This window comes from Rossellomorea sp. ABR4_004, from assembly GCF_056159585.1.
Genome location: NZ_JBSWVM010000009.1, coordinates 1 through 44964 on the forward strand (window position 1 = coordinate 1; position 44964 = coordinate 44964).

The following is a 44964-nucleotide window of genomic DNA, read 5'->3' on the forward strand; positions in this document are numbered from 1 at the left end:
GGGGTCTCACCTGTCCAGCTATTCCCGCAGGAGTCGAGCCTCCTTCCGCTCCAATCAACTTTCTGAGCATAAATCCTAAATCGAAAACAATTTATACAAGCTTTTTAGCAAACAATCTTATTAAAGGTAAGTAAACTTTGAATTTCCTTTTAAGGAAGAAGAATTATTTTTTTCTATTTATATTGTTTTCTTGCACACCTTGAAGCTCTGTCATGAAAAAACTGTTAAAGATGGTGAGGGGAACTGCGCAGACTCCTGCGGAAGTACGGTCGTGCCGAGACCCCGGAAGCGAAGCTGAGGAGGCTCGGCCGAACGTCCGCGGAAAGCGGAGCAGTTCCCCTCACCATCCAGCATAAACCTGCTTGACAGAGCCCAGGCAGATTTTATGCTAAAAAACAACAATCTTTGTGAAAAGAGCCTTTTATTAAGCTCCGTGCCGAGACCCCGTTCGGCTATCCAGCACAAACGAATTGACAGATTCTTGTAAAAAAATGTAAAAGGAAGGATTTTCCTATATTAGTAGCCAATAGATATAATGAGGGAGAAAGAATAAGCAAACAAAAAAGTTTTCTTAAAAGGTTTTGATAAACATGAATTGTGGTAGAAGAAGGATAAGTATTCATTGAAAATTATATAAATACCAGTTAGAATAATATTATTAGAAAATTCTTTCAATTATATAGACTAGAAAAGAAACATATTACATTTTTATTAAAAAGGGGATATTAAAATGGAAAATACATTCGTGTACTCAAAAGATAATGCTAACCTTGGAGATACCGTTCAATTCAAAAGAAAGAAACATGTCATCAATGGCGTGGTTACTACCCTTAGAGAAAATACGGTCATTGTCAAAATGGACAGGGATGTTGCGAAGAAGCTGGATTTACCGGACGATCAAACCGTCGTGTCACATAAAAACTATGCCGTCATAGAACGCGCAGAAATTGGTACACAACCTGTATTTGTATATGATGGGTGGAATAGCGCATTAAAAGCATAAGTTCCAACATACAAAGGAAAAGACCCTGAAACGCCTACCATTCATATGGATTAGACGTTTCAAGGTCTTTTTATTGTGGAGTCTGACACTCGCAACAACTACGCTCTCATTTATTTAATTTAGCAGCATATTCCTTCACCATTTCAATTGTGACAAGCTTTCTCTGTGGAACGACACCTTGACGGGCAAGGATATTGATTTCGTTCGTCACATGATTAATGACATCCGTTGTAAACGGCTGGTCTTTCAAACAAAGCTGAACGGCTTCATCGATTGCTCTTTCTCTCCGCTCATCCAGTATCATAAATTGTTGTACCAGTTGATTTTGTTTACTTGAATGCTTCGTAATGTCTTTATGTACACTCATGATTTCATCCCTCTCTATCAATTACGCATTATATCCTCTATTATGCCTTCTTCCAGGCACTCATGGCAACGTCTTAGAATATAACTTCTATAAGATAGGGGACAGGAGCCTTGATATTGATTCTTTCACTTTGATCTTCACAGGTCGTTTATTATACTCTTCCATGGTTACTTCTCTACTCTTCTCAATATCTTTCCTGAACACAGCACTCAGATTTTCAGAGATGGTTTGATCATATAAAAAGGCATTTACCTCAAAGTTGAGGCGAAAGCTTCGTACATCAATATTTGCCGTTCCAACTGAAGAAATGGTTTCATCCACTACAATGGTTTTGGCATGAATAAAGCCGTTATCATAAATATAAATTTTCACTCCTGCCTTCAGCAACTCACCAATGTAAGAATAGGTCGCCCAATACACAAATAAATGGTCAGGTTTGTTCGGAATCATAATCCGGACATCGACTCCTGTAAGAGAAGCAATTCTCAGTGAATCCAGGAGGCTGACGTCCGGTATGAAATAAGGAGTTTGAATATAGATGGATCGTTTGGCAGATGAAATCATTTTAATATATCCGTTTTTAATTTGCTCCCATTCAGAGTCAGGGCCACATGTCACGATCTGTACTCCGGCATGACCAGTAAAGGAAGGCTGTGGGAAATAGCGTAAATTGTAAGCGATCTTCTTCGAGCGGCTGGCTTGATTCCAATCCAGAATAAACCGGGTTTGCATTGCAAGTGTTGAACTCCCTACAATCCGCAGGTGGGTATCACGCCAATAACCGAATTTAGGATTCAAGCCCAGGTATTCATCTCCAATATTAAATCCACCTACATAACCAACCTTACCGTCAATAATCACCAGCTTTCGGTGGTTTCGATAGTTTAGGCGTAGGTTGATAAAGGGAATTTTCGAGGGGAAAAACACGGCTACTTCCCCGCCGGCTGCAAGGAGCTCTTTAAAGAAGCTTCTTCTTGTCCGTCGGGAGCCCATTTCATCATACAGAACCCTGACCTTTACGCCTTGTTTTGCTTTCTCAGTAAGCTTCTGCAGGATCCGCTTGCCTAAGTGATCTTTCTTAAAGATATAGTATTGGATATGAATATGATCCTGTGCTGCTTCTAAATCTTCCAATAAGGACTCGAATTTGTCCTTTCCATCGGTGAACAATTGTACTTCGTTATCCTGTGTCAAAAGAGCGTCATTATTCATGAGGTGCATGTAAATAAGGTCCTGATAGCGGGAGGACGTTTCATTTTTAAAAGGGAAACGGTGTTCTTTCAGGGAGTGGATCTGTTTTTGAATCAAATTTTCAATGCCGATTTTCTTCATATCTTCCCAGTCGAATAAACGCTTTCTGCTTAAGTTCTGACCGAAGATTAAATAAAGAATAAAGCCGAGAAGGGGAATGAAAAACAGAACCATAAGCCATGCCCAGGTCGCGCCGGCATCTTTTCGCTCGAGGAAAATGATAACGGCAGCGAGGACCAGGTTAAGAACAAATAAAACCCCTAAAAGAGTAGATAGGATACTCATAGTATGTAGACTCCTTTAACTAGCTTTCTATAAATAGTATACCTGAGAATGGAATAGAAAAAAATGACAAAGAAAAACAGAGCAGACTGTCAGCCTGCTCTGTTCGGTAGGTTTCTTTATTCATTCACAGCTTTTTTACTCATCTCACGTCCACGTGTCGGCCAGCTTTCGACTCCCTTTAAACCAGGAATATCATCTGCATAGAAGATCGGGTCCAAGCCTTGTCGTCGCTGACTCATATAGTTGTCCAATGCTTTAAAAGCAATTGGTGCTAAAATACCGATGGCAATCAAGTTGGTAAGAGCCATTAATGCCATGGAGAAATCTGCTAAGCTCCACACAATATCAAGACTTGCAACAGAACCGAAGATCACCATCCCTAAAGCAATGAAGCGGTAAATCAGAAGTCCTGTCTTACTATCGTTAATGAATGGAAGATTGGCTTCTCCAAAATAATAGCTCCCAATGATTGAGCTGAAGGCAAAGGTGAAAATGGCAATCGCTAAGAAAATACCAGCCCAAGAGTTAAAGTGCTCAGACATGGCTGCTTGAGATAGCTCGATACCCGTCAGCCCGGAACCGTACGCATCTGAAGTTAAGATGATAAACGCAGTTGCAGAACAAACGAGCAGCGTATCAAAGAAGACACCAAGTGCTTGAATGAACCCCTGTTTCACCGGATGTGAAACAGATGCTGTAGCGGCGGCATTCGGCGCACTACCCATACCGGCTTCATTGGAGAATAATCCGCGTTTTACACCGTTCATAATCGCGGCACCAATTCCGCCACCAACCACTTGTTCAAATCCAAAGGCACTTTTGAAAATAAGTGCAATGACTCCAGGCATTTCCGTAATATTCGTAATGACTACAAATAAAGCTAATACAATATAAAAGACCGCCATGATCGGAACAATGATGGAAGAAAAGGTCGCTATACGTTTAACGCCCCCGAAGATGATGAGCGCAGTCAAACCGGCTAACACAATTCCGATAACAAACGTATTGATTCCAAATGAATTACTGAAAGCTGTTGCGATGGTGTTACTTTGAACCGCGTTAAAAGTTGTCCCGAAAGAAAGGATGATGGTGACAGCAAAGATCGAACTCATCCATGGCTTGCCCAGTTGTTTCTTCATATAGTAGCCGGGGCCGCCTTTAAATCCAACCTTATCTTTTTCTTTGTAAATTTGGGCCAGAGTACTTTCAACAAAGGCGCTGGCTCCTCCCAGAATGGCGACAAGCCACATCCAGAATACCGCTCCAGGTCCCCCAATTGCTAAGGCAATGGCTACTCCTGCTAAATTACCTGTACCAATTCGAGTACCTGCTCCAATAAAGAATGCTTGCAGGGATGATATTTGCTTTTCCCCTTCCGCCTCGACCACATCTTTATCTCCTAATAATCGAAGCATTTCACCAAAGTGGCGAATTTGAACAAATTTAGATCCGATTGTGAAGTATAATCCTAAAATGAGGAGTACGCCTATTAAAATATACCCCCATAATATTGAATTTGCTTCCGTGACTAAATTGTTTAAAATATCCATGATAACCCCCTCAGAAATTTGTGTCGGTTACGTTTTATATTATCTGAAAATTTCAAATTAAAGTCAAGTTATTATCTGAATATTAAAATATTACCAATGGTTATTTAGGAGGACGAACTATTTTGTCATAGTATTAAAGGTTTCTTTTGTAGTTATGAGTCCAAAGTAGTGGTTAAATAAATTATTTCGACATAATATATTTGTCTCTATTCGAATAATTATTTTTTATTAAGGGGGACTGACGGACCATGGGTTAAGGTTCACAAAAAAACGGATCACTGATGGTCAGCGATCCGTTTTACATCATTTATAATGTCCTGCTTACCCATTCGGCAATCCAGGCACAGGCAACGGCGGCATAAGTTCCCACCACATTACCTAGTATCCCCATCAATAATCCTACAGGGGCAAGAGAAGGCTGGAATACAGAGGCTACAACAGGTGCAGAGCTTGTCCCGCCGATATTTCCTTGAGATCCTACAGCTACGAAGAATAAAGGAGCTCTTAGTAAGCGTGCCACTAAGAAAATGATGATTACATGAATGGCTAACCATACAATTCCCATTGCAACGTATTGAGGGGAATCCCATACATAAGCAAGATCGGCTTTTGCTCCGATCGTTGCAAGCAGGAGATAAATTCCTGCGTATCCTATTTTACTTGCACCGTAGTTCTCAAGGGTGCGAATTTTAGTAAAGGAGAAGATGATCCCGACTGCAGAAATGATCATAATCGTCCACGTTCCAGCAGAGAGTACATTTGTGACCGGTAACGTTTCTGAGAACTTTCGCACAACGTAAGCTACACCGAATCCTAAACCAATGATGGCAGCAAGATAAGGAACCTCGATCGGCTTGGCGTTTTTACGCTGAATTTCGCCCATATCCTCATTCACCTTACGAATGATCGAGTTATCCGCTTTGTTCCATTTATCGAATTTATGTTGGAATCCTGCCAGGGCAATCATGATTCCCATCCAGCTATATCCAACAACGGTATCAACGACAATAATAGGAGAAAGGATTTCTTTCGGTGTACCAGTAGCTTCAATCATGGCTGCCATATTGGCGCTTCCGCCAATCCAGCTTCCGGCAAGTGCCGCTACTCCAGTCCATGCGTCCTCAGGAAGAAACGGCTGGAATATGGCTAAAGCGATGGGACCTCCGATCACAACACCAAGAGTTCCGGCAAGGAACATTGTAATCGCTTTTGGACCAAGCTTTAATGTTGCTGGAACATTCGCTGAAAGGAGCAGCAATAATAATCCCACTGGTAATATGTAAGCCGATGTAAAGTCATATAAAGCCGACTGATCCGGGATGATTCCAAACGTTGTAGATAACATCGGAAGGAAATAAGTCCAGATTAATGGTGGAGCATAGTGAAAGAACTTCTGTAAGAAAGGATTCTTCGACTCCCCAAGAATGAACACAAGACCTACTAAGGCAGCTAAATAAGAAAAGATTGCCATAGGTTCTTGAATTAAGATAGTGTCAAAACGCCACCACATAGTAAAACCTCCTTAAAAATAGATAACAAGGTTTACTATAACATTGAAAACGGTTACTATTTAGAATTTTAATAAGTGCTAATCTTTGATCAATACTGAATATAAAGAAGGGGCATTCAAAGAACAAGGGAGGAGTCACAAGTCATCTTGCTCAACAAAAAAAGCCACAGGAATCCATGGCAACACGTTCATTTGCATTAGATATGTATGAATGCTTGTAATGAGGATTTTTAATATAGAAGGAAAGGTAAGGATTAATAATAATTCCAGAATCCTAAAGCAAATAATAAAATACCCGTAATCATTGAAATACCAAATAACATAAATAAGAAATCAAGAATGCTGTCGGCGAAGACTCTTCTACGGTTCTCACTTTTAAAATGACGTACTTCCTTTCGATACGATCGTGCAGCACGACTCATAAAAAACCTCCTCCTTAATAAACATCATTTGTATTAACACATATTCGTCACAATACAAGAAAATCCTTCCTGAAAGTGAAAAATATGCCGACTGACCTATAACCAAGTCGAAGGGAGGGATGGACCTTCACTACATCCACAACACAAAATGAGAGGCTATGCAAAGATAGCCTCTCATTTGGATAAAGAAAGCTTAGAAGCGAGTACCTGCTGCCTCAATTAGCGGAGGTTATTTTGAGAAATTCCACTAAGGGCGCTACCGGCACTTTGATCCGATTGCTGTTGTACTGCCAAATCTCCCAGAGCCAGCATCCCGACCAGCTGTCCGTTTTCCACGACAGGCAAACGACGGACCTGGTGTTGAGACATTAAAGCGGATGCTTCCTCGACCGATGCATCCGGAGAGATTGTCACGACCTGCTGTGACATAACTTGAGAGACATTTCCCTGTGCACCTTGAGTCAGTCCACGAGTAGCAATATCACGGTCTGTTACCATACCGACAACTTGTCCGTTTTCAACAACGGGAACGGAACCAACATTTCTGGAACTCATTTTAGATGCGACGCTCTGAAGTGAGTCCTGATTTGAAGCGGCTTCCACATTTGTCGACATAATATCACGTACTTGCATGTAAATTCCCCCTTAATCAAATTGGCAGTACACCATTATTATTAGATAAATCCACTCAACTATTCTTGAAGGTTTCAGCCATTATTTTCAAATGAGAGGGACGGACCTTCATAGAGTGCTTATTGAATATCATTTAGTAATAAACATTAAGTGAAATCGGTATGAGTATAGGATCCAGTGAGAATGTTTTTCCATGTGACGGGCGTTTAACTTTCGTGATATTAAAATGTGTAATGAGGGACAAAATATTCTAAGAAAAAGTGCAGAAATAGGATTATAGTTTCATTTTTAGGGAAAAGGAAAACCATTAACGATAAAGTGAAACTTTTCTTTAGAATAAACGTACAAATAGGTAACGACATTTTATAAAAGAGGTGAATAACGTGGTAAAGGAGAACGATCGCTTAAAAAAAGTGATAACGAAATTGTCGAACGTTGGTGTTAATATTTCAAAAACGAAATCAAGACGTGAAATTCTTCATTCACTGAAGCAGTATCAGCCATTACCTAAGACGTTAACCCAAGATTATTAAACTTCCACCCCGTGGAACATTGGACAGACATATTCCCCCTTTTTTCACGATATACTAAGTAGTAGTGAAGAGGAGGGGTAGGTATGGAGAGAATGATGTTTGATTTACAGGCATTAAAGGAAATCAGAAAGAAGGCAGATGAAATTTCATACTACTGTATGAGCCGAGATCAGCCAGATCCTCATCGTGTAAGCACGGCGTTAGATCAGGTATGTCGTGCACTTGCTATGTTTGCAGAAACGGAAATTCATCGAATGGAGAATCACCATATTCCTTATGATCCCGAAAGTTATATTAAAGGTCGTCTTGGAATTGCGTATCGATCTGTTCTCCAAGTCCCTCAAGAGGATTCCAATACAGCATAGTAAAAGAGGTTGACCCAAGAATTCAAGGGCTTCTAAGTCAAGAACATGATAGAAATAATCAGAAACTCTGAAAGAATCAGGACTGGTCCTTTAAGGATGACATCACTCATCGTTTTGGGTCAGCCTCTTTTTATTTACTACTATAAAAGTTAGGTGACGATATTCATGACGATGTTTTCGGATATATTGTTGGTCTGTAATGGGAAGGCAGGTCAAGGAACGTTAGAAGTTCTGTTAAAGGATGCCGTGCCCCCATTGTTAGATATCTGTACGAACTTAATCATTCATAAAACAAAAGAGAAGGGCGATGCCGAAAGAATTTGTATGGAAACGGGTCATCAATATGAACTGGTGGTCATTATGGGTGGTGACGGAACGATCCATGAGGCCATCAACGGATTGGCAGTCTTAGAAAAAAGGCCATTGGTAGGCATCCTCCCTGGAGGGACGTGTAATGATTTTGCGCGCTCATTACATATTCCCATGAATATTGGACAAGCTGTCCGGCTCATTACCGAGCGTCCTTTTGAAAAGGATATCGATATCGTCAAAGCGGACGAGAGGTATTTCAGCAATTTCTGGGGAACGGGGCTGGTCGCAGAGACGAGCGATAATATCGATGTAGGATCAAAGAGTGTCCTCGGAAAACTGAGTTATTATATCAGTGCGTTTCAGTCCATTCAGGAATCCCCAATCTTAAATGTAAAGATAACGACTGAAAATGAAGTGATTGAAGAGGAAGTTGTGATGTTATTGGCAGCTAACGGACGGTCGATAGGCTCTAACCAACTGCCGAACTGCATTGATATGGAAGACGGGTTGATGGATATTTACGTTGTCAAGAAAAGCGGATTTCCGTTATTAAAGGAATTTCTCGTTATCAAAAGTACAGGCAATATCAGCGAACAATATGACGATATTATTCACATTCAAGCAAGGGAAGCCCATATCGAACTTGGACAGAATGAAAAGCTTGATATGGATGGGGAATTATATGAAGGCACCAGGCAATCTCTCCAAGTGTTAAATAAGCATCTGCGATTTGTGGTTGGAATGTTAGAATAAAAAGAGAGCAAGGGGATTTATTCTCCCTTGCTCTCTTTTCCTATGATTATACCGTTTTCTTTCTCTTCTTTATTATCAGGTATACCAGATAAACAGCGATTAAGACGCCACCAGCCCCAAGCGTAAGAAGCGTAAAATTCTCTTCAATGAAAGGTTTTGCTTTAGCTCCAAGTGCTAAGATGATTGCACCTTCTAGGAAGAAACGAATTCCCCTTCCGATAATCGACCAGATCACAAGGACTCTGATCTTTACACCGGAAACCCCTGCGAAAATCGTGAAGATCTTATAAGGTACAGGTGTAAGTCCTGCAATTAAAAGAGCCATTGCTCCATATTTGTTAAAGTATTCCTCTACTTTTTGAATCCTTTTTTCAGAGAAGAAATACACAAGGATCGGTCGTCCAAGTTTCTTACCAATCCACCAGCCAAGAAGGGCTCCGATAACGGAAGCGATAGTGGTATAAAGTGCATACAGCAATGCGCTATCCGGATTGGCAATCGCTAATGGAATCAGTAGTACATCAGGCGGTATAGGGAAAAATGATGAGTCAGCGAATGAAACCAGAATTAGTCCCCATACACCATAATCCAGTAACCATGCTTCGAAAGCGTGAAGTAGTTCAGACATAAATTCAGTAATCTCCTTTATTGATCAAGCGTTATTTTCGATTTTAATGGAACATAAGAAAGTATATCACTTTTCACAAAAGGAGTCATGAATTATCCTGTAGGGATGGAACGAATTCACGGAAATATCCTACTTATAACATTTAACGTAATTTAAAAAAGGCTTTAAGCGAAATAATCTATTTCTCGGGAAATAGTGACAAGAAAATTATATATTCTACATTTCTGAAGGAGACTTCATTCCTAATAATCGTAATCCTTCCGCGAGGACAGCCGAAACGGCGACAACCAAGGCTAATCGGGAGGCTTGCTGGGAGTCTTCTGAAATGATTTTAGTTTTTCCGTAATAACGGTTAAAGCTTTGTGCGGTATCGACTAAATATTTGGCAATGGTTGAAGGGGCATAATATTTCCACGCTTTTTCGACCACCTCAGGAAACAAACGTAATTGTTTAATTACTTCCCAGCTTTCAGCATCGTCAAGTCCCTTAAACGTCAATGGAAGGGATTCACCCGCTTTTCTCAGAATGGATTGAGCTCTGGCGTACGTGTACTGAATGTATGGACCTGTTTCACCTTCGAAGGTGAGCATATGTTCCAGGGAGAATTCAATATCGTTCACCCGATCATTTTTTAAATCGTGAAAGATAATGGCGCCCACCCCAACATCTTTAGCCACCTCTGAAGCATTCATTAAGTGAGGATTCTTTTGTTTAATATTTTTTTCAGCCATATGAATCGCTTCTTTGAGGACCTCTTCGAGTAAGATGACTCTGCCCTTTCTCGTGGACATCTTTTTTCCATCTTTCAAATAAAGTCCGAAGGGGATATGTTTCATATCATCAGCCCAGTTAAACCCGAGTTTCTTCAGTACTTCCATCACTTGTTTGAAATGAATGGTCTGCTCCTGGCCGACAACATACAGAGCTTCATCAAAGTCATGCTGACGATGGCGATACAGTGCTGCAGCCAGGTCTCTAGTAGCATAAAGGGTAGCTCCGTCTGACTTCTTGATGAGGCAGGGCGGGAGATTTCCTTCTAAACGAACGACTTTCGCCCCTTCAGAGGTTTCAAGAAGGTCATGATCCTGAAGCATTGTCACAACTTCACCCATTTTGTCATTAAAAAACGCTTCTCCGTTATAGGAATCAAATTCCACACCGAGCAAAGAGTAAATCGTTTTAAAGGCATGAAGTGATTCCTCTTTAAACCATCTCCAAAGCTCCGTTACTTCCGGATCTCCGTCTTCTAATAGCTTAAAGGCTTTTCTTCCCTCTTTCTCAAGTGAAGGGTCCTTTTCTGCTTCCTCATGAAATTTTTTATATAAAATAAACAATTCGGCGATCGGGTTATCCTTCACTTTTTGTTGATTTCCCCACTTATTGAATGCGACGATCAATTTCCCGAATTGTGTACCCCAATCACCGATATAATTGATTTTTTCTGTTGTATAGCCGCATTTTTCGGCAATGGTGGCGATGGAATTACCGATGACTGTGGAGCGTAAATGTCCCATGGAAAAAGGTTTTGCAATATTTGGGGAGGACATATCCAAAACGATGGTTTTTTGAGTTCCAAATTCATGACTTCCGTAATCCGCACCATTCTCTAATATCGCTGAAACAATTTTCTTACCTGCTTTCACTCCATCAAACCGGATATTAACATAAGGACCGACTGCTTCCACTTTACTGAAAAAGGGAGAGGAGAGAGAATCCGCAACCTCACCTGCAATGACGTGAGGTGCTTTTTTCCATGATCTCGCCAGCTGGAAGCACGGAAAGGCCAGGTCTCCCAAATGAGAATGTTTGGGCGTTTCAATCAACTCGTAAAGATCATTCTTATTCCAATCGGACAACACATGTGTGAGTGCATCGGCTACTATTGATTTCAAATCCATCATCTACACCTCCTGAAATTAAACACAAAAAAACCCGTCTCTATATTAAATAGAGACGAGTTTAGCTCGCGGTACCACTCTTATTCCCCAAAAGGGCGCTCATTGTATAACGGGAGATCCCGGTTTTTCCCTACTAACTTCAAGAAAAACTTCTCAGAAGTGCGGTTCATCCCAGGCTTCACACCAGGCTCCCACCATCCCCGGCTCGCTTTTGATCCACGTCAGAATTACTCTCTTCATCTTCGAATATGCGTATATAATTACTACTATTTTACACATTCTGAAGACGATTGCAACCTGTAATTTAAGAATCTTCTGATGAAAACATATACGTTTTATGGTGGAACCTCATACTGAACACAAGTCCAAGGGCCAGCATATTCCCCATTAGTGAACTTCCCCCATAGCTGATAAAAGGAAGAGGAATACCGGTAATCGGAAGTAATTGAATCGTCATTCCGATGTTCTGGAACACATGGAAAGTAATCATACTGATAATCCCTGCGCATACATAGGCGTTGAATGGTTCTTTCGTGTCTAGAGCCGTTTTCGTCAGATGGTAAATAAGCAAGAAGTATAAGCTGATCACGACACTTGCGCCAATAAATCCGTATTCTTCCCCGATCACACTGAAAATAAAGTCGGTATGATTTTCAGGGATATATACCTCACCATCACTGTAGCCTTTCCCGAAGATCTGGCCGGAGCCAATGGCGTTAAGGGAGTTAATTAAGTGAAAACCTTCTAATTTTGCGTAGTTATAAGGATCTAACCAAGCATAAATACGTCCAAATTGATAAGGCTTTACATTTAAGTATTTTTCAAGCAGCTCAGGTGCCCAAATCACAAGTGAAAGGATGATTCCCCCAAGTACTCCGATAGAAGCATATATGGGAACGATCAGCTTCCACGTAATACCTGATACTAAGATGATTCCGGTCATGATGGCTAAAATGACAAGGGAAGTCCCTAAATCCGGCTGCTGCATAATAAAAGCAAGGGGGAGAAGAGTCGTCGCCCCAATTTTCAGTAACAATTGAAAATCTGTCTGTAATGTTTTACTTGGATTTAGCTCATGATGATTTGTAATGATTCGTGCAAGAGCAAGAATTAAGAACGTCTTCATAAATTCTGAAGGCTGTATCGAACCAAGCGGTCCAAGCATGAACCAGCTTTTGGCTCCGTTTCTGTAAGGGGCGATGCTTTCCGGTGAGATGAGTAATACAAGCAGCAGGAAAATCCCTGCACCGTATATGTACCAGGCAAGTCGCTTATACTGATCGGAATCAAGGAATAAGGCTCCACCAATAATAATTCCACCTACGACATACCAAAAAGCCTGTCTTATCACAAAGTTTGTCCCATATTGACCTGAAGTCTGGGCACTGCTTATACCCATAGCACTAACGATAAAAAACAACATTAATAAAAAGAGAAGACCCCAATCGATCTTGTCAGCAAATCGCTGGCGAGTTTCCATAATCAATTCACCTGAATTTCTAAAGATTTCACATTCCTAGTCTAATAGAAATGAAGGGAAATTTCTACTCATGACCTGATAAAATACGGAAGTTCTGACGGGATGTTACAGGCGTTAAACGAAATTTGTCGAAATGAATTCAATGATAAAGCCCATAGGAGTGGGATCCGACAGGGGAAGAGCGAAAAGTAATACCATTTTTTACATAATTGTGATCATTATTTGTCTTCAAAATATGAGAAGAAAGTGCCGTGGGCTTATAGCTTGACCGCGATTCCTTCCATTCCTATAACCTAAATCGAAATAATTAAAGCCGACGGTCCTGCAATATGACTATTTTCGACAATTACCTGCGACTTTTGTCATCATTTTGAAATGAAATAGAAAAGAACAAGTACCCTACATATTTGCTAAAATAGAAACTATGAGTTGTGCATCGTGTCAATCAGATGGAGGGAATGTTCTTGAAGGCAAATAATCAGGTTAAAGATATCATCTATGTTCACAAGAATACGGATCGTCAGTATGTCGTTTCCTATGGGATCAATTTCAACGAGTTTGCTTCAAATGCCCGAAAACCATTGAAGAATCTACTTCTAATTAAGCATCAGTACGAACATGGCGCTTTTAATATACATACGCATATGGAGTATGTGGAACAGGATGAAATGAAGAAGATCATGAATGATGGGGTACAGAGCTATGGTGATTTCTGTTGGATTGACTTTGAAGAAGAAGTGGGAGTCGACGAATTGAACGGTCAGGAAATTGCTGAGCTTCTTTATATGGGACACGTCAAGCAACCCCTGAACCCTCCTTTTTATTCAAAGTTGAACAATCGTTACGCGTACCTTTCCCACGATGATGGGTGGTTTAACAAGATTTATTATCGGGAATTTGAAGATTTCTATCATATGTTAGGAGCGACGGTTTCTTCGAAATTGAGTACAGTCAAAGGCGGAAAAGGCTTATTTGGTATGAAAAAAGAGAAAGACTATCCTATCATCGGTCAGGAAGTGATTCATTCCTTTAGAGACAAATTAAAAGAAGGCATGGTCATTTCGTTGGAAAAAGCCATACTAACGAGAGGCAAGATAGAGATCCCTATATGGGTGATCGGTGATTATTATGATATGGACGAGATGGCGGAAGATTATAAGCAAATCAGGAAATCACCAGCAAACGGATTATTATCCTATGATCGTAAAACGAAAAGCTGGAGTGCTTTACTTCGGTAACGAGGAGCGTGAAAGCTTGGTAGAAATTCAGTTTCATGACAGCTTGGTTCGTGGAGTGTTTCTAGAGCGCCTTAATCGGTTTGTGCTCGAGTGTGAGCTCCCTTCAGGTTCAATAGAGAAAGTCCACTTACCTGATCCAGGCAGATTAAAAGAATTATTGGTGCGGGGGAATCCAATTTGGCTTCAGGCATCAAACGATCCAAACAGGAAAACAAAATGGTCAGCCGTCATGACGTATGATGCTTCTAACGATATGTATGTGTCTTTAAATACCCAATATCCGAATCGGCTAGTGCTCGAAGCCTTACAGTTGGAAGAGCTTGAGGAGCTAAAAGACTGGCGGTTAGAAAAACCCGAATATAAAGTAGGAAGCTCACGCTTCGACTTCTTGCTTACCCACAAACAAAATGAACAAAAGTTATTGCTTGAAGTAAAAAGTGTCACCATGGTAGAAGGAGGAGTAGGGAAATTTCCTGATGCCGTCACGTCAAGAGGTGCAAGGCATGTAGAGGAGCTTACACATCTGCAGGCGAAAGGAAGCTTTCAATCAGCCGTCCTGTTCATTGCTCAGCGAACGGATTTGCGCGAAATCACTTCCGCTCCTGAAATCGATCCCCATTTTGCCCGGGTCATGGAAGAAGCCGAAGATCAGGGTGTACGATTTTTTGGGAGAAGCTGTATCGTGACGCCCGAGCGTATTTCCTTAAACGGACCTTTACCTGTATATACAAAAAAGGATTAATCTCACATCCATCACAGCATGGGAAGATTAATCCTTTTTTTGTTCTACTGATCCACCTGTACTTCTGTTTTAGCTTTATAGTCCTGGTCTCCTTTAGCCGTTAACCACACCGTTAATGTATAGGTACCACTCCCGACATTGGGGAGCACAACTTTCTGGGAAAATTCTTCACCCTGTTTCACGGTGATCTCCTGGATCGCCTGGGTATACATCTTATTTTTTGAATCCTTATACACTACTTCACCTTTATCGTTTCTAAGTTCAAAGTCAATGGTTTGTCCTGATGAAAAAACGAAGGTTTTCTCTTGCTCTGTTTGGTTCTTAATCGAATAGATATAGACAACCTGACCGCTTCCTTCTTGTTTCGTTAATGAAGGTTCCATTTCGCCTGCAACAATCCCTTTCTGTACAGAAATATCTTCACCTGCTCCTGAGTTTTTGTCCCCTCTGGACTGACTGCCTTTCTCCACATCAGCCGTTCCACAACCTGCTATTCCTGCCATAAGTATGATAAATAATATGATCAATCGCTTCATATCAATTCCACCTCCTTACCGTATTAGACAGGGTTTATCCCAAAAGGTTACAAGTGTCCCCGAATATAAGCACGAAGACACATGAGGATGTGCTGAACGTGTTTCTTTCTTCCTCTACAAGGGCATAGATTTACATATGTAAGGCAGATTACTTTTTTATATCACGAGGTTCAGTACAATAGAATTATAGAAAAAGAACAGAGGAGTAAGGTGTATGAAAAAATGGTTAGCGATTATTAGTGTTATTTCCTTACTATTAGTATCTGCTTGTGGTCCTTCAAATGCAACCGATAGCGGGGAACTTCCCGAAGAAGGTTGGGAAACCATCACTTCAAAAGCAGAAGGAACAAAAGTGAACCTCTTCATGTGGGGCGGTGACGATGGGATTAACCGTTATATTGATGAAGTGGTTGCTCCCATCCTGAAAGAAAAAAATCATATTGAGTTAAATCGAGTACCTTTGGACACACAGGAAATCCTGCAAAAACTTCAAACGGAGAAACGGGCGGGAAAGGATAAAGGAACGATTGATATTGTCTGGATTAATGGAGAAAATTTTAAAAATGCAAAGGAAAATGACTTACTGGCAGGGCCGTTTACAGATAAGCTGCCAAACTTTACGAAGTATTATGATACAGAAAGTCAAGCGTTTCAATATGACTTCGGGACGGAAACAGAAGGATACGAAGCACCGTGGGGAAAAGTTCAATTTGTCTTCTTCTATAACAGTGAAAAAGTGAAGAATCCCCCCTCCAGCTTCGATGAATTAAAAGCATTCATGAAAGAGCATCCGGGGAAATTCACCTATCCCAATCCGGCTGATTTCACCGGGAATGCATTTCTTCGACATCTTCTTTATGCTAAATCGGACTCGGATTTAGCTCAGTCTGAATTCGCCAAAGAATCAGCCGAGAAGATGGGGGAAGAGGTTTGGAAAGAGTTGAATCAAATGAAGCCGTTCTTGTGGCGTGAAGGAGAAACGTACCCCGCGACATTAACAGATCTTGATAAGCTATATAGCGGGGAAGAGGTTTGGATGACGATGGGATATAACGAAGCGAGAGCAGAGCATTTGATCAAGGATGGGGTGTTCCCGGAAAGCACAAAGTCATTCGTATTAAACGATGTGGGATCGATCGGGAATACTCATTTTCTGGCCATTCCATTCAATAGCCCCAACAAAGAGGGAGCGCTGGTGACCATCAATGAACTACTCTCTCCTGAAGCTCAGTTTGAGAAAGTAAAGCCTGACTACTGGGGGGAAAGTTCACCTATTTCCTATGAGAAGCTAAATGAGGAATGGAGAAATAAATTTATGAGCGTGGATCGGGGAGGAAGTGTACTGAAGGCATCTATCCTCGAAGAGACCTATAGGGGAGAACTGGATGCGGCATACGTGGAATGGTTAAAGGAGAACTGGATCCGTGAAGTGGCAGAGAGTCAATAACACGTTTCTCCTCATTCCAGCCCTGCTCTTTTTTATATTCATCCCTGGACTTGGAATCGTCCTCGCTCTATTGGAAAGCGTAAGGAGTGGAGGGACTATCACATTCGGGCACTACGTTGATTTATTCGAAGAAAAGCGTTTTGTGACATCCTTTCTCTTCAGTTTGACTGTGACTTCCATCTCGACCATTCTATCTCTTTGCATTGGACTTGGAATTGTGAAGGCATTCTCCCCTTTACTAAAGGAAAATAAACATAAACTACTTGTATGGATTCCAATGCTGGTTCCCCATTTTGTATGGGCTTATCTCGTCTATTTGCTCTTTAATCAAAGTGGTTTTTTCTCCAATGTGTTCGGAATGGCCGGCTGGATCGACGACCGAAGTCAATTTCCGATCCTGGTTCAGGATCGGAATGGAATCGGAATCATTCTGACGTATGTCTGGAAAGAGGTTCCCTTTGTTACCCTGATGCTGTTACCCGTTTACGCGACGCTTTCTAAAAGCTATAAAGAGATCGCTTATTTACTGGGCGCGGGTCCCTATAAAACATTTTGGGTGGCAGAATGGCCATTTATCCTTCCCGTTCTCGTGGAAACCGGAGCGATTCTGTTCGCATTCATTTTTACAGCATTTGAAGTGCCCCAGCTTCTGGGAGTGACGTCACCGCAAATGCTGGCCATCCTGGCTTACGACTGGTTTTATAGTGGCAGCTGGAGTGACCGTCCCTTGGCTTTCACGTCACTCGTGTTAGTCGGGCTTGGCATTGGGGTTGTGATGTGGCTCCTGATTTACTTCACAAACAAGAAACGAATGCACATCACAAAAGGAATTCGGAATTAGAGGTGTTCACTTGAGAAAAACGTTCTTTTACATCATATCCTTCCTTCTTTTTGTGTGTCCCCTCTTATTTTTAGTTTATAAAAGCTTTTTCGGTGTTTGGAGATGGGGGAATCCAGTTCCTGTTGATCCTGGTTTAAGGGCGTGGCAGGTGTTAATAAATGAGGGGGAATTCGTGGATTCGATTGGTGCCTCTATCTGGATTGCGATTGTTGTACTGGCGATAAATCTTTTGATTGGCGTTACTTCAGGAAGGGTATTTTCATTATCCACGTTCAGAGGGAAATCCATCGTTGAAACACTTCTTATGTTGCCCCTATTCCTACCCGTATTGGTGGTGGCCATCGGGCTTCATATTACGTTCATTCAGTATGGACTTGCTGATCACTGGACCGGAGTGGCCCTCGTTCACTTAGTACCCACCATTCCGTATAGTATCAAAATGTTCAAAGCGGGCTATGAGAGGATCGGTACGAACTTAATTGAGCAATCAGCTATGCTTGGAGGCAGAGCTTTTCAACGTTTTTACCATATTGAACTGCCCTTGCTTCTTCCAAGCATTCGAAGTGTCTTATTCCTGACCATTGTGATCAGCCTGAGCCAGTATGTCCTTACAGCTATTATAGGGGGAGGGAATGTCGTGACGCTCTCGATGGTTTATTATCCTTTTACCGATACGGCAGATGAAGCGGTGATGGCAGCCTTCTCCATCGTGTTCGCAATCATTCCCATCATACTGTATATCATTCTAGAAGGGTGTTTGAGATTCTTACTCCCTTATCAACAACCAAGAGGGAGGAAGAACCTTTGAGTTCATTCATAGAAATTAATCAATTAACCAAATCCTTTAAAGATAAAGAGATTTTAACCAACGTTTCGATCTCATTAACAAAAGGCGAGATTCTCACATTGGTTGGAGCATCCGGATCCGGTAAATCAACATTCCTTCGCATTCTCTCCGGGTTAGAGTCTGCGACAGAAGGGAATACGTATATTGATGGGAAAGATATCACCTCTTTAAAGCCTCAAAAACGCCCCATTGGGATAGTCTTTCAACAGCCATTATTATTCCCTCATATGAATGTCCTTGAAAATGTCATGTACGGGTTGCAAATGAAAGAACGAAACAAAGGGAAAAACAAGGAAAAAGCCATGAACTATATTGAACGAGTAGGCCTCGGAGAAGTGATGCATCATTATCCTTCTGAGCTTTCCGGTGGTCAGCAGCAACGGGTATCCCTGATACGATCTTTGATTTTGAAGCCGAAGCTTTTACTTTTAGACGAACCTTTCAGCAGTCTGGATTTGCAGCTAAGGAAGGAACTGAGGCAATGGGTACGGCAGATTTTTAAAGAAGAAGAAACAACCGTCATATTCGTCACGCATGATCGCGATGAAGCGTATGAACTTGGAGATCGAGTGGCTGTTTTACAGAGTGGCAGATTCTTGCAGATAGGAACACCGGAGGATATCTATTATCGGCCACACACTCCATTTGTGGCATCTTTCATGAGTGACGGACTCATCCTGAATCAGGAACAATTCATTCACGCATCCCACATAAAGGCAGGTGCAACCTTTGCTGGTGCTTCCCTGCCAAGATGGAAAGGAACTGTGTTGCAAAAGTTATTTGTAGCAGGGACCAACCTCTATGAAGTATGGGTGGATGAACTGGAGCAAAAGCTAAACCTACCCATTGAACCAGAGACTTCTACTGAAGACATCTGGCTTTATGCAGAGGAAGAGAGCATCCAAACGTTTCAGAACGAGGAATAGGAGGGAAGAAGAATGAAGAAGAAGGAAATCGGTAAGATCCTGTTGTTCATTACCATATTACTGCTCCTCATGTGGCTGAGCCGGAATTTCTTTAACGTAAAGCCACATGACATCAGAGATTGGATCGTGTCCTATGGTATTTGGGCTCCTATTGTTTTTATTGTCGTCTATACGATTCGCCCGCTGATTCTTTTTCCAGCTTCCATCCTCTCATTGGCTGCAGGTCTTGCTTTCGGTGCATTTGAAGGCTTCATCTACATTTTGATCGGAGCTTTAGGTGGTGCAACGGTAGCCTATTATACTGCGAGCTTCCTTGGTGCGAAACTATTAAAAAGACCATCTCCACGTATGATTAAGATCCGCGAGAAAATGGAGGAGAACGGATTTGTTTATGTATTACTATTACGGCTCGTTCCGTTTTTAAACTTCGATCTCATCAGTTACCTTGCCGGCATGGGGAAGGTGAGATACATCCCATTCATCTTCGCTACAGCCATCGGGATTTTACCTGGTACGTTTGGGTATGTATTTCTGGGGTCAAGCTTGGTAGGAGAAGATCGAACGAATTTATATATCGCTATCGGCTTTTTCTTGATGATGATCATCGTGCCTTTGATCTTCAAGAAAAAAATGAAAGACTGGCTGGGATTATCGAGTAAAGATGACAAGTAAAGGATGGGAAACACATGTTAGATACGCATGCCCGTAAGTGGGTGCAGCCAAGCATTGAGGGAACAGCACGTATGCTATTAAAAAGGGGACTATCAGCCAATCAAGTAACGTTGATTGCATTTATTGTAGGCTCAGCTACAGGTCTGGTTTATTATTTTGGATTCCCGATCTTAGCCGTCCTCTTATTATGGTTATCCGGCTTTTTGGACGCAGTCGATGGTACCATGGCCAGATTAACCAAGCCCTCCCCCTTTGGAACCGTCATGGATGTCACTTTTGATCGAATCGTCGAAATCAGTGTCATTCTGGGCGTTGCTTTCATACACCCTGAGATTATGTGGTCGCTCCTTTTACTGAGTGTATCCATTATTATTTCCATGACCATTTTCCTGACAGTCGGAGCCGTATCAGAGAAACAGGGAATGAAATCCTTTTATTATCAGGCAGGACTTGCTGAAAGGACGGAAGGATTCATTCTGTTCAGCGTCATGATGCTATTTCCGTCCATCGTCCTGTGGACCACCTTACTGTTTTTTGCAGTGGAATTGTACACGGGCTTACAGCGATTTTTAGAAGCGAAACGATTACTTTCATAAGGAGAGATCAAGATGGATCAATACGATTTGATCGTAATAGGAGGAGGGGCAGGTGGACTTACCGTCGCATCGGGAGCCGCGTCCCTTGGAGCAAAAGTGGCCCTCATCGAAAAGAGCGGTCTTCTCGGCGGAGACTGCCTGCACTTTGGATGCGTTCCATCCAAGGCATTCATCCAATCTGCGAGAAAAGTAGCTATGATTCGGGCAAGCAATGATTATGGTTTCGATACAAAGGGTTCAGTCGATATGAAAAAGGTAAGGGCGAGAGTCAAAGAAGCTGTTGCCCATATTCAACAACATGACGACCCCGATCGCTTCCTGCAGTTAGGGGTCGATATTTACTTCGGTGGAGCAGAGTTTATTGATCCTCACACGATTTTAGTGGAAAAAGAGGACCGGATATCCGGGAAAAGAATAGTCGTTGCAACAGGGTCAAGTCCGCTCATTCCCGGAATCCCAGGCTTGGAAGACGTTGAGTATCATACGAATGAAACCGTATTTGAAGTAGATGAGCTGCCCCGCCGCGTCGTGTTTATCGGAGGAGGTCCGATTGGTTTAGAGCTGGCACAAGCATTCTCTCATTTGGGATCAGAAGCCGTTGTCCTTGAGAAGCACAATGAGATACTGGTGAAGGAAGATAAGGAAATCCGTGAAGCAGCAACAGGTATATTGGAGCATGATATTCAGTTTATTTATGGAGTGGATATTAAAAAAGTTTCGGAGCGGGATGGACAGAAAGTGGTTCAATATGTGAAAGACGGAGTAGAGCAATCTGTGGATGGAGACGTATTATTCCTGGCAACGGGCCGCAAACCTGGGACAGAATCTTTGAATCTGCCCGCTGCGGGAGTCGAGGTAGACGACCGGGGCTTCATCAAAGTGAATGACGAACTGAGAACGAACCATTCGCATATTTTCGCCATCGGGGACGTCAATGGTCAATATCCATTCACCCACGGTGCGGGAATGGAAGGGAAGCTTGTCGTCCAAAATGCCGTATTCGGTTTGAAGCGTAAAGTTTCCTACAACAAGCTTCCATGGACAACCTATACCACACCTGAGATCTTTCATATCGGGCTAACCGAGGAAGAGGCAGTGGAACAAGGGTTAAAGTACAAAGTTTATAAAAAAACATTAGACGAAGTCGATCGGTTCGTGGCAGACCAAAACACAGATGGCCTAGTCAAAATCATCACAGACGGAAGCGGGAAAATCCTCGGTGCCCACGCAGTCGGCTCCGGCGCAGGAGACTGGATGCAACCCGTCGTGTTCGCCATGGAAAAGGGAAGCAAAATCGGGGCACTGTCCAATATGGTCTATCCCTACCCGAATCACGCAGCAGCCGTACAGCAGGTAGCGGATTTGTATTGGAGAGAGAAGCTGTTCGATGGTGTGCTGCCTGTGATTAGTAAGAAGTTTGTAGAAATATTCAGATGATAGATGGAGAGGCGCAACTGCTGGAGGGCGGTTGCGTTTTTTTTTATGGTGATGTGTATAGACCTTGGCTCAACAAATATCGAACAATAAAACCTATCACCTCACCCACTATACCGCCTCATAAACCGTACATCAATCCAATTCTTCAACCGCCAGGCCCAGCCGCTGACCAATGAAAACGATCCGTACGTTAAAAAGCCTCGCCTATCTCCCACCGACATGATGGCAAGGTATCGTTTTTGGGGCTCAAAGGGAATGATTTTGCCGTTCACCGCTGCCCCGTTCATGTTCTTCCACAGGACAGGTCCTTGTCGTACCGCTGTTACCCCATTTTTCGGAGTATCCGGAAAGTCCTTTAAAGTGGCGCAGTCGCCCGTTCCAAATACGTTCGGGTATTCGACGGATTGAAGATAGCTATTCACCATTAGAAAGCCTTTTTCATCTGTCGGTAAAATGCTGCTCCCAAACAGTGGCGGCGCTTTTGGTCCTCCTAGGAAGATCACTTCATCGTAGTTGATACTTGTTCCGCCATCTGTAAACACGTGAGCTTCATCTACCTTTTTAACGCGTCCCTGATATAGCTCAACCCCTTTTGAACGAGTAACCCCGGTTATTTTCCTTGAAGTATAGGAACCGGCTTTTTCTAAGAGGGGGGAGGAATGAACAACCGTTACCAAATGATCCTTAAAGCCGTTGTCTACCTTCCATGCCTTCAATGACAAGGCCATTTCAATACTCGCCGCACCGCCTCCGATAAAGACGGTTTTCCTGCTGCTATGAAACTTTTCTATTTGTTCAGGGAAACGATAGTTTGGTTTGATCGGAAGATTGTGTTCATGTAAGCCCTCGATTTCCAATGAGTCATTACGGGATCCAATGTCGAAGGAAACAAAGTCGTAGGTGAATATGTCACCTTTGTCAGTCAGGAGATGCTGCTGCTCAGGGTCGATGGAAAGAATGGTTCTTTCGACGAATTCACACCCAGCCTCCTCACACAATCTCTCTAAATCGATTCGCGTTTCCTCTAATGGGTAGATTCCTTCCGTGTAACCTGAGAACATTCCTGAATAATATTGATAACGTGAGGGGGAAATGAGGACCCACTTCACGTGATCATCCTGATTTTCTATCCGTTTTTTTAAACAATGGAGGTGGCTGTGTCCGCCACCGACTAAGATGATTGTTTTCATTATGAATCTCCTTTATAGAGGACGCTGTTCTTCCCATTCCTCTCGAATCATGCCCATACGGATGGAGTCGTAGTAAACACCATTATAATAGCGGCATTTGCGCATTCTTCCCTCGAGTTTCATTCCGATTTTTTCTGCCGCCTTCATCATCCGTTCATTTCCTGACCATGTGGTGATTCCAACACGGCCAATTTTCTTCGATTGAAACAGGTGGTCCACCCAGAGGGATAACGCCTCTGTTCCGTAGCCGCCGTTCCAATAGGAAGGGTCATAAATGACGATTCCCGCTTCAAGCCATCTGGTAGGCTCGTACTCCCAGTAATATCCGATGGTTCCAATGATGGTTCCGTCTACTTCAATGATCCGCTGGAATTCATCGCTGCGACTTTTATGTTTCATCGATGATTCTATGTACTCTTCACGCGTTAAGCGTTTATGTTCAAAATAAGGGGCGTCCCATTTTTTCCACTCTGGAGAAGGATCACTGTAAATATAGTCCCATAGAGTAGGAAGATCTCTTTCTTCTATTTTTCTAAGTGTTACACGCTGACCGGTTATTTTCAATTCATGAGCACTCCTTTAATATGTTAATATTTCCATTATACAGAAAATAGTGCACTCATGAAGAAAGTTCGTTTTAAACAGAAAGAGGCACTTCAAGCATATCCCTGAGGGAAAAGGACAAGAAGTAGGAGAAGCCCTTCAACAAGAAAACAGAGGTCCGTCCCTCAAATAGGGACGGACCTCCATATATCAGCTTGCTTTTATTTTAGAAAGTGGTACTTTTTTTTTCTGTGTAAGCTTGTCCACGATTGACGTAATCGCACCATCACCTGTTACGTTACACGCTGTACCGAAGCTGTCTTGTGCTAGGTAAAGGGCAATCATGAGTGATGTCATTGTTGGTCCGAAGCCTAACATTGTTTCAAGTAATCCAAGGGCAGCCATGACAGCTCCACCGGGAACACCAGGTGCCGCGATCATCGTAATTCCAAGCATCAGAATGAACGGGAACAGCTGAGTGAACTGTAACGCTTCTCCTTGAATGAACATGACGGCCATGGCACAGCTGACAAGGGTAATCGTGCTTCCTGATAAATGAATCGTTGCCAGGAGAGGTACAGAGAAGTCAGCAATACGTTCCCTCGAACCGATTTTCTTTGAGCGCTCAAGCGTTACGGGGATCGTAGACGCCGAAGATTGAGTTCCCAGTGCCGTAAAGTATGCCGGCAGCATGCTTTTCATCATAGAAAGCGGATTCTGTTTTCTTAAAGTTCCGGCAGTTGTATATTGTAAAATTAAAAAGACTACATGTAAAAGAATAATCATAACAAATACTTTAGCGAATACAGACATAATGGCACTGACTTGTCCACCTTGGGTCATGTTTGCGAAAATTCCAAGAATATGAACCGGTAAGAGTGGAATGATGATTTTTTCAATCACAAGTTCAATGATGTTCCTGAATTCATTCATGCCCTTTTGAAGAGCGTCTCCCTTAATGGCAGCCATTCCTAGACCAATGGTGAAGGCGATAAGCAAAGCCGTCATAACGCCCATAATAGGAGGCATTTCTACTGTGAAGAATCCCTTGAGAAGCGCTTCTTCGGGATTTTCAAATGATTGAGACGTTTGATTGGCCAACAAAGTTGGGTAAATAGACTTCGCAACCGTAAAGGCGAGTAAGCCGGCTAACACCGTGGAACCATATGCGAGAGCTGTGGTTAAACCGAGAAGCTTACCAGCTCCTTTACCCATGGATCCGATTCCTGGAGCAATAAATCCAATAATGATTAAGGGAATAGCGAATCCTAGGAAATTACCGAATAATCCATTAAATGTAGCGAAAATTTTAACGAACCACTCTGGTGCAAACGCTCCAATGACAATACCTAAAGCAATACCTAAAAGGATCTTAGGCAGTAAACCTAGCTTTCTCATCTTGGTGTCCTCCTCGAAAATACAAATGTTTTTAATAGAAAGATTGTACACCTTATGGGAGGATATTTTAATAGCTTTTCAAATAGGCGAAATCTTAAGTGTATTCAGAATAATATTGTTGGCTCCCTGTCGCAGGACTAGTTTTCCTTTGCATACATATATAATGGGCTTTGACTTAAATGTCTTTCGAATCAAGACAAATGTGGTAATTTTTATTTTCCATAGGAATCATTCTTTCCCTTTCCGATGAAAGTGATAAAATAGAATCATCTATTGTGAATATTGGAGGTAACTCATACATGAAAACGAAGTTATGCTTACTGTACGGCGGTAAATCCGCTGAACATAATGTTTCCTTGCAAACAGCCAAGGCCGTGATTGGAGCCCTGGACTTAAATAAATATGAAATTCACCCTATTTTCATCTCAACAGAAGGCGCGTGGATCAAAGGCCCACAACTGAATGCTCCCGTTGAAGATGTGAAAGCATTACAGTTTAAGGATGGGGAAGAAATTGCCCCTAATGCGTTAAGTACATCCATTTCTCCTTCTGAGTCTGTTGGCTATGACATGATCTTCCCGTTGCTTCACGGACCGAATGGGGAAGACGGAACCGTTCAAGGAATGCTTGAACTGTTAAACCTTCCTTATGTAGGAAATGGCGTTCTTGCCTCATCTGCTGGAATGGATAAGGTCATCATGAAGAATTTATTTGCTCAAGCGGGCATTCCGCAAGTTAATTACACATGGTTCATCCGCAGTACATGGAAAGGGAACCCTGAGTCTACTTACAAACAAGTGGAGGATGAGATTGGGTATCCTTGTTTTGTAAAGCCTGCTAACTTAGGCTCATCAGTAGGGATCAGCAAATGTACGTCACGCGAAGAATTGCAGACTGCCTTCGAGGATGCGTTCCAGTTCGACCGTAAGATCATCATTGAAGAAGGTGTGAAGGCGCGTGAAATTGAGCTTGGTGTATTAGGGAATGACCAGCCGGAGTGCTCAGTTGCGGGTGAAATCGTACCTAAAAAAGACTTCTATGATTACAAAGCGAAATATGAAGACGGAGATACGGCCCTCATCATTCCTGCAGAAGTAGAAGGAAGCATCTACAATGAAATGAAGAATATCGCGATTCAGTCGTATAAAGCCCTGGATTGTTCAGGACTTGTGCGTGCGGACTTCTTCTTAACAGAAGATGGTCAGATTTATATGAATGAAGTCAACACGATGCCCGGCTTCACACCATTCAGTATGTTCCCTCTTCTATGGAAGCACACTGGTGTAGACTATCCAACCCTGATCGGGAAATTAGTGGAACTTGGCTTAGAACGTTATCAAGACAAACAAACGATTAAACATACGATGTAACACACGATACTTGGGACTGCCCGGAAGATTCACCGTCTAAAGGCAGTCCCTGCTCTGTTCTCATCAAAAAGAGTAAAAGGAGAAAGCGAATGTTTGAGAAAAAAATAAAAGATATATGCAACATGCTTGATGTAAAAAATAATCTTTCCAAGTTCGAGTCGGTGGTGGTGAAAGGCGTTTCCATCGATACAAGAAAGATTGAGGGTGCTAATCTGTTTGTTCCTTTTAAAGGGGAAAACGTGGACGGTCATCAATTCGTCCGAAATGCCATTGAAAATGGTGCGTCTGCCGCTCTTTGGGATATTAATGTTCCTAATCCACCTGAAGATATTCCCGTACTAGTAGTGGAAGATCCCCTTCTGGCCCTTCAGTCATTGGCCAATCAATATCGCCATGAGCTGGATTTAAAGGTAGTCGGAATTACAGGCAGTAATGGAAAAACAACAACGAAAGATATTGTGGCAAACCTTTTGTCAGTGAAGTATCGAGTTCATAAAACACAAGGGAACTATAACAACCACATCGGTCTTCCTTTAACGATCCTTTCTTTGCCCCAGGATTCTGAAGTGGCTGTACTTGAAATGGGAATGAGTGGATTCGGAGAGATTGAACTTCTATCAGAGATTTCTCAGCCCGACGCTGCCATCATCACCAATATTGGAGAATCACATCTTCAGGATCTGGGATCACGGGAAGGAATCGCCAAAGCCAAATTGGAGATTGTGAAGGGCTTGAAGTCCGATGGGTTATTTGCATACTACGGAGATGAACCGCTGTTACAGGATGGTGTTCAGGAACTCAACCTGAAGCATGTGGAGACTTTCGGTAGAAGTGAATTCAATACGATTTACCCAACAAAAATCAAGATGGATAATAAAGGGAGTTATTTTGAGACTTCTCTCGCTGAAGGAGAAACATTCTTTCTTCCTGTATTAGGCCAGCATAATATCCACAACGCTCTAGCCGGAATCCTGATTGCCCGTAAATTTGGCCTCAGTGTGGATGAAATGAAAGAAGGCTTACAGTCGTTAAAGTTGACCCAGATGAGAATGGAAATGGTGGAAGGAAAGAAAGGCGAAAGCATCATTAACGATGCCTATAATGCCAGCCCTACTTCCATGAAAGCCGCGATTCAGCTTGTGTCAGAACTTGAGGGGTTCCATACAAAAATCCTGGTGCTTGGAGATATGCTGGAGCTTGGCGACCAGGAAGAAGTATTTCATCAGGAAATTGGACAATTGATCAATCCGGACAAAATTCAGCATGTGTTTACATTTGGTCCTTTAGGTGACTTTATCGGTAAGGGTGCACTTGAGAATTTTTCTCCTGATCGTGTTCACTCGTTTACAGATAAAGACAGCCTGACAAAAGAGCTGTCCTCCTTCATTACAGGGGAAGAGCTGGTTTTATTCAAGGCATCCAGGGGAATGAAGCTTGAAGAAGTCATCGATGGATTAAAGGCATAAATTTCTACTGACCTCCAAGTTTAAACCTTAATGGATATGAACAAAATGAGCTTGTAGATGATGGGAGATTGGCTCGCTCCCTACCTTTTGAAAAGTAAGAGGGGATAACATGATCGGTTGTTTACTAATCCATGGATTCACCGGTAGCCCTTTTGAAGTAGAGCCTCTGGCAGATTTCCTTCAAGAGAGAACCGACTGGGAAATCGTTGTGCCCACTTTGCCTGGTCATGGTGAAACCCTTGAACTGAAAGGGGTCAAACATATTGAATGGATCGAGCATGCTGAGGAAGAACTTCAGGCTCTTATAGAGAAATGCGATGAGGTTTACGTAATCGGATTCTCCATGGGCGGGTTGATCGCTTCGTATCTTTCTGTGAAATATGAAGTCAATAAGCTCGTGCTTTTAAGTGCAGCAGCTTATTATGTAAATGTGAAGCAGCTACTGAAAGATATTGGAAATATGATTAAAGAAGGAATTCAAGGTAATCTGATTGAAAACGAGCTGTACAACCGGTACAAATGGAAGGTGACAAAAACCCCAGTTCTATCCACGTACGAATTTAGAAAAGTCGTTCGTATTGCTCGTCCACTCCTGAAAAAGGTTAATGTGCCAACCTTTATTGCCCAAGGAGAGATTGATGGAATAGTCCCCCCGAAAGCTGCAAAATATATATACGAGACTATTTCTTCCCAAGAAAAAAACCTTTTTTATTCCCCTAAAGCAAAACATTTGATCTGTCATAGTGAAGATAAGCACGAACTTTTTGAAGAGATCTACCAATTCCTTCTAAATGAATAGATTGACTATTTGACATTAGATTGAAATTCATTTCTAGAAGTGGTAACATAGCTACAACATAGTTCTTAACTTGTTGGACGTGCTAGCTCTTCTATTTTGAAGAGTGTATTTTTTTGTACCAAACATAAAACTAAACATCTCATATAGACGGTTTTAGATTAGATACCGAAGTCTTTCGGTGGGTAAGATTTCGTTCCGACCTAAAAATATAATCAGATATTGATTAGTTATAAAAGATGTAAATTAAAGGAGAATGTAACATTGACTAAGTTTGCAGATTTAAACTTAAGCGCATCTACGTTGAAATCAATTAAACGTATGGGCTTTGAAGAAGCGACACCAATTCAGGCGAGTACGATTCCAGTCGGTTTAGAAGGTAAGGATATCATCGGTCAGGCACAAACTGGAACAGGTAAAACAACAGCATTTGGAATCCCGATGATCGAGAAGATCGATGTGAAAAATCCAAATGTTCAAGCTCTTATCATTGCACCAACTCGTGAACTTGCCATTCAAGTTTCTGAAGAGTTATATCGTATCGGATCCGACAAGCGTGCACGCGTGTTATCTGTCTACGGAGGACAGGACATCCAGCGTCAAATCCGCGCGATGAAAAAGAACCCTCATATCATCGTTGGTACACCAGGTCGTCTTCTTGACCATATCAAACGTAAAACACTCAACCTTGAAAACGTTGAAACATTAGTACTTGACGAAGCAGACGAAATGCTGAACATGGGCTTCATCGAAGACATCGAAAGCATCCTTGAGACTGTTCCAAGCACAAGACAAACACTTCTATTCTCTGCAACAATGCCGGATCCTATCCGCCGCATTGCGAATCGCTTTATGACAGAGCCGGAAGTAATCAAAGTTAAATCAAAAGAAGTAACCGTTTCGAACATCGAACAATACTTCACGAAAGTTAGCGAAAAAGAAAAATTCGATACTCTTTCCCGTTTAATCGACGTTCAATCACCTGAACTTGCGATCGTATTCGGTCGTACAAAGCGTAGAGTAGACGAATTAGCGCGTGCTCTTAGCATCCGCGGCTACCTGGCTGAAGGTATTCACGGAGATCTTTCTCAAGCTCGTCGTATGACGGTCCTTAAGAAATTCAAAGAAGGACGCATCGATATCCTGATCGCAACAGACGTTGCTGCCCGTGGATTAGATATCTCAGGCGTAACGCATGTTTACAACTTTGATATTCCTCAAGATCCTGAAAGCTACGTTCACCGTATCGGACGTACAGGTCGTGCAGGTAAGAAGGGTATGTCCATCACTTTTGTTACACCAAGAGAAATGGGTTACCTGAAGATTGTTGAACAAACAACGAAGAAGAAAATGACGGCTCTTAAGCCACCTAGCTTAAACGAAGCCCTTGAAGGTCAACAACGCTTAGCTCTTGAAAAATTAGCTGAAGCGGCGAAAGAAAGTGATCTTAAAGATTACTATCCATTAGCAGAAGAATTCCTGGGAGACCACGATCCTGTTCAAGCAGTTGCAGCAGCGATCCGTGTCCTGACGAAAGAGCCGGATACAACACCAGTTGAAATTACTGAAGAGCGTCCATTACCATCAAGAGGTGGTGGAAATCGTGGCGGCGGAAATCGCGGCGGTGGATACAAAGGTGGAGCACGCAGCGGAAAAGGCGGAAGCCGTGGAGGATCACCACGCAGCGGCGGTGGAAATCGCGGAGGCGGAAGCCGTGGCGGAGATCGCAACCGTACTGGCGGCGGCAGACCACAATCTTCAACCAAACGTAAATCTTATAACAATTCTTGATCAATAGATTTGAGGACACGATGACCTTTGGGTTGTCGTGTTTTTTTGTTGGTTTGGATGCGTATAGAAATGGGGGAGGATCATGGGAGTTTCCAATTTTTACAAAAATACGCATTTATCGTGAGAAGCGACGCAATAAATAATAAAATGACGCAATTAAGCTGAAAACGACGCAATTATTCAGATATCGACGCAATTAAACCTCAAAACGGCGCAATCAGTCGTATTCTGTGGATTATCTAAATTAAAAAGAAGGGTTTTTTAAGCCTGTGGCGAACTAAAGTAGGCAGAACCTTAAAGGAGAGTGATCAATTGATCTGTAAAGAACTCAAAATCCCAATCAATATTGATAAAACCCAAGCATTATTATGGCGCCTGCCTCTCAATCATCAAAAGATTCCCATTGTAGATAAGGATTTAAAGAAAAGAAAAGCAGGTTTCAACGGTGAATCAACCGTCTACTACCACCTCAGTTTCTTAAATGACAAGAAATATAAAATCTTCTATGATGTAAGGCTTCCTCTATTCTCAAACTATTTCCAAATCGATTTCCTCATCCTCACCCCATCCTATATTTTAGTTATCGAAGTAAAGAATATCTCAGGAATCGTTACCATTGACCCTTTCATAAGACAGCTTACCCGGACTTATAAAGGAATTACAGAAGGATTCTCTGACCCGATCACTCAGGTTCAAAGACAAAAATTATTACTGCAAAAATGGTTCAGTGTCCAAAAGCTGAAGCACCCTCCAATCAAGCACCTCGTTGTATTCAGCAACCCATCAACCATCTTAAAATATACCGAACCCCCACTTGCTGACTCACCTTACAGAAATATTATTCACTCTCAAAATATAATAGATAAGATCAAGCATTTAAATGGGACATACGTAAAAGAAGACATGACTGATAAAGAGTTGACCAAAATGAAGAAAACCATTCTAAAAAAACATGAAGAATCGGAGCTAGACTTTATGGAGAGATATTCTCTTACCCAAAGCGATATTGTGACTGGAGTACGTTGTCAAAACTGCCATCATATACCAATGATTAGAGTAAGTGGAACATGGTTTTGCGTTAAATGTGGCAGTTCATCTAAATATGCTCATCTAGAAACAGTCCGGGATTATTTCTTATTAATAAGTGATCACATAACCAATCAAGAATTAAGGAGATTTTTGTACCTGAACTCACGAAACACCGCTTATAAAATATTGAAATCCCTTCAATTAGAAACAAAAGGAGGAACAAAGTCTGTCACCTATTCAAAACCAACGAGATAAATCTCTCCAATCCGCACATACTAACCCCAAAAAGGAGTCCACCCCACATGACACTCGTAAAGTTAGGCTATGTTGCCATGAGTATGAACCTCCAGAATGCATCCCCTTCCCAAACGATGACTTATAAGCAGTTTTCCGGGATCAAGGATCGTGAGGCTGCTATTCATAAACTCGAACGTATTGCCAAATCGAATCTTGAAAACTGCCTGCGGCTTTTAAAGCATAATGTTCTTAATGAGATTCACTTTTTCCGGTTCAGTTCAAAGTTGATCCCTCTTGCGAATCATCCTGAATTGAAGGGATGGGATTTCATTTCGCCCTTGAAACCTGAGCTCGATGCGATTAAAGAGTATTTGACGCTTCATCCTATGCGTGTGGATTTTCATCCCGATCATTTTGTACTGTTGAATTCAAGTGATGTAGATGTGTTGAAAAACACTCTTAAAACGCTTAAGATGCATGAGGCATTATTAAAAGGGATGGGAATCGATCCAACCCACCGCTGTGTTCTCCATGTTGGTGGAGCTTATGAAGATAAAGAAAAGGCACTTGAGCAATTCATACACAATTGGGGTCTGACCCCCGTTTCTCTTCAACAAATGATCATTCTTGAAAACGATGATACTGTGTTCAGTGCTTCGGATGCCCTTTATCTATGTGAAAAGCTCGGGATCCCCCTTGTATTCGATTACCATCATCATCTTGCTTATAACGAAAGAGATTGGTTGTTGGATTGGGAGAGGATCGTTGGAACGTGGAGCCAGTCATCATTACCTGTGAAGATGCATATTTCAAGCCCGCGATCCCAGGAAGATTACAAAGCCCATGCCGAGTTTATCGAACCTAAGATGTTCCTTGATTTTCTTCATGGGATAAAGGGCTCGGTGGATGAAATGGACTGTATGATAGAAGCGAAAAAGAAGGATGACGCATTATTCCGATTAGTGGAGGACCTGAGAGGGATAGATGGGATTGAGTGGGTGGATAAAAGTTCGTTTCATCTAATATAGGCAAATCTCCCGAAGCTTTCACCTTAATCTGAAACCATCTCTGTTCCAAATCGTAAATATACTGTAAGATTTAGTAAAAGAGAGAAGTGAGGGGATGGGTATGATCGGAGAGCCGCAAAAACGAATTTCACCAAAGGCTTTAAAGGTGTGGAAGATATATGGTGTGATTGAATCGTTGATCGTCGCAGCTGTAGCTGCAGGAGCGATTACGCTGACTGTGATGTTTGAGTGGCCACAATGGATCATTGCAGCAGCAGTTGCCATATTGATTCTATTTACATATTTGTTTGTTTTCTTTATTCCAACAATTAAATGGAAGAGATGGCGTTATGAGGTGAGGGAGCAGGAGATTGAGCTTCAAAGAGGAATTTTTATTGTGAAGCGCACGTTGGTCCCGATGGTGAGGGTCCAACATGTTGATACGGTCCAGGGCCCTATTTTAAAAAAGTATGAGTTGGCAACCATTACGATTTCGACTGCGGCCACGGTTCATGAGATTCCGGCATTGGATGTGGAGGAAGCAGATGAATTGAGGAACTCCATTTCACAACTTGCAAGGGTGGCGGAAGATGATGTCTGAGCACAAGAGACTGCATCCGATTTCAGCTGTAGCGAATTTTGTAAAGCAATTAAAGGACTTAATCGTTCCCTTTGTCTTTTTATTTGTATTGAATAACCGGGGAGAGAAGACAGGATTTTGGGATTATATGCCTGTTATTTCTATGGCGGCAGTTCTTGTATTCGTTCTGGTCACTGGGATTGTAAAGTGGCTACGGTTTACATATCGATTGGAAGAAGGGGAGCTGCGGATCGAGTACGGATTATTCGTTAAAAAGAAAAGGTATATTCCCATTGACCGGATACAGAGTTTGAATTTCTCTGAGGGCATTCTGCATCGGCCATTTGGATTGGTTAAGGTCAAGGTCGAAACGGCTGGGTCTTCGAATCCCCGGGAATCAGAAGCGGAATTGACAGCTATTTTAAAAGAAGAAGCGATAGAGTTGGAGGCAATGATATATAGGGAGAAAAAGGGTCATAGCGTATCCGGAGATCTTCCTGGCGAAACTACGGAGACTTTGAAAGATGAAGCTCCCTTTTTCAACCTCAGCTCGAAAGACATTTGGGTTCTTGCTACGACTTCAGGCGGTATCGGGGTCATTATTTCCGGTGTGTTTGTTTTCTTATCCCAATTTAATGAGTTCATTCCGTATGAAGCTGTGTATGATGAGCTGGCTGTTTTTGTGAAAAGCGGCGTGTTTGTGGTTTCGGTGATGGCATTCTTGGGATTGCTCATTGCCTGGCTATTATCGATTGCCTGGACATTTATTATTTATGGTGATTTCAGAATTAAAATTGTGGATGATCATATTGTCATGACAAGAGGGCTTCTGGAGAAGAAGCAGGTGACGGTTCCCTTAAATCGGGTGCAAGGCATCCGGGTAGTGGAAAATCCAATCAGGCAGCTCTTGGGGTATTGCACCGTCCACATTGAAAATGCAGGCGGTTCTGTTTTGGAAAAAGACAGCACGAGTATAAAATTATTCCCGATCGTGAAAAAGAAGCGAATTACGGGTTTATTAAACGACTTATTTCCGGATTATGTCATTCAAGATGATTTTAAGAGGCTACCGGGACGTTCCTTAAGAAGATATGTGTTCAGACAGGCAATCTGGGTGGTGGTCCCTACCACGGCTGTTTGTTTTATGTATTGGCCGTATGGTCTTTGGGTCGGCCTGTTGATGATTCCTTTCGGGATTCTCGGGTACTACCAATACCGTGCAGGAGGCTGGAAGATTGTTGATGGACAATTATCTTTACAGTATAGAGGCATATTGAAAAATACGATGCACATAAAGAAAAGTCGCATTCAATCTTTGGACACCCATGAAAGCTGGTTTCAAACGAGAAAAAACTTGGGCAGTCTCAGAACAACGATAAAATCTGGAGAGACTGGTTATGTCAGTCCTATCAGGGATCTTGAAAAGAAGGACCTTCAAACCATCGCTTCCTGGTTTTCTCATAGTGTGTAAACGATAAAAGTGACCCGCGATTCGTTAGCGGGTCACTTTTGTTTCTTATTTTTTACCTGAAATCCACCCAATCACAAAGCCGCCGATTAAACCGAAAATATGGGCAGTTATGTTGATTCCGGATTGCATGAAGGTCATGACAACACCAATGACGACGATCGGTATGATGATTTGCCGGCTTTCTCTCGTGATGAAATGATTTTTCAAGAGAATCATGGCGATGTAAAAACCGAATAAACCAAAGATTGCTCCCGATGCTCCCACATGACTATACGTAAGGGGCTTGATAACATAAGTAATGATATTGGCAAACACGCCGCTTGCTATATAAAGACCGATAAACTTAGCTTTTCCCAGGTGCTTTTCCAGTGGTGTGCCAAACAGGACAAGGGAAAATGAATTAAATAGCAGATGAGCAAATCCCAAATGTACAAAGATAGGGGTGACGAGCCTCCACCATTCTCCCTCTTTGATAAATAAATTCACACCGGCCAGCTGCTCGTACACCCACATTTGTGGGAAAATAGGTAGTGCACTGACAAGGTATAAAGCGATATGAATGAATACAAGCAGGGAAATAATAGGATAGAACCGTAAAAATTGTGAAAAACTTTCAGTCCGGACAAACATATTGTATCCTCCTAAATAAGTTGTTTCTTTTTATATCAATGCTAAATCATTTATATAAAAAACGCAGTCAATACTATAGTATAAGAAAACGTTGAAAATCACGAGTATAGTTCATTATACAAATATGCATAACAGGACAAGAGTAGAAGGGGAATCGCATATGATAAAAGGAATAGGATTGGACATTGTTGAAACAGGGCGCATTCAGAGGATGATTGAACGACAGCCGAAGTTCGCTAAGAGAATTTTAACAGCTAAGGAGGAGGATGCTTTCTCTACATTAAACGAGCAGCGCAAGGTTGAATTCGCAGCTGGACGATTTGCAGCCAAAGAAGCTTTTGCCAAGGCGAATGGAACGGGAATTGGGACAGCACTCTCCTTTCAGGATATTGAAATCAGTAAGGACCCGAACGGAAAGCCTTATTTTTCTAAGCCAGAGGGGGCGAACGCCCATTTATCCATCACTCATAGCCGGGAATTTGCGGCTGCACAGGTGGTCATCGAAGAGTGAAAATTATTTCAAGCTTGTCATCTTCACTAGCATAATCCTTCAGGTTGTCTCATATATTCAGTAGTGCAATAAGAGAGACAAGGCCAGGTGTTTAACAATCGCGGTTCTTTGGCGAATTGCAATTGGACTAATGAACGGGGCATTCTATAAGAATCGTCCATTCTTAGACGGCTGGCTTTCCCCTCTCTCAATTACGTTTATCCTGGGACAAAAGGGGTTGAAAAAATGAAGAAAAAGCTAGTGATACTAGTGATGGCCATGTTAGCGGTGCTTATGCTGGCTGCTTGTGGAGAACAATCGAAAGAAGATGTAACCAAGGATCTTAAGGCTAAAGTAGAGGATATGAAGGGGTACAAAGCGGATGCGAAAATGACCCTGCAGGTGGGCGACGAGCCTCAAACCTATGATGTGGAAGTGTGGCATAATGACCCTAATTATTATCGAGTGGCATTAAAGAACGCTGCGAAAGATCAGAGTCAAATGATCTTACGTAATGATGAGGGAGTATTCGTCCTTACGCCGGCACTGAACAAAAGCTTCCGATTCCAAAGCAACTGGCCTGAAAATAGCAGCCAGGCGTACTTGTATGAATCGCTTGTGCAAGATGTGTTAGAGGATAAAGAGGCTACTTTCAAAGAGACAAAAGATCACTACATCTTTAACACGAAGACACGTTATCAAAACAGTCAGATGCTTCCGACTCAAGAGATTGCCTTTAACAAGAAAGACCTGACTCCGGCATCCGTAAATGTATTGGATTCAGATAAAAATCCACTTGTGAAAGTAGAGTTCTCCAAGATGGATATGAAAGCTGCATTTGATAAAAAAGACTTCGACATGAAGAAAAACATGACAGGTGCCCAGCTTGAAGTACCGGTTACGGCAAATGTAGAGGACACAGAATTCACAGTTCTTTACCCAATGTCAGAAATCACCGGCACCGAATTAATTGAAGAAAAAGAAGTCGCAACCGATACGGGTAAACGTGTAATCTTAACGTATGATGGTGAAAAGTCCTTCACAATCGTACAAGAAAAAACAACGGTCGTTCCAACGATGACGGTTTCTACTTCTCTTAAAGGTGAATTAGTGGACCTTGGATTCACAGTAGCGGCCATGACAGAGCAGTCAATCAGATGGACCAATAACGGAGTGGACTATATGCTTGCCTCCAATGATCTGACTCCTTCTGAGATGGTGATGGTAGCTCAATCCGTACAAGGTTCAATGGTGAAATAAAATAACTGAACGGGGCGGGCCCATCTGGTTCGCCTCTTTCCTTGGTGTGGGGATGAAATATATTATCCAAAACCACTAGGGAACGTTCACAAGTCCCCATTAAACAACATCCACGAATCCCTTCTTACCATTAGAAATACCACTATTACTTCACGCGGTGCCCTATCCTTCCCCCCTCTCCAAAAAATCCATTTGACACAATGAATGATAATATGAATAATCAATGGTATTCTTGAATAGAATGACAATGTTTTGTGTAAAGATATGAGGAAGTGAACAGAGTGGAAACCCAGACGCAATTTTTTCGTGATACATGGGCAGAAATCAACCTAGATCATTTATATGAAAACGTAAAGAAGATTAGAGGCCATATCCCTGAAGATGTGAAAGTGTTTGCGGTTGTGAAAGCGAATGCTTATGGGCATGGGGATGTGCAAACTGCTTTTACTGCTCTTAATGCCGGGGCACACGGCTTGGCTGTTGCATTCTTAGACGAAGCGATTTCCTTAAGAAGAGCAGGCGTAACCGCTCCTATTCTCGTATTGGGAGCTACCAGACCGAAAGATGTGAAGATTGCTGCCGATATGGATATTTCGTTAACGACCTTCCACCAAGCGTGGCTTGTGGAAGCCGAAAATGAGCTGTCAGAAGGAGATCGATTAAACCTTCATATCAAGTGTGATACCGGGATGGGGAGGATAGGCGTTCGTTCCATCGAAGAATTAAAGGGTATCGAACAATATGTTCAAGCTCATTCCCGATTTAATATTGAAGGGATCTTTACCCATTTTGCCACGGCAGATGAGTTGAACGATGACTATCTTGATCGGCAATTGGCTCGATTTGAATACATGCTGAATCAATTGAATTCATCACCAGCGTATATCCATTCTTCAAATAGTGCCGCTACATTAAGGAAAACCAACACCCTCTTCAATGCTGTGCGGGTGGGAATTGCCATGTACGGACTGACTCCATCTCAAGAGATGAAGCCCGAGCTGCCTTTTCCTCTAAAAGAAGTGTTTTCTCTTCATTCAAGACTTATTCATACAAAAGAACTTTCAGCTGGAGAGAAAGTAAGCTATGGGGCTACTTATGAAACGGGTGAGGCAGAATGGATTGGGACGATTCCTATCGGATACGCTGATGGATGGCTGCGTAAATTACAAGGTCAGGACGTCATTGTAAACGGTAAACGGGTTCCAATTGTTGGAAGGATCTGTATGGATCAATGTATGATTCGGCTGCCTGGATTTCTTGAAATGGGTACCCGTGTAACGTTAATAGGCAAACAGGGTGAAGAAGCGATTACAATGGATGAAATCGCAGATAAGCTTGATACCATTAACTATGAGATCCCTTGTATGATCTCCACGAGAGTGCCGCGTATCTATATGCGAAACGGGGAGCCGACGGAAGTATCGAATAAACTCTTATCCACAAGTATTCACGGTCAACAGGAAAATAACAACCAATTTGATGAATAATTAGTATTTTATATGGTGGATAATAGAAGAGATTGATAAATTAACTTTTCATTCCCCTTAATTGATGGTATGATAAATATGTTAATGAACAGAAACGGTATGTAGTGATTGGTGGAGGTGTAGTTTGTGTCTGAATCCAGCGCAACAACAGAAATCTTAATTCGTCTACCGCAACAGCTCGTTACAGAATTAGACGGCTTTGCAGATCAAGAAAATGTGAATCGCAATGAGTTTATTTATCGTGCAACCAAAATGTATTTAAGAGAGCGTAAGAAAAGACAATTACGTGAATCTATGAGACGCGGCTATATGGAAATGGCTAAGATTAATCTCGCAATTGCTTCAGAGGCGATTCAAGCAGAATATGAGGCAGAACATACAGTCGAACGCTTAGTAAGCGGGGGTTAATCCTTTGATTGTAAAGCGTGGTGACGTATATTTTGCAGACCTTTCTCCTGTTGTAGGATCAGAACAAGGCGGAGTTCGGCCGGTACTTGTTATTCAAAATGATATAGGGAACAGGTTTAGTCCCACAATTATTGTAGCTGCCATTACCGCTCAAATTCAAAAAGCGAAACTGCCTACTCATGTTGAAATTGATGCAAAACGTTATGGCTTTGAACGTGATTCCGTTATCTTGCTTGAACAGATTCGAACGATTGATAAACAACGTCTTACCGATAAGATTACGCACTTGGATGATGAGATGATGGAAAAAGTGGATGACGCCCTGCAAATCAGCGTGGGCCTGATTCAATTTTAACCATGAGCTTTTCGTCGTGTAGATACTTTATCATGTTATACAGTAGGAACAATATAACTTCAAACCAGAAGGCTTGCTGATCAACAATATGTATGATCATTAAGCCTTTTTGTTTTGTCTTTTTTCTTTAGAAGGAGAGTTCCAGTCCCAATTAACCCCAAAAGAAGAATATGGATAATGGAAATATAGTCAATTTTATGACAAAACACCGTAAACAATTTATAATGGGAAAAGTAAGAATTAAAAATACCCGAAAAGGCATAGTTTTTTTCTTTTTTGTATTTATTTGTTACTATAAAAGTAATTACGTCATTTTTTAGTACACTGTTGTAAACTACTTTAAAATTAAGTTACATCATTCGGCATAAATACGAAGTTCAAATTTCATATGATAGAATGGGGAGAACTAAATGTTTAGTGAAGTCACGGATTATATTCAGAATAATAAATCAGATATCACTAGTATTTGGATGGAACGAATGAGGAACGAAGCGGATGAGAAGTTTCTTCAAGTTGTTTCAGATCAAGTTTTTACTAAGACAAGCCATGAGTTTGTAGAAATGATTGTTTCTAACCTAAGGGATTCCAACGAGTTCAATAGCCGGTTGGGAGATTTCGCTGAAAAAGTTGTCAGGTTAGGATGGCCACTGACCTTTGTGACATCGGCTCTAAGTACTTTTGGTAAAGTGGTTTACGAAGGCATGATGAAAGAAGGTATTATTACAGATCAAAACTATGCGGCACAAGTTGAGAAGTTCGATAAATGGTTAACGCCGATGAATAATAAAGTAATCAGTGCTTATACAGAGTCATGGGAAAGAACTGTTTCACTTCAAAAAATAGCGTTGCAGGAATTGTCTGCACCACTGATACCTGTTTTCGAAAAAATTTCTGTGATGCCGCTTGTGGGAACGATTGATACAGAACGAGCGCGATTGATTATGGAAAATCTATTAAACGGTGTAGTGAAGCATAGAGCGGAAGTGGTGTTAATCGATATCACCGGAGTACCTGTTGTGGATACAATGGTAGCCCATCATATCATCCAGGCAGCTGAAGCTGTTCGATTAGTAGGGGCGAAATGCATGTTGGTTGGGATCAGACCTGAAATCGCACAAACGATTGTAAACTTAGGAATTGATTTAAATCAATTCAGTACTAATAGTACGTTACGAAAAGGAATTGAAAAGGCTCTTGAAATGACAAATCGAAAAATAGTTTCGGCGGAGGGATTAGAGTGAGAATACCAATTTTAAAGCTGCACGATTGTTTGCTGATTTCCATTCAGTGGGAGCTTGATGATCAAACAGCCCTTCAATTTCAAGAAGATCTTCTCCATAAGATTCATGAAACGAGTGCCAGAGGGGTAGTAATCGATATTACCTCCATTGATTTTATAGATTCATTCATTGCTAAGGTTCTTGGGGATGTCATTAACATGTCAAGGTTAATGGGGGCGAAGGTAGTCATTACCGGCATCCAGCCTGCTGTAGCGATAACATTGATTGAGCTTGGAATCAGGTTAGAGGACGTTCTGACCGCTCTGGATTTGGAAAAAGGTCTGGAGAAATTACAATTGGAACTGGGGGACTAGGTATGGATAGCCAATCCTGCGTGAAGATCACGAATGAATGGGACATCGTTGCTGCCCGCCAGTTAGGAAGGAATGTAGCGAAAGAGCTCGGATTCGGTACCGTTGACCAAGCTCGTATCACTACGGCTATCAGCGAATTAGCAAGGAACATCTATTTATATGCTGGCTACGGTCAGATTTGCATAGAAAAATTATTCGATGCCGGGAAAAAGGGTGTACGAATTATCGCCTTGGACGAAGGACCCGGAATCGCAGATATTAGAAAAGTAATGGAAGATGGATATTCCACATCAGGCGGATTAGGAGCAGGTTTGCCTGGAGTAAAGCGTTTAATGGACGAGTTCAACGTTGAGTCTGTACCGGGAGAAGGAACAGACATTAGGGCGACTAAGTGGCTCCGCTAGGGGGAGTTATATGAATTTCAGAGATTTAATGGACTCTAAATATAGAGAAATTATTGAGCATTACCTAAATGAACAAGATGAAAAAGCTCTTTATTTAGGACAGAAATTCAGTCGTAAATCAATTGAGCATCATGTTTCACCAGAGGAGATCATAAGTCTCCATAAGAGTGTAATATTGGAAATGGAGCCCGATATACCGCATCAGGTATTACACTCTTTCGATATTTTACTTGAAGTCATGATAGGCTACGGTTTTGCTTATCGGGAGCATCAAAGTCTACGTACAAAACAACAAGAATTAAATAACGAAATAGATGTAGCATCCAATATGCAACAAACCCTTCTAGGGACCGTCATCCCTTCAGTAGAAGGTTTGGATATTGGAGCTGTAAGTGTGCCTGCCAAAAAGATGAATGGGGATTACTATCACTTTGTTCAGGATGAGAACAATAACGTCAGCGTTGCCATTGCTGATGTAATTGGTAAGGGTATACCCGCAGCTCTTTGTATGTCCATGATCAAGTATGCCATGGATAGTTTACCGGAGTACCGGAATGAACCCAATGCTGTTTTGGAAAGCTTAAACAGAGTAGTGGAACAAAATGTGGATGCAAGTATGTTCATAACCATGTTTTACGGTGTGTACAATTCGTCGGAACATCTATTTTCATACTCATCAGCTGGGCATGAACCTGGCTTTTTTTATAGAGCATCAACCGACGAATTTGAAGATCTTGATGCCAAAGGTCTTCTATTAGGTGTAGATAAGAAAGCAAAGTACCGACAATACGAGAGACGGGTTGAGACAGGGGACATGATCATTCTTCTCTCTGATGGAGTAACAGAGTGTCGTTCAGAAGAGGGCTTCATTGAAAGGGAAGATTTGGTTCAATTGATAAGCCAGTACAATCACCTTCCTCCTCAAGAGATTGTCAATAATGTATACAAACAACTCGAGAAGCTGCAGCACTTTGAGCTTAGAGACGATTTCACTCTAATCATCATTAAAAGAAATTCATAAATAAAGTTTATTCTTGTAATAAATAGGGTAAATGTACAAAGACTTATTATAAATGTTGCCAAAAAGGTGGTCTTTTTATGAACTTATCAATAGATATGAAAGAAAAAGAGAACGAGCTACTCGTTAAAGTAGCTGGTGAAATCGATGCATATACAGCACCAAAGCTTAAAGAAACGCTTCAACCCTCTGCTGAAGCTGATAATAAAGATATAACAGTTGATCTTTCAGACGTATCGTATATGGATAGTACTGGATTAGGTGTATTTGTTGGTCTTTTCAAAACAGTTAAAGGTCGCGGTGGGCAATTAAATCTAATCGGCTTATCCGATCGTCTGCAGAGACTGTTTGATATTACAGGTTTAGGGGATATTATGAATATTAATTCCAAGGTAGAAGGTGGCGTGGAATGATGAAAGCTTTTGATTACATCGAGATGAAGATCCCCGCAAAGCCGGAATATGTCGGGGTCATTCGTTTGACGCTTTCAGGAATTGCAAGTCGTATGGGATTTGACTACGATGCAATTGAGGATTTGAAGATTGCTACTAGTGAAGCTATCACAAATGCGGTTCAGCATGCGTATAAAGACAATGACGGAGAAGTGGTTGTTGGATTCGCGCTATATGAGGACCGTCTTGAGGTTATGGTGGCAGATCACGGTGAAAGTTTTGATTTCAAAGAAATTCGCAGTGCTGTTGGTCCTTACCATGCCGATCATTCAGTGGAGTTCTTAAGAGAAGGTGGGTTAGGTCTTTACCTTATTGAGAGCTTGATGGATGATGTAAAAGTGCATCACAAGGAGGGAGTAACAGTCTTTATGACTAAATTCCTATCAGGGGAGCAGGTGGAGAGGGATGAAAAAACTATCTCAACCTAACCAGCAGGCCCAAAAAGAAAAAGTATTACAATGGATCAAAGACTATCAGGAAAAACAAGATGACGATGCACAAAGTCAACTGATCTTACATTACCAGAATCTTGTTGAATCCATTGCCAGGAAATATTCGAAGGGAAGATCTTTCCACGAAGACATTATCCAAGTAGGGATGATTGGATTGCTTGGTGCAATCAGAAGGTACGATGAATCTTTCGGTAGATCATTCGAGGCCTTTGCGATTCCAACAATCATTGGAGAGATAAAAAGGTTCTTACGAGATAAAACGTGGAGCGTACATGTTCCTCGAAGAATTAAAGAGCTTGGTCCGAAAATTAAATCTACGGTCGAAGAGTTAACAAACAAATTAGAACGTTCTCCTCAAGTTCATGAAATTGCTGAATATCTGGAAGTGAGCGAAGAGGAAGTTCTCGAAGCAATGGAAATGGGAAGAAGTTACCAAGCGTTATCGGTGGATCACTCGATTGAAGCCGATTCAGAGGGAAGTACAGTTACCATATTGGATATTGTGGGAGATCAGGATGAGGGTTACGAGAAAGTCAATCAGCGACTCGTTCTTGAGAAAGTTCTTCACGTTCTTTCCGACAGGGAAAAGGATATTATACAACACACCTATTTAGAAAATTTAAGCCAAAAAGAAGCTGGCGAGAAGCTCGGTATTTCCCAAATGCATGTTTCCCGTTTACAAAGAAGAGCGATTAAAAAGCTTAGGGAAGCCATTCAGGAAGAGATGAACGATTCGGAGAGTCATTATTAATGGCTTATCTTCAACAAAATGATATAGAGCTTTATGCAGAGCAAGTATCGAAAAACGGAAATCCTTATTGTGGGGATAGTTATTTCTATACCTCTACAAGCGATTACTTTATCTGTGTTTTGGCTGATGGTTTAGGTAGTGGTAAGTTTGCTTATGAATCGTCTCATGTTGTCGTCGATATAGTTGAAGAGCATCACCACGAGGACGTTGAAACCCTCATGAGTCTTTGTAATGAAGCTCTTCAGAAAAAACGTGGCGCTGCAGTAGCGATCATTAAAGCGTATTACCATTCTAAAGAGTTTGTGTATAGCTGTGTAGGGAATATCCGTTTTTATATGTATGCACCTGAAGGAAAGATGACTTATCCATTACCGGTTACCGGGTATTTATCTGGAAGGCCGCAGACATATAAGACGCAACGTTTTCATTACGATTCCAACTCAAGATTTCTTATTCACTCAGATGGACTGAGCATATCGGGAGTAAAGAATATCCTTCAAAGATATCCAACG

At 41.8% G+C, this 44964-nt stretch carries 48 protein-coding genes and 1 other annotated feature; of the genes, 34 read left to right on the top strand and 14 right to left on the bottom strand.

The window, feature by feature from the left end; translation table 11 throughout:
* The first annotated feature begins 730 nt into the window (after positions 1-730).
* Positions 731-1003, top strand: coding sequence for a DUF2187 family protein (locus ACXAF2_RS22735; RefSeq protein ID WP_148971261.1), 273 nt, complete (start codon positions 731-733; stop codon positions 1001-1003).
* Positions 1004-1109: 106 nt separating this feature from the next.
* Here the strand turns inward: ACXAF2_RS22735 and ACXAF2_RS22740 are convergent, their stop codons facing one another.
* From ACXAF2_RS22740 to ACXAF2_RS22765, 6 genes are all read right to left on the bottom strand, one after another.
* Entirely contained in the window at positions 1110-1370 is a 261-nt protein-coding gene (locus tag ACXAF2_RS22740) for a YpbS family protein (RefSeq protein WP_475142020.1), read from the bottom strand.
* Between the two features lie 87 nt (positions 1371-1457).
* Positions 1458-2906 carry a cardiolipin synthase gene (gene cls, locus ACXAF2_RS22745; protein WP_475142021.1) on the bottom strand — a complete coding sequence of 483 codons (1449 nt, stop codon included), beginning with the start codon at positions 2904-2906 and terminating at the stop codon, positions 1458-1460.
* Positions 2907-3022: 116 nt separating this feature from the next.
* Positions 3023-4456 carry an alanine/glycine:cation symporter family protein gene (locus tag ACXAF2_RS22750; protein WP_475142023.1) on the bottom strand — a complete coding sequence of 478 codons (1434 nt, stop codon included), beginning with the start codon at positions 4454-4456 and terminating at the stop codon, positions 3023-3025.
* 307 nt (positions 4457-4763) lie between these two features.
* The gene (locus ACXAF2_RS22755; protein WP_475142024.1) at positions 4764-5966 is read right to left on the bottom strand and encodes a DUF819 family protein; all 1203 of its coding nucleotides are present in this window, start codon (positions 5964-5966) and stop codon (positions 4764-4766) included.
* A 254-nt stretch (positions 5967-6220) separates the two neighbouring features.
* The gene (locus ACXAF2_RS22760; RefSeq protein ID WP_187443454.1) at positions 6221-6388 is read right to left on the bottom strand and encodes a hypothetical protein; all 168 of its coding nucleotides are present in this window, start codon (positions 6386-6388) and stop codon (positions 6221-6223) included.
* Between the two features lie 219 nt (positions 6389-6607).
* Entirely contained in the window at positions 6608-7021 is a 414-nt protein-coding gene (locus ACXAF2_RS22765) for a CBS domain-containing protein (RefSeq protein WP_148971266.1), read from the bottom strand.
* Positions 7022-7404: 383 nt separating this feature from the next.
* Between ACXAF2_RS22765 and ACXAF2_RS22770 the strand changes: the two genes are divergently transcribed.
* The 3 genes from ACXAF2_RS22770 (at position 7405) to ACXAF2_RS22780 (ending at position 8984) form a co-directional block, all read left to right on the top strand.
* Positions 7405-7554: an Lmo0850 family protein gene (locus ACXAF2_RS22770; RefSeq protein WP_181778163.1), complete on the top strand. Its 150-nt coding sequence runs from the start codon at positions 7405-7407 to the stop codon at positions 7552-7554.
* An 83-nt stretch (positions 7555-7637) separates the two neighbouring features.
* Complete coding sequence (locus ACXAF2_RS22775; protein ID WP_475142025.1) at positions 7638-7919, top strand: hypothetical protein; 282 nt, start codon at positions 7638-7640, stop codon at positions 7917-7919.
* Positions 7920-8084: 165 nt separating this feature from the next.
* Complete coding sequence (locus ACXAF2_RS22780) at positions 8085-8984, top strand: diacylglycerol/lipid kinase family protein (RefSeq protein ID WP_475142027.1); 900 nt, start codon at positions 8085-8087, stop codon at positions 8982-8984.
* Between the two features lie 46 nt (positions 8985-9030).
* On the opposite strand, the gene ACXAF2_RS22785 is transcribed toward ACXAF2_RS22780, so the two are convergent.
* The 3 genes from ACXAF2_RS22785 to ACXAF2_RS22795 all read right to left on the bottom strand — a co-directional run bounded on the left by ACXAF2_RS22785 (position 9031) and on the right by ACXAF2_RS22795 (position 12991).
* Entirely contained in the window at positions 9031-9612 is a 582-nt protein-coding gene (locus ACXAF2_RS22785) for a YqaA family protein (protein WP_148996517.1), read from the bottom strand.
* Between the two features lie 216 nt (positions 9613-9828).
* A complete protein-coding gene (gene argS / locus ACXAF2_RS22790; RefSeq protein ID WP_475142028.1) occupies positions 9829-11511 on the bottom strand; it encodes an arginine--tRNA ligase in 1683 nt (560 codons plus the stop codon).
* Positions 11512-11559: 48 nt separating this feature from the next.
* Positions 11560-11763 (bottom strand) — a binding site (T-box leader).
* A 52-nt stretch (positions 11764-11815) separates the two neighbouring features.
* Positions 11816-12991 (bottom strand): FtsW/RodA/SpoVE family cell cycle protein, encoded by a 1176-nt coding sequence (locus tag ACXAF2_RS22795; RefSeq protein WP_475142030.1) that lies wholly within the window; start codon positions 12989-12991, stop codon positions 11816-11818.
* A gap of 458 nt (positions 12992-13449) precedes the next feature.
* Between ACXAF2_RS22795 and ACXAF2_RS22800 the strand changes: the two genes are divergently transcribed.
* Positions 13450-14229 (top strand): hypothetical protein, encoded by a 780-nt coding sequence (locus ACXAF2_RS22800; RefSeq protein ID WP_148996520.1) that lies wholly within the window; start codon positions 13450-13452, stop codon positions 14227-14229.
* Positions 14189-14971, top strand: coding sequence for a DNA/RNA nuclease SfsA (gene sfsA / locus ACXAF2_RS22805; protein WP_475142032.1), 783 nt, complete (start codon positions 14189-14191; stop codon positions 14969-14971). Before ACXAF2_RS22800 ends, sfsA begins: the two co-directional genes overlap by 41 nt.
* Before the next feature lie 44 nt (positions 14972-15015).
* Here sfsA and ACXAF2_RS22810 read toward each other — a convergent pair whose 3' ends face one another.
* A complete protein-coding gene (locus ACXAF2_RS22810; protein WP_475142033.1) occupies positions 15016-15507 on the bottom strand; it encodes a BsuPI-related putative proteinase inhibitor in 492 nt (163 codons plus the stop codon).
* Positions 15508-15721: 214 nt separating this feature from the next.
* On the opposite strand from ACXAF2_RS22810, the gene ACXAF2_RS22815 reads away from it, so the two are divergent.
* From ACXAF2_RS22815 to ACXAF2_RS22845, 7 genes are all read left to right on the top strand, one after another.
* Positions 15722-16954, top strand: coding sequence for an ABC transporter substrate-binding protein (locus ACXAF2_RS22815; protein WP_475142035.1), 1233 nt, complete (start codon positions 15722-15724; stop codon positions 16952-16954).
* Entirely contained in the window at positions 16932-17795 is an 864-nt protein-coding gene (locus ACXAF2_RS22820) for an ABC transporter permease (RefSeq protein WP_475142036.1), read from the top strand. Before ACXAF2_RS22815 ends, ACXAF2_RS22820 begins: the two co-directional genes overlap by 23 nt.
* 172 nt (positions 17796-17967) lie before the next feature.
* Positions 17968-18603, top strand: coding sequence for an ABC transporter permease (locus ACXAF2_RS22825; RefSeq protein WP_475142038.1), 636 nt, complete (start codon positions 17968-17970; stop codon positions 18601-18603).
* Positions 18600-19568, top strand: coding sequence for an ABC transporter ATP-binding protein (locus ACXAF2_RS22830; protein WP_475142039.1), 969 nt, complete (start codon positions 18600-18602; stop codon positions 19566-19568). The genes ACXAF2_RS22825 and ACXAF2_RS22830 overlap by 4 nt, the downstream gene beginning before the upstream one ends.
* Positions 19569-19580: 12 nt before the next feature.
* Positions 19581-20240, top strand: coding sequence for a TVP38/TMEM64 family protein (locus tag ACXAF2_RS22835; RefSeq protein WP_475142040.1), 660 nt, complete (start codon positions 19581-19583; stop codon positions 20238-20240).
* A gap of 14 nt (positions 20241-20254) precedes the next feature.
* Positions 20255-20836: a CDP-alcohol phosphatidyltransferase family protein gene (locus tag ACXAF2_RS22840; protein ID WP_475142042.1), complete on the top strand. Its 582-nt coding sequence runs from the start codon at positions 20255-20257 to the stop codon at positions 20834-20836.
* A 12-nt stretch (positions 20837-20848) separates the two neighbouring features.
* Positions 20849-22273 carry a dihydrolipoyl dehydrogenase family protein gene (locus tag ACXAF2_RS22845; protein ID WP_475142043.1) on the top strand — a complete coding sequence of 475 codons (1425 nt, stop codon included), beginning with the start codon at positions 20849-20851 and terminating at the stop codon, positions 22271-22273.
* 101 nt (positions 22274-22374) lie between these two features.
* Here the strand turns inward: ACXAF2_RS22845 and ACXAF2_RS22850 are convergent, their stop codons facing one another.
* The 3 genes from ACXAF2_RS22850 to ACXAF2_RS22860 all read right to left on the bottom strand — a co-directional run bounded on the left by ACXAF2_RS22850 (position 22375) and on the right by ACXAF2_RS22860 (position 25404).
* Positions 22375-23463, bottom strand: coding sequence for an FAD-dependent oxidoreductase (locus ACXAF2_RS22850; protein ID WP_475142044.1), 1089 nt, complete (start codon positions 23461-23463; stop codon positions 22375-22377).
* Between the two features lie 12 nt (positions 23464-23475).
* The gene (locus ACXAF2_RS22855; RefSeq protein WP_475142046.1) at positions 23476-24027 is read right to left on the bottom strand and encodes a GNAT family N-acetyltransferase; all 552 of its coding nucleotides are present in this window, start codon (positions 24025-24027) and stop codon (positions 23476-23478) included.
* 189 nt (positions 24028-24216) lie between these two features.
* Positions 24217-25404 (bottom strand): dicarboxylate/amino acid:cation symporter, encoded by a 1188-nt coding sequence (locus ACXAF2_RS22860; protein ID WP_148971281.1) that lies wholly within the window; start codon positions 25402-25404, stop codon positions 24217-24219.
* Positions 25405-25703: 299 nt separating this feature from the next.
* On the opposite strand from ACXAF2_RS22860, the gene ACXAF2_RS22865 reads away from it, so the two are divergent.
* The 8 genes from ACXAF2_RS22865 (at position 25704) to ACXAF2_RS22900 (ending at position 35151) form a co-directional block, all read left to right on the top strand.
* Positions 25704-26774, top strand: coding sequence for a D-alanine--D-alanine ligase (locus ACXAF2_RS22865; protein ID WP_475142047.1), 1071 nt, complete (start codon positions 25704-25706; stop codon positions 26772-26774).
* A gap of 89 nt (positions 26775-26863) precedes the next feature.
* Positions 26864-28240, top strand: coding sequence for a UDP-N-acetylmuramoyl-tripeptide--D-alanyl-D-alanine ligase (locus tag ACXAF2_RS22870; protein ID WP_475142049.1), 1377 nt, complete (start codon positions 26864-26866; stop codon positions 28238-28240).
* A gap of 109 nt (positions 28241-28349) precedes the next feature.
* On the top strand, positions 28350-29039 hold the full coding sequence (locus ACXAF2_RS22875; protein WP_475142050.1) for an alpha/beta hydrolase: 690 nt from the start codon (positions 28350-28352) through the stop codon (positions 29037-29039).
* A gap of 261 nt (positions 29040-29300) precedes the next feature.
* Entirely contained in the window at positions 29301-30827 is a 1527-nt protein-coding gene (gene cshA / locus ACXAF2_RS22880; protein ID WP_475142051.1) for a degradosome RNA helicase CshA, read from the top strand.
* 312 nt (positions 30828-31139) lie between these two features.
* On the top strand, positions 31140-32111 hold the full coding sequence (locus ACXAF2_RS22885) for a nuclease-related domain-containing protein (protein ID WP_475142053.1): 972 nt from the start codon (positions 31140-31142) through the stop codon (positions 32109-32111).
* A gap of 47 nt (positions 32112-32158) precedes the next feature.
* Positions 32159-33121, top strand: coding sequence for a UV DNA damage repair endonuclease UvsE (gene uvsE / locus ACXAF2_RS22890; protein WP_475142055.1), 963 nt, complete (start codon positions 32159-32161; stop codon positions 33119-33121).
* A gap of 100 nt (positions 33122-33221) precedes the next feature.
* Positions 33222-33701 (top strand): PH domain-containing protein, encoded by a 480-nt coding sequence (locus tag ACXAF2_RS22895; protein WP_475142057.1) that lies wholly within the window; start codon positions 33222-33224, stop codon positions 33699-33701.
* Positions 33694-35151 (top strand): PH domain-containing protein, encoded by a 1458-nt coding sequence (locus ACXAF2_RS22900; RefSeq protein ID WP_475142059.1) that lies wholly within the window; start codon positions 33694-33696, stop codon positions 35149-35151. Before ACXAF2_RS22895 ends, ACXAF2_RS22900 begins: the two co-directional genes overlap by 8 nt.
* A 45-nt stretch (positions 35152-35196) precedes the next feature.
* Here the strand turns inward: ACXAF2_RS22900 and ACXAF2_RS22905 are convergent, their stop codons facing one another.
* The gene (locus ACXAF2_RS22905) at positions 35197-35781 is read right to left on the bottom strand and encodes a rhomboid family intramembrane serine protease (RefSeq protein ID WP_475142060.1); all 585 of its coding nucleotides are present in this window, start codon (positions 35779-35781) and stop codon (positions 35197-35199) included.
* Positions 35782-35941: 160 nt separating this feature from the next.
* On the opposite strand from ACXAF2_RS22905, the gene acpS reads away from it, so the two are divergent.
* The 13 genes from acpS to ACXAF2_RS22970 all read left to right on the top strand — a co-directional run.
* Positions 35942-36292: a holo-ACP synthase gene (gene acpS, locus ACXAF2_RS22910; protein WP_475142061.1), complete on the top strand. Its 351-nt coding sequence runs from the start codon at positions 35942-35944 to the stop codon at positions 36290-36292.
* 225 nt (positions 36293-36517) lie between these two features.
* Positions 36518-37531, top strand: a complete 1014-nt coding sequence (locus ACXAF2_RS22915; protein ID WP_475142063.1) for a LolA family protein — start codon at positions 36518-36520, stop codon at positions 37529-37531.
* 281 nt (positions 37532-37812) lie between these two features.
* Positions 37813-39018 carry an alanine racemase gene (alr, locus tag ACXAF2_RS22920; protein ID WP_475142064.1) on the top strand — a complete coding sequence of 402 codons (1206 nt, stop codon included), beginning with the start codon at positions 37813-37815 and terminating at the stop codon, positions 39016-39018.
* Between the two features lie 126 nt (positions 39019-39144).
* Positions 39145-39426 (top strand): CopG family ribbon-helix-helix protein, encoded by a 282-nt coding sequence (locus tag ACXAF2_RS22925; protein WP_032085355.1) that lies wholly within the window; start codon positions 39145-39147, stop codon positions 39424-39426.
* A 4-nt stretch (positions 39427-39430) separates the two neighbouring features.
* The gene (gene ndoA / locus ACXAF2_RS22930) at positions 39431-39781 is read left to right on the top strand and encodes a type II toxin-antitoxin system endoribonuclease NdoA (protein ID WP_034763063.1); all 351 of its coding nucleotides are present in this window, start codon (positions 39431-39433) and stop codon (positions 39779-39781) included.
* A 410-nt stretch (positions 39782-40191) separates the two neighbouring features.
* A complete protein-coding gene (locus ACXAF2_RS22935) occupies positions 40192-41022 on the top strand; it encodes an RsbT co-antagonist protein RsbRA (RefSeq protein WP_148971294.1) in 831 nt (276 codons plus the stop codon).
* A complete protein-coding gene (locus ACXAF2_RS22940) occupies positions 41019-41375 on the top strand; it encodes an STAS domain-containing protein (RefSeq protein ID WP_044340427.1) in 357 nt (118 codons plus the stop codon). Before ACXAF2_RS22935 ends, ACXAF2_RS22940 begins: the two co-directional genes overlap by 4 nt.
* 2 nt (positions 41376-41377) lie before the next feature.
* Entirely contained in the window at positions 41378-41779 is a 402-nt protein-coding gene (locus ACXAF2_RS22945; protein ID WP_034763056.1) for an anti-sigma regulatory factor, read from the top strand.
* 10 nt (positions 41780-41789) lie between these two features.
* Positions 41790-42800, top strand: a complete 1011-nt coding sequence (locus ACXAF2_RS22950) for a SpoIIE family protein phosphatase (protein WP_475142066.1) — start codon at positions 41790-41792, stop codon at positions 42798-42800.
* Between the two features lie 77 nt (positions 42801-42877).
* Positions 42878-43210, top strand: coding sequence for an anti-sigma factor antagonist (locus ACXAF2_RS22955; protein ID WP_475142067.1), 333 nt, complete (start codon positions 42878-42880; stop codon positions 43208-43210).
* On the top strand, positions 43210-43677 hold the full coding sequence (gene rsbW / locus ACXAF2_RS22960) for an anti-sigma B factor RsbW (RefSeq protein ID WP_282139240.1): 468 nt from the start codon (positions 43210-43212) through the stop codon (positions 43675-43677). Before ACXAF2_RS22955 ends, rsbW begins: the two co-directional genes overlap by 1 nt.
* A complete protein-coding gene (gene sigB, locus ACXAF2_RS22965; protein WP_475142069.1) occupies positions 43655-44452 on the top strand; it encodes an RNA polymerase sigma factor SigB in 798 nt (265 codons plus the stop codon). Before rsbW ends, sigB begins: the two co-directional genes overlap by 23 nt.
* The coding region (locus ACXAF2_RS22970; protein ID WP_475142070.1) for a PP2C family serine/threonine-protein phosphatase at positions 44452-44964 on the top strand (513 nt) is incomplete at its 3' end. The genes sigB and ACXAF2_RS22970, both read left to right, overlap by 1 nt.

Coding starts and splice junctions, on each gene's coding strand:
- ACXAF2_RS22735 (WP_148971261.1), top strand. CDS start 731: ATGGAAAATACATTCGTGTACTCAAAAGATAATGCTAACCTTGGAGAT.
- ACXAF2_RS22740 (WP_475142020.1), bottom strand. CDS start 1,370: ATGAGTGTACATAAAGACATTACGAAGCATTCAAGTAAACAAAATCAA.
- cls (WP_475142021.1), bottom strand. CDS start 2,906: ATGAGTATCCTATCTACTCTTTTAGGGGTTTTATTTGTTCTTAACCTG.
- ACXAF2_RS22750 (WP_475142023.1), bottom strand. CDS start 4,456: ATGGATATTTTAAACAATTTAGTCACGGAAGCAAATTCAATATTATGG.
- ACXAF2_RS22755 (WP_475142024.1), bottom strand. CDS start 5,966: ATGTGGTGGCGTTTTGACACTATCTTAATTCAAGAACCTATGGCAATC.
- ACXAF2_RS22760 (WP_187443454.1), bottom strand. CDS start 6,388: ATGAGTCGTGCTGCACGATCGTATCGAAAGGAAGTACGTCATTTTAAA.
- ACXAF2_RS22765 (WP_148971266.1), bottom strand. CDS start 7,021: ATGCAAGTACGTGATATTATGTCGACAAATGTGGAAGCCGCTTCAAAT.
- ACXAF2_RS22775 (WP_475142025.1), top strand. CDS start 7,638: ATGGAGAGAATGATGTTTGATTTACAGGCATTAAAGGAAATCAGAAAG.
- ACXAF2_RS22780 (WP_475142027.1), top strand. CDS start 8,085: ATGACGATGTTTTCGGATATATTGTTGGTCTGTAATGGGAAGGCAGGT.
- ACXAF2_RS22785 (WP_148996517.1), bottom strand. CDS start 9,612: ATGTCTGAACTACTTCACGCTTTCGAAGCATGGTTACTGGATTATGGT.
- argS (WP_475142028.1), bottom strand. CDS start 11,511: ATGGATTTGAAATCAATAGTAGCCGATGCACTCACACATGTGTTGTCC.
- ACXAF2_RS22795 (WP_475142030.1), bottom strand. CDS start 12,991: ATGGAAACTCGCCAGCGATTTGCTGACAAGATCGATTGGGGTCTTCTC.
- ACXAF2_RS22800 (WP_148996520.1), top strand. CDS start 13,450: ATGTTCTTGAAGGCAAATAATCAGGTTAAAGATATCATCTATGTTCAC.
- sfsA (WP_475142032.1), top strand. CDS start 14,189: ATGATCGTAAAACGAAAAGCTGGAGTGCTTTACTTCGGTAACGAGGAG.
- ACXAF2_RS22810 (WP_475142033.1), bottom strand. CDS start 15,507: ATGAAGCGATTGATCATATTATTTATCATACTTATGGCAGGAATAGCA.
- ACXAF2_RS22815 (WP_475142035.1), top strand. CDS start 15,722: ATGAAAAAATGGTTAGCGATTATTAGTGTTATTTCCTTACTATTAGTA.
- ACXAF2_RS22835 (WP_475142040.1), top strand. CDS start 19,581: ATGAAGAAGAAGGAAATCGGTAAGATCCTGTTGTTCATTACCATATTA.
- ACXAF2_RS22840 (WP_475142042.1), top strand. CDS start 20,255: ATGTTAGATACGCATGCCCGTAAGTGGGTGCAGCCAAGCATTGAGGGA.
- ACXAF2_RS22845 (WP_475142043.1), top strand. CDS start 20,849: ATGGATCAATACGATTTGATCGTAATAGGAGGAGGGGCAGGTGGACTT.
- ACXAF2_RS22850 (WP_475142044.1), bottom strand. CDS start 23,463: ATGAAAACAATCATCTTAGTCGGTGGCGGACACAGCCACCTCCATTGT.
- ACXAF2_RS22860 (WP_148971281.1), bottom strand. CDS start 25,404: ATGAGAAAGCTAGGTTTACTGCCTAAGATCCTTTTAGGTATTGCTTTA.
- ACXAF2_RS22865 (WP_475142047.1), top strand. CDS start 25,704: ATGAAAACGAAGTTATGCTTACTGTACGGCGGTAAATCCGCTGAACAT.
- ACXAF2_RS22870 (WP_475142049.1), top strand. CDS start 26,864: ATGTTTGAGAAAAAAATAAAAGATATATGCAACATGCTTGATGTAAAA.
- ACXAF2_RS22875 (WP_475142050.1), top strand. CDS start 28,350: ATGATCGGTTGTTTACTAATCCATGGATTCACCGGTAGCCCTTTTGAA.
- uvsE (WP_475142055.1), top strand. CDS start 32,159: ATGACACTCGTAAAGTTAGGCTATGTTGCCATGAGTATGAACCTCCAG.
- ACXAF2_RS22895 (WP_475142057.1), top strand. CDS start 33,222: ATGATCGGAGAGCCGCAAAAACGAATTTCACCAAAGGCTTTAAAGGTG.
- ACXAF2_RS22900 (WP_475142059.1), top strand. CDS start 33,694: ATGTCTGAGCACAAGAGACTGCATCCGATTTCAGCTGTAGCGAATTTT.
- ACXAF2_RS22905 (WP_475142060.1), bottom strand. CDS start 35,781: ATGTTTGTCCGGACTGAAAGTTTTTCACAATTTTTACGGTTCTATCCT.
- acpS (WP_475142061.1), top strand. CDS start 35,942: ATGATAAAAGGAATAGGATTGGACATTGTTGAAACAGGGCGCATTCAG.
- ACXAF2_RS22915 (WP_475142063.1), top strand. CDS start 36,518: ATGAAGAAAAAGCTAGTGATACTAGTGATGGCCATGTTAGCGGTGCTT.
- ACXAF2_RS22935 (WP_148971294.1), top strand. CDS start 40,192: ATGTTTAGTGAAGTCACGGATTATATTCAGAATAATAAATCAGATATC.
- ACXAF2_RS22945 (WP_034763056.1), top strand. CDS start 41,378: ATGGATAGCCAATCCTGCGTGAAGATCACGAATGAATGGGACATCGTT.
- ACXAF2_RS22950 (WP_475142066.1), top strand. CDS start 41,790: ATGAATTTCAGAGATTTAATGGACTCTAAATATAGAGAAATTATTGAG.
- ACXAF2_RS22955 (WP_475142067.1), top strand. CDS start 42,878: ATGAACTTATCAATAGATATGAAAGAAAAAGAGAACGAGCTACTCGTT.
- rsbW (WP_282139240.1), top strand. CDS start 43,210: ATGAAAGCTTTTGATTACATCGAGATGAAGATCCCCGCAAAGCCGGAA.
- sigB (WP_475142069.1), top strand. CDS start 43,655: ATGAAAAAACTATCTCAACCTAACCAGCAGGCCCAAAAAGAAAAAGTA.